This window comes from Burkholderia sp. BCC1977, from assembly GCF_905339595.1.
Classification (GTDB): domain Bacteria; phylum Pseudomonadota; class Gammaproteobacteria; order Burkholderiales; family Burkholderiaceae; genus Burkholderia.
On the sequence record NZ_CAJPGQ010000006.1, the window covers coordinates 55837 to 111300 of the forward strand.

Below are 55464 nucleotides of genomic sequence, written 5' to 3' on the forward strand. Positions count from 1 at the left end.
CATAGGGGGCGATCCAGTTTGCGGCTGAAAACGACGCAAACGCTGCGGCACCCGGTATTTCCTCGTTGGCCATACCGAGCGTTTCGCGCGCGGTACTTTCGAGTGCGCCACCGTGCAGCGTTGTGTAGAGCGTGTGACGCTCGCCTGCCGGCGCTTCATAGCTGTCGCGCCATGCATCGATCATTGCATCCGGTCGCGACAGGTAGATTCCGTCACGCGTCGTCGCAGCCCATTCGCGATCGATCAGGGCGGTGCGCACATTGCTGACCTGCCCGATGCTTACGCCGGTGACATCCGCCAGTTCCGCGACTTTCCAGGCACGGTGCGGGTCGCGCAGCATCGCCCGAAGTATCTGTGCCGCCTTTGGCTTGAAAAGGGATTTGAGTTCGCGACGTTCAGTGACGGGGCGATCGGTCACCTGACGCTCGATGAACACGCCGCCAAAGGCGATCTGCGCGTTTCCTTCGATGTCCAGGTAGCCGACCTGATATTGCTGGCACAGCGCACGCGTACCTGGTGAAAAATAAGGGGCGATGAGGATCGGCACAGTGTCCGGTGCGCCGTGTGCCGTGTGTTCACGGATTTGCAGCAGTGCGTTGTTGACGTAGCGGGGCTGTCCGTTCGGCAATATTTCACAGAGCAGCCGATAGGGCGTGCCGGCCGCGCGGACGTCGGCGACGAGGTCGACCCGGCGGTTGCTCATCGGCACGTCCGAATGGATGTGGTCGACGACGACGATCGGTACGCGCGACAGCACCTGTTCCAGCGCGTTGCGCCCCTGGATTTCGATCCCGTTCATTGATTGGATGGATTTCAACATTTGCTGAAGAATAGTATTTCAGTGAAATTTGTCAAGATTTCACTGAAATACATGGTTTCAGCGAACGCTGAAGGCGTCCATATTAATGAAATCGGTTGTCGCCTCCCGGCATTCGTCGAGGCCTCGACTACACCGCGATCAACTCGCGCACGCCGTTCGTCTCCATGTCCCGCGCATCGCCGCCCGCGACGATCTCGCCGCGGCTCATCACCCAGTAGCGGTCCGCGATCGATTGCGCGAAGTCGTAATACTGCTCGACGAGCAGCACGGTCATCTTCGATTCGTCGACGAGCTGGCGCAGCGTGCGGCCGATGTCCTGGATGATCGACGGCTGGATGCCCTCGGTCGGCTCGTCGAGGATCAGCAGCTGCGGCTCGCTCATCAGCGCGCGGCCGATCGCGAGCTGCTGCTGCTGGCCGCCCGACAGGTCGCCGCCGCGCCGTGCGCGCATGTCCTTCAGCACCGGGAACAGGTCGTAGATGCGATCGGGCACTTTCGATGGCGCCTTGCGGCTTGCCGCGCCGACGAGCAGGTTCTCCTCGACGGTGAGCCGCGGGAAGATGTCGCGGCCTTGCGGCACGTAGGCGAGACCGGCCGCGACGCGCGCATACGGCGGCAGCGTGCCGAGCGCCGTGCCGCGCCACGACACGCTGCCGCTCTTCGCGGCGACGACGCCCATCAGGCAGCGCAGCAGCGTGCTCTTGCCGACGCCGTTGCGGCCGAGCAGCACGGTGAGCTTGCCGTCGTCGGCGGCCAGCGTCACGTTGCGCAGGATATGGCTGCCGCCGTAGTACTGGTTCAGTGCATCGATCTTCAGCATTGCATTACCGTCCGAGGTAAGACTCGATCACCGCGTCGTCGCGCTTGACCTGGTCGAGCGTGCCTTGCGCGAGCACCGCGCCTTCGGCCATCACCGTCACGCGGCCCGTGTCGCCCGCGAGCGCCGCGACGAACTCCATGTCGTGCTCGACGACCATCATCGAGCAGGTGCCGCGCAGCGTGTTCAGCAGCTTCGCGAGTTCCATCGTCTCGTGGTCGGTCATCCCGGCCGCCGGCTCGTCGAGCAGCAGGAGCGCCGGGCGCTGCATCAGCAGCATGCCGATCTCGAGCCGCTGCTTCTGCCCGTGCGACAGCTCGCCGGCCGCGCGATAGGCGTCGCTTTCGAGGCCGATCAGCGCCAGCGTTTCCTCGATCTTCGCCTGCGCGGCGCGGTCGAGCCGCGCGCGCAGCGACGCGAGCCAGCCCTTGTCGGTCTGCATCGCCAGTTCGAGGTTTTCCCACACCGGATGCTGTTCGAACACGGTCGGCTTCTGGAACTTGCGGCCGATCCCCGCACGCGCGATCTCGGGCTCGTTCATCCGCGCGAGGTCGATGGTCTGGCCGAGGAACACCTTGCCCGCATCGGGTCGCGTCTTGCCGGTGATCACGTCCATCATCGTCGTCTTGCCCGCGCCGTTCGGGCCGATCACGCAGCGCAGCTCGCCGGCGTCGATCGCGAGCGACAGCTTGTTCAGCGCGCGAAAGCCGTCGAAGCTCACCTCGATGTCCTCGAGGTAGAGGATCGTGCCGTGCGACGTGTCGATGCCGGGCGGCACCACGCGGCCCATCGATGCGCTGCCGCTGACGGCCAGCAGCTCGTCCTCGGGCGGTGGCGTGAACTGGTAGAGGGCCGTGCCGTTCATGCGCGTTTCCCCTTTGCGAGCAGCGTGTCGACGAGGCCCATGATCCCGCGCGGCAGCAGGAGCGGCACGAGCACGAAGATCAGGCCGAGAAAGAACAGCCAGTATTCGGCGAAGTACGCGGTGAAGAGGCTCTTCGCGCCGTTCACCGCGAACGCGCCGACGATCGGCCCGATCAGCGTGCCGCGCCCGCCCACCGCGACCCAGATCGCCATTTCGATCGAGTTGCCGGGCGACATCTCGCCGGGATTGATGATGCCGACCTGCGGCACGTACAGCGCGCCGGCGATCCCGCACAGCACGGCCGACAGCGTCCACACGAACAGCTTGTACGCGAGCGGGCTGTAGCCGAGGAACATCAGCCGCGTCTCGCCGTCGCGCACCGCGGTGACCACGCGCCCGAGCTTGCTGGTGACGATCGCGCGCGCGGCGATGAACGCGAGCACGAGCGTCGCGAAGGTCAGCAGCAACAGCACCGTGCGCGTGCCGGGCGACGTGATCGGAAACCCGGCGATGCGCTTGAAGTCGGTGAAGCCGTTGTTGCCGCCGAAGCCCGTCTCGTTGCGAAAGAACAGCAGCATCGCGGCGAACGTCAGCGCCTGCGTGATGATCGACAGGTACACGCCCTTCACGCGCGAGCGGAACGTGAAGAAGCCGAACACCCAGGCGAGCACGGCCGGCACGAGCACGACCAGCGCGAGCGCCCACGCGAGATGCTGCGTGCCGCTCCAGTACCAGGGCAGCTGATGCCAGTCGAGGAACACCATGAAGTCGGGCAGGTCACTGCCGTACTTGCCGTCGCGGCCGATCTCGCGCATCAGGTACATGCCGATCGCATAGCCGCCGAGCGCGAAGAACAGCCCGTGACCGAGGCTGAGAATGCCGCAGTAGCCCCACACGAGATCGAGCGCGAGCGCGGCGATCGCGTAGCACATCAGCTTGCCGGCGAGCGTCATCGCATACGCGGACAGATGGAACGCGCTGGATTCGGGCGCGACCAGCGCGGCGAGCGGCACGCCGACGCCGATCGCGACGCACAGCGCGACGAGCGCGAGCCACGCACGGCGCGACAGCAGCGCGGGGCGGGGCGGCAGGCCGAGCGCGAAACCTTCCTCCGCACGCGCGGCGGCAGCGGGCTTCGGCGCGTCGGCGACCGGGTTCGACAACGAATCGGTGAATGAAGTCATGTCAGGCCTCCGCGCTGCGTCCCTTCGGGGCGAACATGCCCTGCGGACGTTTCTGGATGAACAGCACGATCATCACGAGCACCGCGATCTTCGCGAGCACGGCGCCCCAGAACGGCTCGATCGCCTTGCTGACGAGGCCGAGCCCGAAGCCGCCGAGCACGGTGCCGGCGATCTGGCCGACGCCGCCGAGCACGACCGCCATGAACGAATCGATGATGTAGTTCTGCCCGAGGTCGGGCCCCACGTTGCCGATCTGCGACAGCGCGCAGCCGCCGAGGCCCGCGATGCCCGCGCCGAACGCGAACGCATACGCATCGACGCGCGCGGTCTTCACGCCGACGCACGCCGCCATCCGGCGGTTCTGCGTGACCGCGCGCACGAACAGGCCGAGCCGTGTCTTCGTCAGCACGCCCCAGGCGACGAACACGACCGCGAGCGCGAACGCGAGGATCGCGAGCCGGTTGTACGGCAGGATCAGGTTCTGCATCACGGTCACGCCGCCGCTCATCCACGACGGGTTCACGACCTGCACGTTCTGCGCGCCGAACAGCATGCGCGTCGCCTGGATCAGGATCAGGCTCACGCCGAAGGTCGCGAGCAGCGTCTCGAGCGGGCGGCCGTACAGGTGCCGCAGCACGAGCCGTTCGAGCACGATGCCGACCAGCGCGGCCGCCGCGAACGAGACGGGCACCGCGACGAGCGGATACCAGTCGAACGCGGCCGGCGCATAGCGCTGGATCAGCGTCTGCACGACATAGGTTGCGTATGCACCGATCATCAGGAATTCGCCGTGCGCCATGTTGATCACGCCGATCAGCCCGTACGTGATCGCGAGGCCGAGCGCCGCGAGCAGCAGCACGCTGCCGAGCGACAGGCCCGCGAACACGGTGCCCGCGATCTCGCCGCGGCGCTGCAGCGCGTGCAATGCGTCGAGCCCGTGCTGCGCGGCTTCGCGCACGCGCGCGTCGGGCTCCGCGTCGCTGCCGTCCGCGTTCTTCGCGACGAGCGGGCGCAACTGCTCGATCATGTCGAGGTCGTGGCGCGCGGCCACCACCTGCACGGCTTCGAGGCGCTTCGCCGGATCGGCGTCGTGCAACGCGGCGATGGCCCATAGTGCGTCGAGGCGGCGCTTCAGTGCCGGATCGGTTTCCTTCGCGCGCGCGCGATCGATCATCGGCTTGAGCGCCGGGTCCGGCGACTTCAGCAGCGCGTCGATCGCGTCGCGACGCGCGGCGACGTCGGGCGAGGCGAGTGCGAGACCCGACAGCGCGCCGGCGATCTTCGTGCGCAGCAGGTTGTTCAGCATCACGGGCTGTGCGTCGCCGGCCGGTGTCGCGGCCTGGGTGAGCGCGTCGTGTGCGATGTCGCCGGTCTGGATCAGCAGGCGGCCGTCGCCGGTCGCGAGCGCGTCGCCGGTCGACAGCGCATTGAGCAACGCGACGGCGCGCGGATCGGCATCGGCGGCGAGATGGTCGATCGCGGCCGTCTTCGCGTCGAAGTCGTCGCCGGCGAGCGCGGCGGTATCGGCGGCCGTCAGGGCGAACGCGGCGCGCGGCAGCGCGCACGCCAGCGCGGCACAGGCGACGACCGCGACGGCGGCGCGGCGAAAGCGTGTAGGCATCGGGAGATCCTGTCGGGCGTGGGAGAGCGGGTTCGTGCGGCGGTGCGCGGGCGCGTGCGGTTCGTTACGGTGAGTACCGGTGTTCACGCACCTGCCTGCAAGCGGAGCGCCACGCCGGTGCGCGGCGCCCCGCATCGCGTCAGACGAGCGCCGCGCGCTGCCGGCGCAGGAACGCCGGGATCGAGCTGACGATGTCCGGCTTGCCCTGGTTGCCGGCGATGAACGGGCTCCACGGCTGCGCGCGCACCGCGGTCTTCGTCTTCCACACGACGTTGAATTGCCCGTCGCCGCGGATCTCGCCGATCATCACCGGCTTGTGCAGGTGATGGTTACCGTCCATCGAGAGCGTGAAGCCCGACGGTGCGGCGACCGTCTGGCCGATCATCGCGACGCGCACCTTGTCGACGTCGGTGCTCTTCGCCTTTTCGACGGCCTGCTTCCACATGTGGATGCCGACGTAGGTCGCCTCCATCGGATCGTTGGTCACGCGCTTCGCGCCGCCCGGCAGGTTGCTCGCCTTCACCCACGCGGCGAACTGGTCCTTGAACTTCGTGTTGGTCGGGTTCTTCACCGACATGAAGTAGTTCCACGCGGCGAGATGGCCGACGAGCGGCTTCGTGTCGATCCCGCGCAGCTCTTCCTCGCCGACCGAGAACGCGACCACCGGCACGTCGGTCGCCTTGATCCCCTGGTTGCCGAGCTCCTTGTAGAACGGCACGTTCGAATCGCCGTTGATCGTCGAGACCACGGTCGTCTTGCCGCCCTGCGAGAAGTTCTTGATGTTCGCGACGATGGTCTGGTAATCGCTATGGCCGAACGGCGTGTAGACCTCCTGAATGTCGGCGTCCTTCACGCCCTTCGATTTCAGGAACGCGCGCAGGATCTTGTTGGTCGTGCGCGGATACACATAGTCGGTGCCGAGCAGGAAGAAGCGCTTCGCGCCGCCGCCTTCCGCGCTCATCAGGTACTCGACGGCGGGAATCGCCTGCTGGTTCGGCGCGGCGCCCGTGTAGAACACGTTGCGCGACATTTCCTCGCCTTCGTACTGCACCGGGTAGTAGAGCAGGCCGTTCAGTTCCTCGAACACCGGCAGCACCGACTTGCGCGACACCGACGTCCAGCAGCCGAACACGCATGCGACCTTGTCCTGCGTGAGCAGCTGGCGTGCCTTTTCCGCGAACAGCGGCCAGTTCGATGCGGGATCGACGACCACCGGCTCGAGCTTGCGGCCCATCACGCCGCCGTTCTTGTTGATCTCGGCGATCGTCATCAGCGCCGTATCCTTCAGCGACGTTTCGGAGATCGCCATCGTGCCCGACAGCGAATGCAGGATGCCGACCTTGATCGGGCCCGTGCCCGCATCGGCCGCGTGCGCGAACGGACTCTTGCCCGCCAGCGCGAGTGCACCGGCCATCGAACCGAACTTCAACAGACTGCGACGTTTCATCGGGATCCCCTTGTCGTGTTGGATAGGTGTGCGCCGTGAGGGCGCCGGCATCGGAGTAACGCAAGGCATGTGCCAGTCGCACGGATGCACGCCGGATGTGCCTGGGCGGGGTGGCGCGGGGCGCCGGCGCGGTGCGGATGACGCGTCGTGCAGCATGCGCGAACCGTTGCGGTGCGCGCACACGGGCGCAAATGGTGCACGGCATGCGCCCGTGTTCGAGCGCGTGGGTCACGCGTTGAAGGACGGGCGGCACGCGATCGATGCGCACGCATCCGGTCGCGTCGTGTCGTGTCGTGTCGGCGTCGCGCGTGTACGGTGTAGTCCTGAAGTGCCGGGGGAAGGGCGAGGCGATCCGTTCGACGGGGGCCTTGCTCGGGCGCTCGCCGCCGCTCGTCATCGAGCGGACGCAGATTGCCGGCGCGCTGAAGTCAACGGAGGAGGGGGGAACACGGAAGCAGAAACGCAAACGGGCGCGCCATGCGCGCCCGTTCGGCGGGTCGGAGATCGGCTACAACGCGCCGGTCGCCGTGGTGGCGCGCGATGCGCCGCCGGGAAGGTCAGTAACGCGGCACGGACGGATCGACGTCACGCGACCACGCGTCGATCCCGCCCTGCAGGTTGTACAGCTTCGTGAAGCCGCGCGATTCGAGGAACATCGCGACCTGCGCGCTGCGCATCCCGTGATGGCACACGCAGACGATTTCCGCTTCGTCGTCGAGCTCCTCGCTGCGCGCGGGGATCTGCTGCATCGGGATCGACACGCTGCCGGCGATCTGCGCGGTCGAGATTTCCCACGGTTCGCGCACGTCGAGGACGACCGGCGCGGGGCGCGCCGGATCGCGAAGCCATTCCGCGAGCATCGCGGGCGTCAGGATCTGCATGGGGCCGCCGCTCAGAACTTGAAACGCGACGGTTCGATCGCGTTGACGAGGTGGTCGACGTAGGTTTCGAACACGTCGGCGACACGATACTGCTTGTCGTCGATGCGCGTGATGATCTGCGCCTTCATCACCGGACGGCCGCCGACGAACGCCGACAGGCGGCCGCCGATCTTCAGCTGTTCGAGCATCTGCTGCGGCACGACCGGCAGGCCGCCCGCGACGCAGATCACGTCGTACGGCGCCTTGCCGGGCCAGCCGAGCGCGCCGTCGCCGAGCGCGACTTCCGCGTTCGTCACGCCGTCGTTGCGCAGGTTGTCGGCCGCGAACTTCGCGTTGACCGGATCGATCTCGACGGCCGTCACGTGCTGCGCGCGATGCGCGAACAGTGCGGCCAGGTAGCCCGAACCCGCGCCGATCACGAGCACGTTCTCGTGCTTCTTGACCGCCAGCTCCTGCAGCACGCGCGCTTCGACGCGCGGGAACAGCATCTTGCTGCGGCCGCCGGGCAGCGGCAGTTCGAGGTCGGCGAACGCGAGATCGCGATGTTCGGGCGACACGTAGTGTTCACGCTTGACGATCGACAGCAGGCCCAGGACGTCCAGATCCAGCACGTCCCACGGCCGGATCTGTTGTTCGATCATGTTGAAACGCGCGTTTTCGATATTCATGGTGTGGTCACGCAGCCTGGTCGGCCATCAGCGGGGGAGAGAAACTTCGTGATTGTACCAAACGGGGCGGCGGCGAAGCCTTCAGACGGCCTGCAACAGACCTTTACCCCTTGCTCTTCTTGATCTGCGCCTCGAACGCGAGGTCGAGCTTGCTCGCCTTGCGCGGCTTTTTGGGGCCGAATTCGTCGACGAACCTGACGAATTCGTCGAGCGGCAGCGGCTCGCTGCGCTTCTCGGCGGTGCCGCCGGAGCGGTCGACCAGATAGAACAGGCCGCCCGCCATCGCGACGGCCGCGAACTGCGGGTTGCCGGAACGGGTCTTCAGGCGTTCGACCGCGTTGGTTGCTTTGGTGGTGCGCATCGTGCGGATTCTTGCGGGGGCGTTGAACCCGTTACTTTATCAAACCGGCCGCCCGCATGCCGCGCGGCCGCGCTAGACGGTGCGCGAGTAGCGCTGGCGCGACGTCTGGCCGAGGTACGCGTCGAACGCCATCGCGATGTTGCGCACGACCATCCGGCCGGCCGGGTGGATCGTCAGGCGGTCGCCGGCGACGGTCAGCAGCCCGTCCTGCTCGAACCTGCGCAGCGCGTCGAGCTCGCGCGCGAAGTGATCGGCGAAGCGGATCCCGTGCGCGGCCTCGATATGCGAGAACGGCAGTTCGAGGTTGCACATCAGTTGCGTGATCACGTCGCGGCGCAGCCGGTCGTCGGGCGTGAGCCGCACGCCGCGCGCGATCGGCAGCCGGCCCGCGTCGAGCGCGGCGCCGTAGGCCGGCAGGTCCTTCGCGTTCTGCGCGTAGACGTCGCCGACCTTGCCGATCGACGACACGCCGAAGCCGACCAGGTCGGTATCCGCGCGCGTGCTGTAGCCCTGGAAGTTGCGCTGCAGCGTGCCGTTTTGCTGCGCGCGCACGAGTTCGTCGGACGGCCGCGCGAAGTGATCCATCCCGATGTACACATAGCCGGCCGACGTCAGCATGTCGATCGCGAGGCCGAGCAGCGCGATGCGCGTTTCGGGCGGCGGCAGCGTCACGTCGTCGATCTGCCGCTGCATCTTGAACAGGTGCGGCATGTGCGCGTAGCCGAATACCGACAGGCGGTCCGGCGCGAGTTCGATGATCGTCTCGAGCGTGCGCGCGAATACGGCGACCGTCTGGTGCGGCAGCCCGTAGATCAGGTCGACGCTGACCGAATGGAAGCCCGTCGTGCGTGCGGCCGACAGCAGGTCGGCCGTCATCGCGAGCGGCTGGATCCGGTTGATCGCCTGCTGCACGACCGGATCGAAATCCTGCACGCCGAGGCTCAGCCGGTTGAAGCCGATGTTGCGCAGGTGGACGAGCGTCGCGGGCGTGACCGTGCGCGGATCGATCTCGATCGAGAACTCGGCGTCGGCGTCCGGCGCGAGCGCGAAGTGTTCGCGGGTCGCCGCCATCAGCTCGGCCGTTTCGTCGTCGGACAGGAAGGTCGGCGTGCCGCCGCCCCAGTGGAGCTGCGTGACCGGGCGCGCGGGATCGAACAGCGCGGCCTGCAGCGCCAGCTCGCGCTTCAGCTGCTCGAGATACGGGCGCGCGCGGCGGCGGTTGTTGGTCGCGATCTTGTTGCAGCCGCAATAGAAGCAGGCCGTGTTGCAGAACGGGATGTGGAAATACAGCGACAGGTCGCTCGACGACGCGCCGGGATCGCCCGCGGCGCGCACGTAGTCGGCCGGGTCGAAATCGTCGCGGAACTGCAGCGCGGTGGGGTAGGACGTATAGCGCGGCCCGTTCGCGCCGTACTTCGCGAGCAAATCGGGACGGAACAGTGTGTCGGCAGAACCGGAACTCATGATGGTCTCGCGCTTTTTAGATACTTTCGAGTATATGAACGCGCGTTTCGGCTGCATTGTGTAATAACGTCGCAGCCGGCGGTGGCACAATGTGCGGTGGGCTGCCGCACGCTGCGTCCGGTTGCCGCACCGTTTTTTGTTGTTCGTGAGAGAGCCGAGTGTCCGTCGAAATGCCTGTCCGTCCGGCGCCCGCCGATGTCCCGCCGCCGCATGCGTGCCGCGAAGGGTGCGGCGCATGCTGCATCGCGCCGTCGATTTCCTCGCCGATTCCGGGGATGCCCGACGGCAAGCCGGCCGGCGTGCGCTGCGTGCAGCTCGGCGACGACCTGCGCTGCCGGATCTTCGGCCGGCCCGAGCGGCCCGCGTGCTGTTCCGGGCTGCAACCGTCCGCCGAGATGTGCGGTGCGTCGCGCGACGACGCGCTCGCGTGGTTGACGCGCCTCGAGGTCGCGACGCAGCCGTCGCCCGGCGCCGGCGCGGCCCGCTGACGGTTGCCGTGCCGATGTCGTCGTGCACCGCGGGTGCACGGAACCGGCGGCGTGCGCCGAAGCACTAACTTCGGTCCCCAGCGCCACATGGGGCGGAGCCGATAGCCGGACTGCCGCTTCGCCCGATACAGGAGATTGTTCAGCATGACCGCATCCAGCATGCCCGGCAGGCGCCGCTTCCTCGCCGCCTGCGCCGGCGCCATCGGCGTGTCGGTATCGCTCGCCGCCTGCGCGTCGACGTTCCCGTTCATCCCCGATCACTACACGTTCTCGCGCGGCGACGTGCAGAAAGCCGTCGCGCGCAAGTTTCCGTACCAGAAGACGGTCGCGCAGGTCGTCGACGTGTCGCTCGCGAATCCGGCCGTCAACCTGTTGCCCGACCAGAACCGCGTCGCCGTGCAGCTCGACGCGCATTTCGCGAGTCCGTTCCTGCGCGAACCGGTGAGCGGCAAGTTCACCGTGTCGGGCCAGCTGGCTTACGACGCGCCGAGCCGCTCGGTCGTGCTGAAGGCGCCGGCCGTCGACAGCCTCGTGCTCGACGGCAACGCGCAGATGTACGCACAACAGGTCGGCGCGGCCGCCGGCCTGCTCGCGACGCAGGTGCTGACCAACTATCCGATCTACACGTTCAAGCCCGAACAACTGCAATTTGCCGGCGTGAACTACGAACCCGGTACAATTACGATTCTTACAAACGGCATACGCGTGGCGATCGTCGAAAAGTGACGGCGTACCGCGTGCGGCCGGGCGGGCCGCGGCGGTGACGCGGCCCTTTCTTTCGACTACTTCGGAGTTGGGCCACGGATGGACTGGATCCTGATCTGCAAGGCATTGATCCTCGGCGTCGTCGAGGGGCTGACGGAATTCCTCCCGGTGTCGAGCACCGGCCACCTGATCGTCGCGGGCAGCTTCCTGAATTTCAACGATGCGCACGCGAAGACCTTCGACGTCGTGATCCAGTTCGGCGCGATCCTCGCGGTCTGCTGGGAATACCGGCAGCGGATCGTGTCCATCGTGTCCGGGCTGCCGAGCCGGCCCGACGCGCAGCGCTTCACGCTGAACGTCGTGATCGCGACGATTCCCGCGATCGCGCTCGGCCTGCTGTTCGAGAAGAAGATCAAGGCCGTGCTGTTCTCGCCGGTGCCGGTCGCATTCGCGCTCGTCGTCGGCGGCGTGATCATCCTGCTGGCCGAGGCGCGGCAACGCGAACGCGGCGAGCCGCCGCGCGTGCAGTCGGTCGATGCGCTCACGCCGCTCGACGCGCTGAAGGTCGGCATCGCGCAATGTTTCGCGCTGGTGCCGGGCATGTCGCGCTCGGGCTCGACGATCATCGGCGGGATGCTGTTCGGCCTCGACCGGCGCGTCGCGACCGAATTCTCGTTCTTCCTCGCGATCCCGATCATCTTCGGCGCGACACTCTATGAAACCGTCAAGGACTGGCAGGCGTTCACGGTCGATTCGCTCGGCCTGTTCGCGCTCGGGCTGGTTGCCGCGTTCGTCAGCGCGTTCGTGTGCGTGCGCTGGCTGCTGCGCTTCGTCGCGACGCACGACTTCACGGTGTTCGCGTGGTATCGGATCGCGTTCGGCCTGTTCGTGCTGCTGGTGGGCTACAGCGGATGGTTGAACTGGGCGTGATGCCGGTGCGGGGGCGAAGGTGCTGCCGATAGATGGATGAAAAATGGCCCGCTCGGCAGATGCCGGTCGGGCCATTTTTCATTGCGCGGCGCGTAGCGTGCGCTGTACCGCCGCGCGTCGTGGTCAGCCGGCGCGCTTGCGGAACACCAGGTCCCACACGCCGTGGCCGAGCCGCAGCCCGCGCCGTTCGAACTTCGTGACGGGGCGGTAGTCGGGGCGCGGCGCGTAGTCGGCTGCCGTATTTTCGAGCGTCGGTTCGGCGCCGAGCACTTCCAGCATCTGTTCCGCGTAGTTCTGCCAGTCGGTCGCGCAGTGCAGGTACGCGCCCGGCTTCAGGCGCGACGCGAGGTGCGCGACGAGCGGCGGCTGGATCAGCCGGCGCTTGTGGTGGCGCGCCTTGTGCCACGGATCCGGGAAGAAGATGTGCACGCCGTCGAGGCTTTCCGGCGCGAGCATGTGCTCGAGCACTTCGACCGCGTCGTGCTGGATGATGCGGATGTTCGGCAGGTCCTGTTCGCCGATCAGCTTCAGCAGCGCGCCGACACCCGGCTCGTGCACCTCGACGCCGAGGAAGTCGTCGCCCGGGCGGTGCGCGGCGATCTCCGCGGTCGACGCGCCCATCCCGAAGCCGATCTCCAGGATGCGCGGCGCGCGGCGGCCGAACACGGCGTCCCAGTCGGGGATTTCCGCGGCGTACGGGACGACGAAGCGCGGGCCGAGATCGTCGAGCGCGCGGCGCTGGCCGGTCGACACGCGGCCGGCGCGCGTCACGAAGCTGCGAATGCGGCGGCGGTGCAGCGGATTGACTTCGTCGGCGCCGTCGGCGGCTTCGTCGGGAAGGGCGGCGTCGTCCGGCGGCAGGCCGGCTTCGTTCGGATCGTCGTGCATCATCGGTGACAGAGAAAGGCTTGGTTCGGGCGTGGGCCCGTTACGCGCAGCGGTGCTGCCGGATGAACAGGCAGATGGTACAAAAAAGCCGCCTTCGACGAGGCGGCTCTTGCGCAGGCTGCCGAGCAGCCGCAGGTGGAGCGGGCGATGGGAATCGAACCCACGTCATCAGCTTGGGAAGCTGAGGTAATGGCCATTATACGACGCCCGCAGAACGTGTAATTCTACAGGGTTTGGCGGAGATGTTGCAAGCGAGGCGTTTTGGCCGCCGGCCTCGAGGTCACCATGACCCGGTTGAGGGGCGACGGCATCGCCGGGAACGGTCGTCAACGACCGGCCGGAAACGGTCCGTCACCGCGAGGCCGACCGCACCGCGCCGGCGGCGCACTCGCCCGCACGCCAGTGTCGAAAATAGACGAGTCGGTGTCGGACACATACAAGCCCCGGTGAAGCTTTCGAACTAACGTGACAGACCTCTCACCCGATCGTTAGTCTGGAGCTGACATGTCCGATTTCATCACCGTTCTGCGCAAAACCTGCCCGACCCCGGTCCTCGACGCGACCAAGTGGAAGCGCATCGGCGGCGATCCGCACACCGTGAACCTCAACGCTTACCTGTCCAAGGACGGCAGCAAGATCATGGGCACCTGGATCTGCACGCCGGGCAAGTTCGAGGTGAACTACGAGAAATGGGAGTACTGCCACTTCCTCGACGGCTACTGCATCATCACGCCGGAAGGCGAGGAAGCGGTGCACCTGAAGGCCGGCGACGTGTTCGTGATCGAACCCGGCATGAAGGGGACGTGGGAAGTGGTGGAGACGGTGCGCAAGTACTTCGTGTTCGCCTGAGCGGGCCTGTCGACTCGACCCGCGCACAAGCGCGGGTTGAGCCGATGCGTTGAAACGCACCGTTCTCCCATGCCAACGAACAGCGGGGTAGCCGGGATCGCCAGCAACGGACTCCGGCTCAATAAAACGCGTTCCGGTTCGGAAACAGCTCGCCGAGCGTGGTCGCACGCTCGGCCGGTTCCACTATCTCGCCGATCGCGCCAGGCGCCTGCTGCTCGCGATAAGCACTCGGCGACATCCCGAAGGCCCGCCGAAACTCGCGCCCGAGATGCGACGCATCGGCAAACCCGCAGGCCGCCGCAATTTCGGAGATGTTCTTGTCCAGATGCATCAGCATCCATGCGGCCGTGCGAATCCGGATCGCCCGGTAGCACGCTGCCGGCCCGCTGCCGGTCGCTTCCCTGAACAGCCGCTCCAGCTGTCTCGCCGAGAGATCCAGCCGTCGCGCGAGCTCGTCGATCGTGATCGAGTGGCTGATGTGTTGTTCCATCAGCAGGATCGCGCGCTTCACCTTCGGATGTGCGTTGGGCGCGACGCCGGGCGGATGCGGTTGCGGCGCGCTGACCGTTTCGCGCCCGTCGACCAGCAGGATCCGAAGCGCCTTGTAGACGATCGACGGCTCGATGTGCCGCACCAGGATCGCGGCCGCGACATCGATCGACGCACGTCCGCCGGAGCAGGTCACGCGCCGGCCGTCCAGCACGTAGAGGCGATCGGACACCACGAGCTTCGCATCGACGGACGGAAACCGCTCGATGAAGTCCCAGTAGTGAAACCAGCTGATGCAGATCCGGTGTCCGGCCATCACGCCCGCGCGCGCCAGCGCGAATGCCCCGGTACAGATGCCGACCAGCATCGCGCCCGCCGATGCGGCCGCGCGAATGAATTCCAGCGTAGCCGCATCGAGGTCCGTGCGGGCATGCAGCAGCCCGCCCACGACGACCACGTAGTCGCATGCCTGACGCGAATCCAGCGACTCCCAGGCCGGGATCTGAATCCCGCAGCTTGCGCGAACGGGGGCGGCCATGTCGCCAAGGATCGTCCATGACAACCTGACCGGCCGGCTGTTGTCTCCCTCGTCGGCCGCGAGCCGCAGCACGTCGATCATCCCCGAGAACGCCGTCAGCGTGAAATTCGGCAACAGGATGAAGCCGAACCGGATACGTGCCGGCGTGTCGGGTTCCCGCGGGCTTGCGACCGGCGCTGCATGACTCATGACGTCCTCAGGCCGACGACACGCCGCGGCGGCCGACGCTTGCCTGCGCGTCGTGACTGCGCTGGTTCAGCCGCGCGGCGATCAGCACGAACCCGGCGAGCACGGCGGTCGCTGCGACTTCCATCCGGTGGCCGTCGAGGAACAGCATCGTGACGAGCGTCCCGCAGATGAACACGATCACCGCCCACGTGAGCCACGGGAACATCCACATCCGCAGCGTGAGCGCGGAACCGTTCACGTCGAGCATGCGTCGCATCCGCAGTTGCGACACGGCAATCACCAGATACACGAGCAGCGCGATCGCACCGGACGTCGCGATCAGCACGTTGAACACCTGCTCCGGCACCACGTAGTTCGCGATCACGGTGAGGAAGCCGAACGCGGTCGATGCGAGCACGGCCGCACGCGGCGTGCCGGTCGAATCGGTGCGTTGCAGGAATGCCGGCGCGTCCTTGCGCTTCGCGAGCGAGAACAGCATCCGCGATGCCGTATACAGCGCCGAGTTCAGGCAGCTCGCGACCGACACGAGCACGATCACGTCGATGATCGCCTTCGCATGCGGGACGCCGAGCAGTTCCATCACGCGCTGGTACGAGCCGTGCACCGGCAGCAGCGGATCGTTCCACGGCACGATTGCGGTGACGAACAGGATCGAACCGAGATAGAACAGCGAGATGCGCCAGATCACCGAATTGGTCGCGCGCACGATCTGCCGCTCCGGATTCTCGGATTCGGCCGCGGCGATCGTCACGATCTCGGTGCCGACGAACGAGAACATCGTCATCAGCATGCCGGCGAACACGGCGCCGATCCCGTTCGGCATGAACCCGCCGTGCGCGACCAGGTTCGAGAAGCCCGACGCATGGCCGCCCGGCAGCAGCCCGAACACGGCCGCACCGCCGATCGCGATGAACAGGGCGATCGCGACGACCTTGATCAGCGCGAACCAGAATTCGAATTCGCCGTAGTTCTTGACGGAGAAGAGGTTCGTTACCGTCAGCAGCAGCGTCACGCCGAGCGCGAAGATCCACGTCGCGATACTCGGGAACCACGCGTTGAGGATGGTGGCCGCCGCCGTCGCCTCGATCGGGATCACCAGCACCCAGAACCACCAGTACAGCCAGCCGATCGTGAAGCCGGCCCAATGGCCGATCGCGCGATCGGCATAGGTCGAGAACGAGCCGCTGTCCGGATGGGCGACGGCCATTTCGCCAAGCATGCGCATTACGAGAACGACGAGCGCGCCCGTCAGCGCATAGGCGATCAGCGCCGCCGGCCCCGCTGCCGCGATCGCATGGCCGGAGCCGACGAACAAGCCCGCGCCGATCACGCCTGCGATCGACAGCATCGTGACGTGGCGTTGCTTCAGGCCTGTCGCCAGGCCCGTATGACTACCATTCATGTCGTCCTCCAATCCCTGTTTCTAATGTCCGGCTTGTTGTTCAATGCGCTGCGCGTTGCAGGGCGGCGTCGCGACGCTTCGATACGCTTTGGCCCACCCGGCGACCTGTATCTTCTCGGCACAAAACCACGCGATCTAGAAAATTTCCGACCGCAACCCATAACAAATGCGACGCACTGTTAACCGGTAGCGACACTTTTCGCGTGCGATGCCGATCGGCAAGGCGGCGCGACGGTACAAACGCACATTGCGGGGCGCTATCGGATCTCGGCCAGCGTTGGCGATAGCGGGCGTGGCTGACGGGGAAGCGCACGTGTCACGCGCATCGCGCATGACGGAGCGTTCGTCCGCACGCGGATGCGGTACGGCGCGATTCGGACGAAGTCGATCGAGTCGCACGACTTCACGGCGCCGCGACGATCGCGAGCCTGCAGGGCATCGCGCAAGCGCCTATGATGCAGCGATCCGCCAGTCGCGCCGGCCGCCGGGCGTGCATGGCCCGCGAACGCCGACCGTTTTCCCGGAGCCCCGACCATGCGCATCACCGACATCCGCGAGCAAGCGATCCCGGTTTCCCGCTATGCCGATCCGGCGATTCCGTCGGGCGGCCTGACGACGAGCGTCGTCGCGATCGTCACGGATGTCGTGCGCGATGGCCGGCCGGTCACGGGCTACGGCTACGCATCGGTCGGCCGCCATGCGCAGGGCGGGCTGATTCGCGAACGGTTCGCGCCGCGTCTGCTGGCCGCCGCGGACGCCATCGCCGACGACGCCGGCACGAATCTCGATCCGTTTCGCGCGTGGCGCGCGATGATGGCAGGCGAGAAGCCCGGCGGGCACGGCGAACGCTGTGTCGCGGTCGGCGTGCTCGACATGGCGATCTGGGACGCCGCCGCGAAGATCGCGGGCCTGCCGCTCCATTGCTTCGTCGCCGACCGGCTCGCGCGCCACGCGGCGCCCCGCGTGCGCGTCTACGCCGGCGGCGGCTACCGCTATCCGCACGACGATCTCGCGCGCCTGTCGGACGAGATACGCCGCATCGCCGATCTCGGCTACACGCACGCGAAGATCAAGATCGGCGGCACGGATTTAGACCAGGACACCAGACGCATCGAAGCCGCCGCGGCCTGTCTCGCCGATAGTTCGCATCTCGCGGTCGACGCGATGAACACGTACGACGCGACGAGCGGCCGCGCTGCCGTCGCGATGCTGGCACCGTTCGAACTCTGGTGGTTCGAGGACCTCTGCGATCCGCTCGACCTGCCGCTTCATGCGGACCTGACCGCGCAATACATGCCGCCGGTCGCGGCCGGCGAGGCGCTGTTCTCGCTCGCGGAAGCGAAGCTGCTCGATCGCTACGGCGGCCTGCGCGCGGACCGCGACGTCCTCGTGTTCGATCCGGTGCATTGCTACGGGCTGCCGGGCTACCTGCAGATCGTCGACCATTTCGTGTCGAACGGCTGGCGGCGCGACGCGTTCTGGCCGCACGGCGGTCATCTGTTCTCGCTGCACGTCGTGTCGGCGCTCGGGCTCGGCGGTGCGGAAGTCAGCCCGTTCGCGTTTCATCCGTTCAGCGGGCTGGCGGACGGCGCAACGGTCGACGCCGGCTACGCGGCCGTGCCGCAGGCGCCGGGCATCGGCTTCGAGTTGCATGCCGATGCAGGTCGCGTGTTTCGCTCGGTAGCGGGTGGCTGAACGGCGCGGCTGGTCTCAGCGCGCGTCGATCGCGAAGCGGACCGCGAACCCGAGCATCATCACCGCGACGAACAGGTCGAGCACACGCCAGGCCAGCGCGCGGTCGAACCATGCGCGGCATGCCCGTGCGCCGTAGGCGAGCATCAGGAACCAAACGAGCGAAGCCGTCATGGCGCCGATCGCGAACGGTGCACGCGCGGGGGCCGCATGGTTCGCGATCACGGTGCCGAGCAGCAGCACGGTGTCGATCCACGCATACGGATTGAGCAGCGACACGGCGGCGGTCGCGAGCAGCGTGCGCGACAGCGTCGCGCCGGAGCCGGAGCCGGCGTCGGCGCCGTCGACGCGGTCCGGCTGCCGTCGCCGGATCGCGGAGCGCAGCGCCAGCAGGCCGTAGCCGGCGAGATACGCGATGCCGGCCCAGAGCGCCGCGGACACGACCGCCGGATGGCGCGCCAGCAACGCCGACAACCCGTGCGCGCCGAGCACGATCAGCAGCGCGTCGCTGCCTGCGCAGATGAGGGCGATGACCAGCAGGTGGGGGCTCGAGATCGAGCGCTTGATGACGAACGCGTCCTTGGGACCGACCGACGTGAACAGGCCGGCGCCAAGCAGCAGGCCTTCGAGGAAAGCGGAGGTGTCGAGCACGAGCGGGCCGACAACCTCTCAAGCTGAACCGGTGATGGTTACGATGCGAGCTACGTTAAGGGACGGCGGGGCGCGTTGTCAATGCTCGGCGCAGCATGCCGTCACGCGCGGCCCGCATTCGCGTCGGCCCATTCGGGCCGGCGCCCGAGCGTGTCGAACAGCGCGACGATCTCCGCCTGCACTTTCCGCACCGCATTGCTGACGAGCGCCGTATCGTGCCAGCACAGCGACAGGTCGCGCACGAACAGCCGGTGCGCGACGGTCGACAGCTTGAGCTTGCGCTCGGCGATCTCGACGTGCGCGGCGGTCCAAGGCAGGATCGTCACGCCGAGCTGCGCCATCACGGCCGCGAACAGCAGCCCGGTCGAACTCGCTTCGAAACCGATGTCGTAGGACAGCCCGGCCTCGCGCATCGCCCAGTCGACGCGGTTGCGGATCGTGTTCGGCGCGCTCGGCAGCACGAGCGGCATCCGTGCGAGCGTGTCGAGCGGGACCGGCTCGTCCGGCACCGGAAAATCGGGCCACGTGATCAGGTACAGCGTTTCCGTCAGCAGCCGGTGGATCGCGATGCCGCGCGTGTCGACCGCGTCGACGACGATCGCGAGATCGAGCCGAGCACGCTCGAGCAGCGTGTCGAGATCGGCGCTCGGCGCCTCGATCAGTTCCAGCATGATGCCCGGATAGCGATCGCGCACCGCCCGCGCGAGCGGGATCGCCAGCACGCGCGCGGTGCTCGACGGCATCCCGACCGTCACGCGGCCCTGCGGCGTATCGGCGTCGCGGCGCAGCAGCTCGCGCGTACCGTCGGCCTGGCGCAGCAGTTCGAGCGCGTGCCGGTACAGCGTGCGGCCCGCGGCGGTCGGCGCGACGCCGCGCACGCTGCGCTCGAGCAGTTGCATCCCGAGATCCTGCTCGAGGTTGCGGATCTGCTGGCTGACCGCCGGCTGCGCGACATGCAGCGCCTCGCTCGCATGCGTGACGTTGCCGTATTCGACGACCTTCACGAAGTAGCGCAATTGCCTCAGGTCCATCGCCGTCGCCTCCCGATTCAAGCCATAAGCCAATCCGATCGAGCAAGATGAATATCATATTTTTCGGCGATCGCTGACATTTCTATACTCGTCTCACAAAAGAGCCCGCGGGCCGGCCATCCCGGACCGGACGCGGCACCAAAGCCGGCCTGGCCGGCAAGGAGACGAAGATGTTCAAGGCGATCGACGCGCCGGCGGCCGGCGCGAAGCCGCGGCGCACGCCGCTCACGCGCGAGCAGGTCAAGGGTTTCTGGGCCGTCTACGCGGGCTGGGTGCTCGACGGCGTCGACTCGGTGATCTACGCGCTCGTGCTGATTCCCGCGCTGACCGAGCTGCTGCCGGCGTCCGGCATCGCGGCGACGCCCGCGAATCTCGGGATGTACGGCTCGATCCTGTTCGCGCTGTTCCTGATCGGCTGGGGGCTGTCGTTCATCTGGGGGCCGCTCGCCGACCGCTTCGGCCGCGTGCGCACGCTCGCCGCGAGCATCCTGATCTATTCGGTATTCACGGGCGCGGCCGCCTTCGTGCACGACGTGTGGGCGCTGGCCGCGTGCCGGCTGATCGCCGGGATCGGCGTCGGCGGCGAATGGGCGCTCGCGGGCACCTATGTTGCCGAGAGCTGGCCGGAAGACCGCCGCAAGATGGGTGCCGGCTACCTGCAGACGGGTTACTACTTCGGCTTCTTCATCGCGGCCTGCCTGAACTACACGATCGGTGCCACCTATGGCTGGCGCGCGATGTTCCTGTGCGGGCTCGCCCCCGCGCTGCTCGCGGTGTTCACCGTGATGCGCGTGAAGGAGCCGGGGCAGTGGCGCCGGCACGACGCGCGCGACGGCAACGTCGCCGACGCGCGGCATGCGCATCCGCTGCGCGAGATCTTCGCGCCGGCGTTCCGGCGCCGCACGTTGACGAGCGCGAGCCTGGTCGGCGTGGCGATCGTCGGGCTGTGGGCCGGGTCCGTCTACGAGGCGAGCGCGGTCAGCACGCTCGCGGCGCGCGCCGGCATCGACCATATCGGCGCGATGCGGCTCGCGTCGGTCGGCGCGGCGATCCTGTCGTGCGCGACGATCGTCGGCTGCCTTGCCGCGCCGTGGCTCGCGGAACGGGTCGGCCGGCGCACCGCGCTCGGCGTGTATTTCGCGGGCATGGCCGCGGCGATCGTGTTCGCGTTCGGCTGGGCGTTCTACCAGCCGAACGGGCTCGGCGCGTTCATGGTGTCGCTCGCGTTCCTCGGCTTCTTCGGCGGCAACTTCGCGATCTTCTCGCTGTGGCTGCCCGAGCAGTATCCGACCCGCGTGCGCGCGACCGCGTTCGCGTTCAACGCGTCGGTCGGCCGCTTCATCGGCGCCGGCGTGAACTTCGTGCTCGGCGCCGCGATTCACGGCTACGGCTCGCTCGGCGTGCCGGTCGCGTGGACCGCGGCCGCGTTCGGGCTCGGCATCCTGATCCTGCCGTTCGCGGTCGAGACACGTCATCAGACGCTGCCGGAATGAACGGCGCACCGGCCGCGTCCAGCAATCAGCAACATCCCGTCATCACTATCAGGAGTCCGGAATGCAGGCATTAAAAGGAATCAGGGTCGTCGATCTGAGTCGCGCGCTGTCGGGGCCGTTCTGCTCGATGGTGCTCGCCGATCTCGGCGCCGACGTGATCAAGGTCGAGTCGGGCCCGAACGGCGACATGAGCCGCGCGTGGGGACCGTTCGATCGCGGCGTGAGCACGTACTACCTGTCCTGCAATCGCAACAAGCGCGGCATCTGCGTGGATTTCCGGCAGCCGGCCGGCGTCGACGTCGTACGCCGGCTGATCGCGCAGGCCGACGTCGTGATCGAGAACTTCAAGGCCGGCACGATGGACGCGATGGGGCTCGGCTACGGCGCGCTGAGCGCGCGGGATCCGCGGCTCGTGATGGGCAGCGTCACCGCGTTCGGCCCGCGCGGCCCGCTGCGCGACTGGCCGGGTTTCGACCAGATCGCGCAGGGGTACGCGGGGTTGATGAGCCTCACCGGCTTTCCTGACGGCGAGCCGACCCGCACCGGTACCGCGATCGGCGATCTCAGCTCGGGGATGTGGGTCGCGACCGGCGTCATCGCCGCGCTGTACGAGCGCGAACGCACGGGACGCGGCCAGCACGTCGGCACGTCGCTGCTCGAAAGCCTGGTCGCGCTGTTGAGCGTGCACGGCCAGCGCTACCTGAGCCTTGGCGACGTGCCGCGCCGCACGGGCAACGCACATGCGGTGATCGCGCCGTATGGCGTGTTCGAGACGGCCGACGGGCCGCTGAACCTCGCGCCGATCACGACCGACATGTGGCTGCGGTTGTGCCAGCTGCTCGAGCTGCCCGCGTTGCCGAACGATCCACGGTTCGCGACCAACGATGCGCGCGTCGCGAACCGCGACGCGTTGAAGGTGCTGCTCGAAAACCGCCTGCGCACGCGCGGCAAGCGCGAATGGACACAGCGTTTCGTCGAGGCCGGGTTGCCGGCCGGACCGATCCATACGCTCGACGAAGTGTTCGCCGATCCGCAGGTCGCGCACTGCGGGCTCGTGGAACCGGTCGCGCATCCGACGCTCGGGACGTTGCGCCAGGTCGTCACGCCGCTCGGCGGGATGGGTGACGACCGGCCGGCGCCGCGCACGCGCCATGCGCCGCCGTTGCTCGGCGAGCATACGGTCGACGTGCTGCGCGACGCCGGCTACGACGATGCGGCGATCGACGCGCTGCTGGCCGCGCGTGCGATCTTCCAGGCCGAAACCGCAGCGGAGGCCGTGCAATGAGCGCCCTGACCAAACGGGCGGCGCCGTCCGGCGTGACGGTCGACATGATCGGCGAACGCATCGCGCGCGTCCGGTTCGCCAATCCGGCGCGGCGCCACGCGCTCGATGCGCCGCTGCTCGAGCAGCTCGTCACGTTCCTCGACGCGCTGGCCGCGCACCGGCCGCCGCCCGTCGTGATCCTGTCGAACGACGGCAGCGGCGACGTGTGGAGCGCGGGCCACGACCTGCACGAACTTGCCGACGACCGCGATCCGCTCGCGTACGGCAAGCCGCTCGAACGCGCGCTGCGGCGCGTGCGGACCTATCCGGGCGCGGTCGTCGCGGCGGTCGCGGGTTCCGCGTGGGGCGGGGCGGTCGATCTCGTGATGAGCTGCGACATCGTCGTCGCGGAACGCGGCGCGCGCTTCGCGATGACGCCCGCGAACATCGGCCTGCCGTATTCGACGAGCGGCCTGCTGCGTTTTTACGACAACCTGCCGATCCATGTGCTGAAGGAGATGTTCTTCTGCGCGCAGCCGCTCGATGCGGAGCGCGCCGCGCATCACGGGCTCGTGAACCGGCTCGCGGAAGCCGGTGGCGTCGACGATGCCGCGCTCGACGTCGCGCGCACGATCGCCGCGAAGGCGCCGCTCGCGGTGCAGGCGGTGAAGGAGCAGTTGCGCGTGCTGCAGGACGCGCGACCGATGCCGGCCGATGCGTTCGAGCGGATTGCCGAGCTGCGCCGGCAGGCGTGCGAAGGCGCGGATTTCGACGAAGGCTTGCGTGCGTTCGCGGAGCGGCGTGCACCGGTGTTTCGCGGCATCTAGGGGGCGTCGCGGCACGATGGGGGGATGAGGTCGGCGGCGACGAGGCAGCTTGGGCACTGCCGCATGCGGCATGCCGCATCGACTCATCGGCGCGACGGCGCCTGCCGTCATCCCTCAGCCGATCGCGTGCACGCCGACCAGCAGCAATGCGCCGCCGACGATCAGCAGCAGCGCATGAATGCGCGTGACCATCACGCACACGGTCGACGCGACCGCGATCGCCCGCGCGGGCCAGCCGCCGTCGAGCGCCTGCAGCAGCACCCAGACCGACGCGAGGATCATGCCGGCCGCGACCGGGCGCAGGCCGGCTTCGAGTGCGGTCTGCCAGCGTGCGCCCTGGTGCCGCCGCCACAGATGCGCGACGCCGTAGATCATGAATGCCGTGGGCCCGAACAGCGCGAGCGTCGCGATCACCGCGCCCCAGAAGCCCGCGACCTGCCAGCCGATCAGCGTCGCGAGCAGCGAGCCGGGGCCCGGCGCCATCCGCGCGATCGCGAAGTCGTTCACGAACTGCGTGGCCGTCATCCAGTGATGCACGTCGACGACCTGCCGCTGGATGTCGGCGATGATCGCCTGACCCCCGCCGATCGTCGCGATCGACAGCGGTGCGAACACGCTGAACAGGGCGGCGTAGCGTGTCGACGCGATCATCGTTCGTCGCTCCCGTTGGGGGTGGCCGCCGCGCGGCGGTATTCGAGCGCGACGCTCAGCGTGCCGCCGATCAGCACGGTCCAGACGAGCGGCCAGTGCAGCACCGCCACCGACACGAACGTGAGCGCCGTCACCGCGAACGGCAGCGCGCGGCGCGGCAGCCGGCGCACCGCGGTGATCGCCATCGAGATCGACAGCCCGATCGCCGCGGCGGCCGCGCCCGCGAGCGCGACATGGGTGAGCGGAAAGCGCGTCAGCGTCGAGAACGCGACGCCGAACAGCACGATCAGCACGGCCGGCGGCGCGATGATGCCGGTGAAGCCGGCCACCGCGCCGCGCCACCCGGCCAGCCGGTAGCCGATCCAGATCGCGAGGTTCTTCACGTTGACGCCCGGCAGCGCTTGCGACAGCGCAAGGCCGTTGAGAAACGCCTCTTCATCGAGCCAGCGGCGCTCGTGCACGAAGTCGCGCATCATGCGCCCGCTCAGCCCGCCGCCGAAGCTGGTCAGGCCGATCTGCGCGAACGCGATGAACAGCGCGAGGACGCCGGGCGGCGGGGCATCGCCGTCGGGCGGCGCGGGGGCGATCGGGGTGGCGGGCGAAGACATCGGACGGACGGTGCGCGGCGGGTGGGCAATCGCCCATGGTAGCAAGCGGTGCCTGTCAGCACGCTGACATCGGGCTTGCGAAGGGCGCGGTGCCTCGCCCCCATGTCGCCGTCGAAGCCGGCCCTAGGCCCGCACGACCGTCACGCCCGCGGCCTCGATCGGCTCGGTCAGTGCCGCGTCGGTTTCACGTTCGACCACGATGGCCTGCGCGAGCGTGAGCTCGCCGATCACGAACTGCGACGCCGCACGCAGCTTGGATTGCGAAGCCAGCACGACCGTTTCGCCGGCACGCTCGGCCAATGCGCGCTTGATCGCCGCTTCCTCGAAGTCGCCCGTGCTCAGTCCCGCGACCGGATGAACGCCGGTCACGCCCATGAAATACAGGTCCGCGTGGACGCGCGCGATGCCCTCCATTGCCGCGGCGCCCACCGCGACGATCGAATGCTTGTACAACCGACCGCCGATCAGGATCACGTCGATCGACGGATGCGCGGCCAGCGCGACGGCGACGCTCGGGCTGTGCGTGACGATCGTCGCGCGCAGGTCGGTCGGCAACTGACTGACGAGCAAGGCCGACGTCGTGCCGCCGTCGACGATCGCGACCTGCCCGGGCGCGATCATCTGCGCGGCGCGGCGCGCGATGCGCCGCTTTTCCGCGGTTTCGAGCGCCTCGCGCTGCGCGAACGGCGCGACGGCCGGCGACGCCGGCAGCGCGCCGCCGTGCACGCGCTGCAGCAGGCCTTCGGCCGCCAGTTCGCGCAGGTCGCGGCGGATCGTGTCCTCGGACACGTCGAATTGCGCGCTCAGCTCGACAGCCAGCACCTGGCCGTCGCGGGCGAGCGCATCGAGGATCGCCTTCTTGCGTTGGGTCGTCAGCATCGGGTTTGCACGAAATTTCTTGAAATTGCACGAATATGCACGTTACCATGCGTGCCGTCACTTGTCGAATGGGAGGCCGCCATGGCCGCAACGCGGGACCGCGTCCGCATCGTCGATACGACGGTGCTGTCCGATGACTGGTATGTGCTGAAGAAGGTCACGTTCGATTTCCTGCGCCGCGACGGCACGTGGCAGCGCCTGAGCCGCGAAACCTACGACCGCGGCAACGGCGCGACCATCCTGCTGCGCAACGCGGCGACGGGCGACGTGCTGCTCACGCGGCAGTTCCGGATGCCGGCGTTCGTCAACGGACACGACGGGATGCTGCTCGAAGCCGCCGCCGGCCTGCTCGACGACGCGACGCCCGACGCGCGCATTCGCGCGGAGGCCGAAGAGGAAACCGGCTATCGGGTGCGCGGCGTGCGCAAGGTGTTCGAGGCGTTCATGAGTCCGGGCTCGGTGACGGAGAAGCTGCATTTCTTCGTCGGCGAATACGATGCGTCGCTGCGCACGGGAGACGGCGGCGGCATCGCGGAGGAGGGCGAGGATCTCGAGGTCGTCGAGATGCCGCTGCACGCGGCGCTGGATGCCGTCGAGCGCGGCGAGATCGTCGACGCGAAGACGATCATGCTGCTGCAGTACGTCGCGCTGCGGGAGCCCGCGGGCGGGCGCGCAACGACCGAATGATGCCGCGGCGCGGCGCTCGAACGGGCGTATGATCGCGCGACACCGATCGCGCACCGTTCGACGCTACCGCCGCTCCATCATGCCGCTTTCCGACTCGCCCGACTCGCCCGATTCCACCGGCGCTACCGATTTCAGCGCCGCTGACGCGCAACTGGCGCCCCATCTTGTCGCGTCCGCCGTCGAGGCGCTCGCGCGTGCCGATGCGCTGCTCGTGACGGCCGGCGCGGGTATCGGCGTCGATTCGGGGCTGCCCGATTTCCGCGGCACGGACGGTTTCTGGCGCGCGTATCCGGCGCTGCGCCACGCGCGTTTCGAATTCCACGAGATCGCGTCGCCGCAGGCGTTTCGCGCGCATCCGCAGCTTGCGTGGGGCTTTTACGGGCACCGCCTCGACCTCTACCGGCGGACGCTGCCGCACGCGGGCTTCGCGATCCTGCGGCGCTGGATGGACGCGATGCCGAACGGCGGCTTCGTGCTGACGAGCAATGTCGACGGCCAGTTCCAGAAGGCCGGTTTCGATCCGGCGCGTGTCGCCGAGATCCACGGTTCGATTCATTCGATGCAGTGCCTGCGACCCTGCTCGGACGATACGTGGGACGCCGCACCGTTCACGCCAGACGTCGACGCGGCCGCGTGCCGGCTGGTCGGCGAACTGCCGCGCTGCCCGCGTTGCGACGGCCTCGCGCGCCCGAACATCCTGATGTTCGGCGACCGCGGCTGGCTCGGCGAACGCTACGACGCACAGGAGCGGGCGCTGCAGGACTGGATCGCGCAGGCTGGATGGGTGACCGTCGTCGAGATCGGCGCGGGCACCGCGATTCCGACCGTGCGGCTGCTGAGCGAACGGCTCGGCGCCGACGTGATCCGCATCAACGCACGCGAAGCCCAGGCACGCCGCGCGGACGTGATCGGGCTGAAGGGCGGCGCGCTCGCGACGCTCGTCGCGCTCGACCGCGCACGGCACGGCGGCTGAGCGTCGCGGGACGAATCGGCCGGCCGCGGCCGCGCGATCACGGCTGCGCGACGAGCGCCTGGACGAGCGCCGGCGCGATCGGCGAGCCGAGGCCCGTCACATAGTCGTAGCCGCCCGCCGCGTTGCACACGCTGCCGCAATTGCCGTTGGATCCGGTCGTCACGTCGTGATAGTCGCTGCCGTAGGCGTTTTTCCCGACCGTATAGAGCGTGTCGTAGGTGCCGCTCAGCGGGTGCTTGCCGGCCGCCGTGCGCAGTGAATTCGCGATCGCGACGAGTGCCGACCATTGCGGCGCGCCCGCGCTGGTTCCGCCGACCTGGAACCAGCCGGCCTGCCCCTGATAGGTGACCGAGTCGTACACCGCGAAGCCGCTGGACGGATTCGCGTCGTAGCTGACGTCGGGCACGCCGCGCTTGCCGGCCACCGGCACCGGCCAGCCGGTCTGTCCGGCCGGCTCGGCCTCGAGCGTGCTGACGCCGCCGCCGCTGCCGCTCCACGCGGCCTCGCCGACGTAGGCGCCGGACGTGTCGGTGGACAACGTCGTGCCGCCTACCGCCACTACGTGCGGCGACGCCGCCGGGTACTCGGTGCCCGTTCCGCTGTCGCCGGACGACGCGACGAACGTGACGCCCGACACGTTGAAGTGGCTGTCGAAGCTGGTTTCGCTGCTGAACTCGTTGCCGCCGAAGCTCATCGACACGACCGACGCGCCGCGCTTGACCGCGACGTCGACCGCGGCCAGCAGGTCGTTGAAGCTGGCCGACGCGGCCTCGACGAGCACGATCTTCGCCTTCGGCGCGATCGCATGCACCCATTCGACGTCGAGCGCGATCTCGAGCGACCAGCCCGAATCGGCCCTGGGCCGCGTGCCGCGGGCATACACCTTGGTGAAACAGCCGTTCGCCGTGGTGCAGGCCGGCAACGAGAACGCGTTGCTGAATACGCCGAGATCGGACTCGATCCTCGGGTCGTCATACGCGTCGACGATCGCGACGACCATCCCGTCGCCCTGGTTGGCGAGCGAGTCGAACCCGTACGCATGGCGGGTGAGTGCGGGGGTGAGGCCGGCCACCGCGGCCGTGCTTGCGCGCGGCTTCGTATGGAATGGCGGACGCGCGTATCCCTTCGGTGCGCGGTTGCCTTCGACGTAGGACGGGGGGCCGTTGCCCTCGGCGAGTGCAACCGTCGACGCGAGCAGCAACGCGCACAGCGCCGGAATCAACATGGACGACCAGCGGATATTGTTCATTTTTCAAGTCTCCATGTCGATGGAGTAGGGGGCGAAACAATTCTACGAAATCGGTGAAGCCGATTGAATCGAATATCGGCCGGATGCGGGAAAGTCTGATAGGGGAAAGTACGCGGAATCCCCGTGAAACATGGCGTTTTCAGGGTTTACGTGTGACCGGATAAAACGGTCTTTTTTGATTTTAAAGAGCGGATAAATAATCGATCTGCATCTGATGGATTTGTAATGTCCTGCGTAATGCGCCGGAAAATATCGATTGAGGCAGGCACGCGGGAATAATGAAATGCGCGGGTCCCGTGCGACCCGCTCCGGCGCATGCCGTCCGTCCCGCCGGCATTGCCGTCGCGGCGCGATTCCGCATACAGTTCGGCGTAGGCCGCATCCGCCATGCGGCCTCGTCAGCGAGGAGCTCCCTTGTTCTATTCGATCGTCGCGATCTTCGTCGGCGCCGGCCTTGGCGCATTGCTGCGGTGGTTCCTGAGCCTCGCGCTCAACGAATTCTTTCCCGCCGTGCCGCTCGGCACGCTCGCCGCGAACCTGATCGGTGGTTACGTGATCGGCATCGCCGCCGTCGTCTTCACCACCCGCGTCGGGCTGCCGCCCGAGTGGCGGCTGTTCGTGATCACCGGCTTCCTCGGCGGCCTCACGACGTTCTCGACCTATTCGGTCGAAGTGATGGCGCACGCGGTGCAGGGCGAATTCGGATGGGCGTTCGCGGTGGCTGCCCTACACTTGACTGGATCGTTCACGCTGACGGCGCTCGGCATGTGGACCGCGCGCGCGTGGTTCGCGGCGGCCTGAGCGCACCGGCACCGGGAGGACGCGATGGACAGGGTCTTCTTGCGCTTCTACATGCACGAGCAGCACCGGCTGCACTGGAAGCCGCTGTGGGAGTGGTTGCTGGAGGAAGGCAACCGGATGGGCGTCGCGGGTGGTTCCGCGTTTCGTGCGATGGCCGGCTTCGGCCGGCATCGCGTGCTGCACGAGGACCGCTTTTTCGAACTGCAGGGTTCGCTTGCGATCGAGGTCGAGTTCATCGTCACCGAGGACGAGGCGCAGCGGTTGCTCGAGCGGGTGTCGCGCGAGAAAGTACGCATGTGCTACGCGATGATTCCGGCGCGCTTCGGGGTGATCGACACGCTCGGGGCGCCGCCGGCGCAGGGGCCGGCAGCGTAGCGCGACACGTCAGATGCCGAACATCGTCAGCGACACGGCGGCGCGCGTGACGATCATCAGCAACACCTGCACGATCACGAACAGCAGGATCGGCGACAGGTCGATGCCGCCGAGGTTCGGGATCACGCGGCGCAGCGGGTTCAGGAACGGCGCGGTGAGCTGGTACAGGATCGGCATCGCCGGCGAGCGCGGATTGAGCCACGACAGCAGCGCCATCAGGATCGTCATCCAGATCACGAGATTGAGCGCCCACTTCACGACCGTGAGCAGCGCGACCACGACGAGCGTCGCGATCACCGAGGCCGGATCGAAGCCGGCCATCACGACCATCAGCACCACATAGACGAGCGCGGTGAGGAGGGCGGCGACGACGCACGCCCAGTCGATGCCGCGCACGCCCGCGATCACGCGGCGCAGCGGCAGCACGAGCCAGTTGGTCGCCTGCAGCACGGCCTGCGTGACGGGGTTGTACGGCGGCACGCGGACGGCCTGCATCCAGACGCGCAGGATCAGCGCGGCGCCGAACAGCGTGAAGACGGTATTGAGCAGAAAACGGGCGATCTCGCCGAACATCGTTGGCATCCTTTTTATACAGTCGAGTAGCGTGCGGCCGCCAACGCCGGATGGCGGCGCATCGGCCGACACCTTATCACGCCTCGTCCCGCGGCGGGGAGGGGTGCCCGGTCGTGCGCCCGAGCGACGCTTCGACGGCCTGCGCGAGCGCCGGCAGCGCGGCCGGCGGCGCGGCGCGCCTGGCCGCGAGCGCGACCGCCCGGCGGGTCATCAGCGCATACAGCGTCGCGTGGTCGCCGCCGCGCGCCTCGAGCAGCGCGAGCTGACGCTCGACGATGCCGGTGTCGCCGCGCGACACCGGGCCCGCGAGTGCGTTCGCGAGGCCCTTGTCGCGCGCGGTCTCGATCGTGCCGGCGAGCATCGGCAGCAGTGCGCGCAACGCGGCTTCCTCGTCGAAGCCGAGGCCGCGCCACAGCTCGACCGCTTCCGACAGCCCGCATAGCGCGAAGCTCGCCGCGTAATGCGCGGCCGCGTGATAGAGCATCCGGCCGCCGGCCGGAATCGACAGCGGATGGCAGCCGAGTGCGGCAGCCAGTCGCAGCAGCGTCGCGTGCAGCGCGCCGTCGGCTTCGAGCGTGACCGAGCAGCCGTCGATGCGGGCGAGATCGGCGTCCGTGCCGCCGAACAGGTAGAGCGGATGGAAGCCGCCCGTGGCCGCGCCTTGCCGTTTTGCCGGATCGAGCAGCTCGACCGCCGACGCGCCGCTGCAGTGGACGAGCGCCTGGCTTGCCGCGCGCGCCGGGTCGAACCGCAGCGCTGCGCTGGTCGACGCGAGATGGTCGTCGGGCACGGTGAGGAAGATCAGGTCGGCGGCGTCGACGACCTGCTGCGGCGTGTCGACCGCCCGGCAGCCGGCGATGCGCGCGGCGAGTGCCGTGGCCGATTCCGCCGTGCGGCTCGCGATCGCGACGACCGGAAAGCCGGCCGCCGCGAAACGCAGGGTAAGGCAGCGCGCCAGGCGGCCGGCGCCGATGAAGCCGAGACGGGGAAGGTCGGGGAGGGACATGGCGGGTCACGAGCGAAAACGGAGCAGCCGCCAGTATCGCAGGAACGACCGGGCGGTCGCAGGTGGGTGGCGGCGGGCGGGTACGACTCGGACGGCGGCGTTCGACGCAGGGAACCGGTCAATTCGCGCGGCGGTTGCGCCGCCCGATGACGACCCCATGATCCGGCCCCGAATCACGCGGCGGCCGCGTCCGTCTTGAATTGTCGGCGTCTTGTCTCAAATTTGTAATCGTTCATTACGGAAGCATCTCCGCCGCACGTATCGGATCCGGTAAGACTGACCGGTCGATGTGTCGCGATTTCACTGGTCGGACGGAATCGCGCGACCGGCAAGGGATGTCGAGGATCCGCACAGCCGCGCCGCGCGGTGGCTGCAGCCGCGTGGAATTGCAATTTGCAACAAATGCGCGATACGCGTGGGGCGGGTTTTCGCTACATTGCTTCCATGCGACGTGCATGCCCGCCGTTGCCGACAGGAGCGCATAAATTACCGCTCCAGCAGGAGAATCGAAGTGAAAAAGCTCATTCCGTTCATCGCCGCCGCCGCGCTGGGCCTGGGTGCCGCGAGCGCCGCGCAGGCTCACGTGTCGATCGGGGTCGGCATCGGTATCCCGGTCGCACCCGCGTATCCCGTTTATGCAGCGCCGCCGCCCGTGTACTACGCACCGCCGCCCCCGCCCGTGTATTACGCGCCGGCGCCGGCATACTACGCACCGCCTCCCGTGGTCGTCGGCGGCTACTACGGCCGTCCGTACTGGCGTCACGGTTACGGCGGCTGGGGTCACCACGGCTACTGGCGTCGTTGACGCGTCCCGCGCGGCCTGACCGCGCGCGGCAAAACGGCGCAACGCCCCGCGAGGGACGTTGCGCCGTTTTTCATTCGGGCGGTGGTTCGGTGCGTGGCGGTCACACCGCGTGGGCAATCAGGTCGCGATAGCCGCCGACGATCACGCTGTACGAGAAATACGCGAACAGCAGCGCCGACGCGACGTGACACGCGCGCATCAGCCCCGCACCCGCGCGCTTGCGGCCCTGGCTCGCGAGCGTGCACATGAAGAGCGTCCACGCGAGACCGCCGAGGAAGAAGCCGGACAGGAACACCGACGCCGTCGCCGGCGTGGTCGCGCCGGCTTTCGCGATCAGCGCGCCGCCGACCGCCGCGAACCACAGGATCGCACTCGGCGACGACATCGCGAGCAGCATGCCGCGCATGAAGCTGCGCCGCGCGCTGGCACGCGGCTGCGGCGCGTCGTCCGCATCGCCGTCGTCGGCGTTATCGGCCGGCACGAGCGCTTCGCGCGCCATCTTCCACGTGAGGAACAGCAGCACCGCACCGCCGCCGATCCAGACGATCCAGCGCACGGCCTCGAACTGCAGCAGCACGGCCATCCCCGCGAGCGCGAGCGCCGCGTAGACGAGATCGCCGACGCACGAGCCGACGCCGAGCCAGAAGCCCGGCCGGAAGCCGTGCGACAGCGTCAGCGACAGCATCGCGACGTTGACGAGGCCGATGTCGAGACACAGCGACAGCGACAGGAAGAATCCGTCGGACAGCATCGAGGCGGGGGGGAAGCTCATCGTCGTTCTTGTCGGGTGCGTTCAGCGCGCGGACTTACAGTCCGATCTCCTGCCAGAGGCGGTCGACGCGCGCCTTCACGGCGGCGTCCATCTCGATCGGGCGGCCCCATTCGCGGTTCGTCTCGCCGGGCCACTTGTTGGTCGCGTCGAGTCCCATCTTCGAGCCGAGGCCCGCGACGGGCGACGCGAAATCGAGATAGTCGATCGGCGTGCTGTCGACCATCACGGTGTCGCGCACGGGGTCGACGCGCGTCGTGATCGCCCAGATCACCTCGTTCCAGTCGCGGATGTTCACGTCCTCGTCGACGACCACGATGAACTTCGTATACATGAACTGCCGCAGGAAGCTCCACACGCCGAACATCACGCGCTTCGCATGGCCGGCGTAGCTCTTCTTCATCTGGACGATGGCCATCCGGTAGCTGCAGCCTTCCGGCGGCAGGTAGAAGTCGGTGATCTCGGTGAACTGCTTCTGCAGCAGCGGCACGAACACCTCGTTGAGCGCGACGCCGAGCACGGCCGGCTCGTCGGGCGGCTTGCCCGTATAGGTCGAGTGATAGATCGCGTCGCGGCGCATCGTGATGCGCTCGACGGTGAACACCGGGAACCACTCCTGCTCGTTGTAGTAGCCGGTGTGGTCGCCGTACGGGCCTTCGAGCGCGTGCTCGTACGCGGCCGACGCGTTGCCGGCCGGCCGCGGCGGTGCGCCGGTCGGGGCGGGGGCGGGCGCGCCTTCCTGCGGATAGATGAAGCCTTCGAGCACGATCTCCGCGCGGGCGGGCACCTGCAGCGTGTCGACGCCGGGCGTCAGGCACTTCGCGAGCTCGGTGCGGCTGCCGCGCAGCAGGCCGGCGAACTGATACTCGGACAGCGAATCCGGCACCGGCGTCACCGCGCCGAGCGTCGTGGCCGGATCCGCGCCGAGCACGACCGCGACCGGATACGGCTTGCCGGGGTTCTGCAGCGCGAATTCACGGAAGTCCAGCGCACCGCCGCGATGCGCGAGCCAGCGCATGATCAGCTTGTTGCGGCCGATCAGCTGCTGGCGGTAGATGCCGAGGTTCTGGCGCGGCTTGTTCGGCCCGCGCGTGACCGTGAGGCCCCAGGTGACGAGCGGCCCCGCGTCGCCGGGCCAGCAGGTCTGGATCGGCAGCTGGTTCAGGTCGACGTCGGCGCCTTCCCGGACGATCTCCTGGCACGGCGGCGACGACACCGATTTCGGCGCCATGTCCCACACGGCCTTCGCGAGCGACAGCAGCTTGCCGGCGTCCTTCAGGCTCTTCGGCGGATCCGGCTCCTTGAGCGCGGACAGCAGCCGCCCGAGGTCGCGCAGCGAGCCGAGCGCGGCGTCGTCGCCCGCATCGACACCCATCCCGAGTGCGACGCGGCGCGGCGTGCCGAACAGGTTGCCGAGCACCGGGAACGCATGGCCGGGCGGCGCTGCGAACAGCAGCGCCGGGCCGCCGGCGCGCAGCACGCGGTCGCACAGCTCGGTCATTTCGAGCACGGGCGACACGGGTTGCGTGACGCGCCGCAGTTCGCCGAGCGCCTCGAGGCGCTGGATGAAATCGCGTAAGTCTTTGTATTTCATGAGGAAGGTCCGGGCCGCCCGCAAGGCGGGCAGCGATGGGCGGGCGCAGCGGCCGGCTGCGGCCCCGAATCGACCGACGATTTTACCCGGGCCGCCGCGCGCACGCCCGGCGGAGAAAAAAGTCGACCGCGCGCAGAGCCCCTACGGCAGGGGGCTCGCGATCTGAAGGGCGGTTCAAAATTACTTTTTGTTATAATTTGAAGGTTTTATAGTGTTGACGATCTATAAAACCCTGCTAGAATCCGCTCACATTGGTTGCAGGGTAAAAGGCTTCGAGCCGCCAATCACCGATCTTTGACGCAGCGCGTCACCGTCCGCCGAAACCTGCACGGCGTATTCGACGGCCTTTGTCGTAGTCCCAGCCAGCGCCACCAGACGCTGGTTTTTTGCGTGGGTGCCACCGCGTATGCCCGCCTCGCCCAGTGTGCGAAGGTGCCGGCCCTCTTACACCGTGGCCTCGAACGGTACTTATACCGTTTCCCCGATGCTTGCACGTCCCAACCAAGGCGTGCGGCGTCGTGATTCCGCGGCGCGTTTTCTGTCTCGCCATCGAGCCGAGCGAGCCGCACGAGTCATGTTCATGGGAGATGATCTGAATGAACGCTTGGTTATCGTGGCGTCCCAGTCAGCAGCATGCACAAATCGTGCGCAACATGCTGCGTCGCGGGACGCGTGTCAGTCACCATTTATTCAGCGTTGTCGGCTGTTTCGCTGTCGCGGTCGCACTTGCCCTGTGGCTGCTGCCGACCGTGCGCGGGAACCTCGCCGCGAAGCTGATGCCGGTCGTATCCGCGGCCGTGCAGGCCGGTCCGGCCCGTCTGCTGACCGGCCATCCGCTGCCGAACTTCGCGCCCGCCGGCGCGCAGCCGCAGCAGGAAGACGCCCCCGAAACGGATGCGCTCGCCGTCGGTCTCGACGTCGCACCGGAAACCGCCGCGCAGAACGATGCGTCCGATCCGGCCCGCAACGGCCCGTCGCCCGTCGCGCTCGCGAAACTGATCCCGACCCAGCGGGTCCCGGCCGATGCGCGCGACGATCGTGCGCTCGCGTCGAACCGCCAGCAGGCGCTCGTCGCCACCTACCTGTCGCGCCGTTACCGGGTCGCCCAGGAGCCGCTCGGCCAGCTCGTCAAGGCCGCGTTCCAGACCGGCCACGACGTCGGCCTCGATCCGCTGCTGCTGCTGTCCGTGATGGCGATCGAATCGGGCTTCAACCCGTACGCGGAAAGCGGCGTCGGCGCGCAAGGCCTGATGCAGGTCATGTCGAAGGTCCATTCCGACAAGTTCGAATATTTCGGCGGTACCGACACCGCGCTGCAACCGCTCGCGAACCTGCAGGTCGGCGCGCTCGTGCTGAAGGACTGTATCGCCCGCGGCGGCTCGCTTGCGAACGGCCTGCGTATGTACAACGGTTCGACCAATCCGGACGACACCGTGTACGGCTCGAAGGTCATGGCCGAGCGTGGCCGCCTGCGCGACGTCGCGCACGGTCGCAGCGTGCCGGTCAATGCGCCGCAGGCGCCGGCCCAGCCGGCGAAGCCGATCGTCACCGCGGCCGTGACGGCAGCGGCAGGCGGCACGAAGCGCGTGCACGCGACGCTCGACACCGCACAGCCGATCGCCGCGAAGGCCGTTGCCGCGCCGAAGGGCGCGCCGCAGCAGGACGACGCAAGCGTCGACACCGCGAAGCAGGCGCACGGCGATCACTCGGAACTCGGCGCTTAACGTCGCGCGGGTCCCGCGGTTCCGGCCAGGCCACAGCCAGAAGGCACCCGATTTCGGGTGCCTTTTCTTTTTGTGCGGAAGGAATGGCCCGGCGCGCCGGCCGGGAAGGCCGGTCGTCGGGACGTGTCAGTGCTGGCCGAACAGCGTCGCGAGCCGCTCGACGGCCTCTTCGAGGCGCGAGTAGGCGGTCGCATAGGACAGCCGGATATAGTCGCGCGGCGCATGCACGCCGAAATCCATGCCCGGCACCAGCACGACGCCCGCGTCGTGCAGCATCGCCTGCGTGAGCGCGGCGCTGTCGCCGGCCGCCGGATGGGCGACGCCGCCGCAGTGCGCATACACGTAGAACGCGCCGTCCGGCATCACGGGCACCGTGAAGCCGAGCCGTTCGAGCGCCGGCGCGATGAAGTCGCGGCGACGCTTGAATTCGAGGCGGCGCGCCTCGTAGATGTCGAGCGCCGCCGGTTCGAAGCACGCGAGCGCCGCGTGCTGCGCGAGCGCGGACGGGCAGATGAACAGGTTCTGCGACAGCTTTTCGAACGTGCTCACGAGCGCGGGCGGCACGACCAGCCAGCCGAGCCGCCAGCCGGTCATGCTGAAGTACTTCGAGAAGCTGTTGACGGTGACGACATCGTCGCCGTATGACAGCGCCGACACGGGCGCCGCGTCATAGCTGAGCCCCTGGTAGATCTCGTCGACGATCGTGAAGCCGCCGCGTGTGCGCACGGCTTCGACGATCCGCTTCAGTTCGTCCGGCTCGAGCGACGTGCCGGTCGGGTTCGACGGCGACGCGAGCAGCACGCCGCGCGTGCGGCTGCCCCAGCGCGTGCGGACGTCGTCCGCGGTGAGCTGGAAGCGCGCTTCCGGGCCGCTCGGCACGAGCACCGGGCGGCCTTCGGCCGCCGCGACGAAGTGCCGGTTGCACGGATACGACGGGTCGGGCATCAGCACCTCGTCGTCGCGGCCGACGAGCGCGAGGCACGCGAGCAGCAGCGCGGCCGACGCACCGGCCGTCACGACGATCCGCTCCGGGCTGATCGTGAGGCCGTAGGCGCGCGCGTAGTGCGCGGCGATCGCTTCGCGCAGCGGCGCGATGCCGAGCGCGCTCGTGTACTGCGTGACGCCGCGGCGCAACGCGGCAGCCGCCGCCTCGACGACGGGCTCCGGCGCGGTGAAGTCCGGTTCGCCGATGCCCATGTGGATAACATCGCGCCCGGAGGACTCGAGCCGCTGTGCCTCCTTCATCAATTCCATCACGTAGAAGGGCTGGATCGCGTCGACGCGTGCGGCGAGCGTGACGAGCGAATCGGCGGTGGTATTCATCGGTCGGGCGGAGCGGGGAGGAGGAGGGGGAACGAAAAACGGGCGCTTGCGCGCCCGTCCAACTGCGGAATCAGCCGTTGCGGCGCGCCTGCGTTTCGGCGGGGCGCAGCTTCGCGGCGAGCTTGTCGAGCACGCCGTTGACGTACTTGTAGCCGTCGGAGCCGCCGAACGTCTTCGCGAGTTCGACTGCTTCGTTGATGATCACGCGGTACGGCGTTTCGACATGATGCGTGAGCTCGAACGTCGCGATCAGCAGCACGGCGCGTTCGACCGGCGACAGCTGGTCGACCGGACGGTCCAGCGACGGCGTGAGGGCTTCGACGAGCGTTGCATGCTCGCGAATCACGCCGTGCAGGATCGCGTCGAGCAGCTCCTTGTCGGCCTTGTCGTAACCGAGCGCGCCGCGCAGTTGCGCGTCGATCTCGCCGGAGGCCGCGTTCGACAGCAGCCACTGATACAGGCCCTGCGTCGCCAGCTCGCGCGATTGTCGGCGGGCGCTCTTCTTCATGCGCGCTCCTCTTCGTCGTCTTCGTCTTCTTCTTCGTCCTCGTCCTCGTCGTCGCCGAGCTGGTCGAGTGCCATCGTCAGGTTGGCCATCTCGACCGCGACGCGTGCGGCGTCACGACCCTTTTCGGTCATGCGCGCGACAGCTTGCTCGTCGTTTTCGGTCGTCAGGACCGCGTTCGCGATCGGCAGGTTGAAGTCGAGGCCGATGCGGGTGATGCCCGCGCCGCTTTCGTTCGACACGAGTTCGAAGTGGTACGTCTCGCCGCGGATCACCGCGCCGAGCGCGATCAGTGCGTCGAACTGGCCGCTTTCCGCGAGCTTCTGCAGCGCGAGCGGGATTTCCAGCGCGCCGGGCACCGACACGAGCAGCACGTCTTCACCGGAGACGCCGAGGCGCTCGAGTTCCTCGACGCACGCATCGGCGAGGCCGTTGCAGACGGGTTCGTTGAAGCGGGATTGCACGATGCCGATACGCAGGCCGTCGCCTTCGAGATTCGGTTGGTATTGTCCGATTTCCATGATCTGGTCCGTGGTGTGGATGAACGGTTATAGGGCGAAAGCGTCGTGGCGGGTTACGCGTTGGACGCCGGGCAGGACTTGGCTTCGCCGCCGGGCATCGGAATGAAGCCCGTGACTTCGAGGCCGTAGCCGGACATGCTGCCCAGCTTGCGCGGATTCGACAGCACCTGCATCTTGCCGACGCCGACATCGCGCAGGATCTGCGCGCCGATGCCGAACGTCTTGAAATCGACCGGCCGGCGCTTCAGCGCAGCGGCCTTTTCTTCCTCGTCGAACGCCTTGAAGACGTCGATCAGATGTTCCTTCGTGTCGCCGCAGTTGAGCAGCACGATCACGCCGAGGTCGCGTTCCGCGATGTCGCGCATCGCCGCGTCGAGCGTCCACGAGTGCGTCGAGATGCTCGTCTCGAGCAGGTCGAGGACCGACAGCGGCTCGTGCACGCGCACGGGCGTATCGACGTCGGGCGACGGCGTGCCGCGCACCAGCGCGATGTGCGGCGAGCCGCTCGGCTGGTCGCGGTACAACACCGCGCGGAACGTGCCGTGCGCGGTCTGCATCGTGCGCTCGGCGATCCGCTCGATGATCGATTCGGTGCGGCTGCGGTACTGGATCAGGTCGGCGATCGTGCCGATCTTCAGGCCGTGTTCCTTCGCGAACTCGAGCAGGTCGGGCAGGCGCGCCATCGTGCCGTCGTCCTTGATGACCTCGCAGATCACCGCGGCCGGCGTGAGCCCGGCGAGCGCGGTGAAGTCGCAGCCGGCCTCGGTGTGGCCGGCGCGCACGAGCACGCCGCCCGGCTGCGCCATGATCGGGAACACGTGGCCCGGCTGCACGATGTGCTCGGGACGGACGTCGTGCGCGACCGCCGTGGCGATCGTGTGCGCGCGATCGGCGGCCGAGATGCCGGTCGTCACGCCTTCGGCCGCTTCGATGCTGACCGTGAACGCGGTGCCGTACTGGGTGCCGTTGCGGTAGGTCATCAGCGGCAGGTGCAGCTGCTTGCAGCGTTCCTGCGTCAACGTCAGACAAATCAGGCCGCGGCCGTACCTGGCCATGAAGTTGATCGCTTCCGGCGTGACGAATTCGGCGGCGATCACGAGGTCGCCTTCGTTTTCGCGGTCTTCTTCGTCGACCAGGATCACCATCCGGCCGGCTTTCAACTCCGCGATGATGTCGAGCGTGGAGGCGAGCGTCATAAGGGGGCGAGAAAGAGGAAAGTGCGTATTTTACGCCAGCCTGACCGCGTTTCGGCTGGCACCGGCTGCGCGCGGCCGGCGAGCGCGCCGAAACGCGCTGCGACCGGCCTGCGAGGCAGGCCTGCGGCCCGCCCGGAGACGGGTGGCCGCAGGCCGGCATGGGCCCGGCCGTGCGTCACGCGTGCTCGTTGCGGCCGCCGAGGTAGTCGAGCTTGCCGAGTTCGACGCCGCTGTGACGCAGGATGTCGTACGCCGTCGTCACGTGGAAGAAGAAGTTGGGCAGCACGAAGTTCAGCAGGTACGACTGCCCGGTGAACTCGATCGGGCCGACGCGCATCTTGAGCACGATCTGGCGCGCTTCGCTGCCGTCGATCTGCGCGGCATCGAAGCCTTTCAGGTAGTCGATCGTCTTCTGGATGCGCGCATGGAGTTCGTCGAACGTCTGCTCGACGTCCGGGTAGCTCGGGATGTCGACGCCGGCGAGCCGCGCGGCGCAGCCCTTGGCCGTGTCGGTCGCGATGTAGACCTGGCGGACGAGCGGCAGCATGTCCGGATAGAGGCGTGCACCGATGAACACCGACGGGTCGATCTGCTTCTCGGCCGCATGCGCCTGCGCCTTGCCGAGGATGTGCTGCAGGTTGGTGAGGCCGCGGATCAGGACGGGCAGCGAAGCCTGGTACATCGAGATGGACATGGGGACGACTCCTGGATGAAAAGGGGGCAGCCGGAAGGCGGCGGCCGGTACACGGCGCACCGTGCGTCGCGGCGCCGAAACCGCTGCCGTTGCATCTTAGCGCGACGGGATGACCCGTGCGCGTCGTTGGCCATCCGGCCAGGTGTCGGGGCGAACCGCCGGCCGCCATTCCCTATCCAGGGGCGCAACCGCCCGATCAGTCCTGATGCACGCCCTGCGATGCCGACATCATCCGCTCCACGTACCGCGCGATCATGTCGATTTCGAGATTGACCTGGTCGCCGGCCTTCACGTGACGCAGCGTCGTGACCTCGACCGTATGCGGGATCAGGTTGATCGAGAATTCGCAGCCGTCGGCGCGATCGTCGACCGTGTTGACGGTCAGGCTCACGCCGTTGACCGTGATCGAGCCCTTGTACGCGAGATAGCGGCCGAGCGCGCGCGGCGCGACGATCCGCAGCTCGTGCGATTCGCCGACCGGCGCGAAGCGCGTCACGGTGCCGAGGCCGTCGACGTGGCCCGACACGATGTGCCCGCCGAGGCGGTCGTGCGCGCGCAGCGCCTTCTCGAGGTTCACTTCGCCGGGTTGCGCGAGGCCGACCGTGCGGTTCAGGCTTTCGCGCGATACGTCGACGTCGAATCCGGTGCCGGTCTTTTCGATCACCGTCATGCACGCGCCCTGGATCGCGATGCTGTCGCCGAGCGCGACATCGGCGAGGTCGAGCCCGCCGGCCTGCACGGTCAGCCGCACGCCGGCATCGGGCGACGCGCCGAGCGGGTTGATCGATTCGATGCGGCCGACGGCCGCGACAATTCCGGTAAACATCGTGACGGCTCCGTTCAATGAGGGGCGGGGGGCGGCGCGAGTCGCGCCAGGATCCGCAGATCGTCGCCGATCCGCTCGACGCTGTGGAACGCGAGCCGCGTGCGGGCGTCGAGGCTCGCCGGCGCCGCGAGGTCGAACATGCCGGCCGCGTCGCTGCCGAGCAGGCTCGGCGCGAGATAGACCAGCAGCTCGTCGACGCACTGCTCGCGCAGCAGCGAGCCGTTCAGCTTGTGGCCGGCCTCGACATGCAGCTCGTTGACGCCGCGCGCGCCGAGCGCCGCCAGCATCGCGGGCAGGTCGACCTTGCCGTGCGCGTTCGCGAGCGGCACGATTTCCGCGCCGCGCGACTTCAGCACGTTCGCGCGCACTTCGCCGGCGGCATCGAGCCGCCCGCAGAAGATCAGCAGCGGCGCGCCTTCGAGCAGGCGCGCATCGAGCGGCAGGTCGAGGCGGCTGTCGACCAGCACGCGCTGCGGCTGGCGCGGCGTGTCGATACCGCGCACGGTCAGCAGCGGGTTGTCCTGGCGCACGGTGCCGATCCCGGTGAGGATCGCGCACGCGCGCGCGCGCCATGCGTGGCCGTCGAGGCGCGCGGCCTCGCCGGTGATCCACTGGCTTTCGCCGGACGGCAGCGCGGTGCGAGCATCGAGCGACGCGGCCGTCTTCATCCGCACCCACGGACGGCCGCGCGTCATCCGCGACACGAAGCCGATGTTCAGTTCGCCCGCTTCGTTCGCGAGCAGCCCGCAGCGCACGTCGATGCCCGCGTCGCGCAGCATCCCGAGGCCGCGCCCCGACACCTGCGGATTCGGGTCTTCCATCGCCGCGACGACCTTTGCGACGCGCGCGTCGATCAGCGCGTTCGCGCACGGCGGCGTGCGGCCGAAGTGGCTGCACGGCTCGAGCGTCACGTACACGGTCGCGCCGGCGACGTCATGGCCGCGCGCGCGCGCGTCCTTCAGCGCCTGGACTTCCGCGTGGTCCTGGCCGGCCGGCTGCGTGAAGCCTTCGCCGATCACGTCGCCGTCCTTGACGATCACGCAGCCGACGCGCGGGTTCGGCGCGGTCGTATACATGCCGCGCGCCGCGAGCGTCAGCGCGCGCTGCATGTGGGCGAAATCGGTATCCGAGAACATGCGTGCGGACCCGGGTCAGGCGGCCAGCGCCGCGAATGCGCGGCGCGCGGCCGCGAGCGTCGCGTCGATCACCGCGTCGTCGTGCGTGCTCGACACGAAGCCGGCCTCGTAGGCGGACGGTGCGAAGTACACGCCTTCGTCGAGCATCAGGTGGAAGAAGCGGTTGAAGCGCCCGGTGTCGCTCTGCGTGACTTCCGCGAAGCTGGTCGGCACGCGCTCGGCGAAGTACAGGCCGAACATCGCGCCGATCGAGTCGGCCGCGAACGGCACGCCGGCCGCGCGCGCTTCGGCCGCGAGGCCGTCGGCGAGGCGCCTGGTTTGCGCGGTGAGCGCGTCGTAGAAGCCGGGCGCCTGGATCAGTTGCAGCGTCTTCAGGCCCGCGGCGACCGCGATCGGGTTGCCCGACAGCGTGCCGGCCTGGTACACGCCGCCGAGCGGCGCGAGGTGGGCCATGATGTCGCGGCGGCCGCCGAACGCGGCAGCCGGCATCCCGCCACCGATCACCTTGCCGAGGCAGGTGAGGTCGGCCGTGATCCCGTAGTACGCCTGCGCGCCGCCGAGCGCGACGCGGAAACCGCACATCACCTCGTCGAAGATCAGCACGGCGCCGTGCTTCGTGCACAGCGCACGCAGCGCGTTCAGGAATTCGGGCGTGCCGCGCACGAGGTTCATGTTGCCCGCGACGGGCTCGACGATCACCGCGGCGATCTCGTCGCCGAACGCGCCGAACGCTTCTTCCAGCGCGGCGACGTTGTTGTATTCGAGGACGGTCGTGTGCTTCGCGATGTCGGCGGGCACACCGGCCGACGTCGGGTTGCCGAACGTCAGCAGGCCCGAGCCGGCCTTGACCAGCAGGCTGTCCGCGTGGCCGTGGTAGCAGCCCTCGAACTTGACGATGCGGCTGCGGCCCGTGAAGCCGCGCGCGAGACGCAGCGCGCTCATCGTGGCCTCGGTGCCGCTCGACACCATCCGCACCTGCTCGATCGACGGCACGAGCTTGCAGATTTCCTCGGCGATCTCGATTTCCGCCTCGGTCGGCGCGCCGAACGAGAAGCCGTCGGCGAGCACGTTCTGCACGGCCGACAGCACTTCCGGGTGGACGTGGCCGACGATCATCGGCCCCCACGAGCCGATGTAGTCGATGTACTGCTTGCCGTCGGCATCCCAGAAGTACGGGCCCTGTGCGCGCGCGACGAAGCGCGGCGTGCCGCCGACCGAACGGAAGGCGCGCACCGGCGAGTTGACGCCGCCCGGAATGGTCTTCTGGGCGCGTTCGAAGAGGATCTGATTGTTGGACATGTGCGAAACCTGCGAGAGAAGGGCGCGGGGGCCTGGGCACGGGCCGCGGCGCCTGGGCGGAACGATCGTCTGATTGTACCGGAGACGCGCCTGGCGGGCCCGCGGCCGGGTCTGCGGCCTTTCGGCGCGTGGGGGATTGGCCGGCGCGATCGGCGCGCGGTCGATCCGGCCCGCTTCCGGCCCGCTTCCGGCCCGTTTATCGCGGCGGCTTGCGCTTGCCGGTCAGCTCGGCCCAGCGCTTCTCGAGCGGGCCCTCGACCATCGGCTTGATCGACGTGCCGGAGGACTGCGCGTCCCAGGTCTGCACCGAGTAGGGATGCACGCGCAGCGCGTCGCGCGGGATCACGACGTCCTGGTGGGCGTCGACCAGCCAGTCGTAGACGAAGTCGATGCACAGCCGGTAGCCGCGTTTGGTCGCCGGGTCGGGCACCTCGTAGGGCGCGCGCGTCACATAGCCCGAGCCGAACACGCCCTTCGGCTCCTTCGCGACGCGGTGCAGGAACACACGGTCGCCCGGCAGGATGCCGCGCGCGAAGCCGCAGCCCCACACGTCATGCACGGCCTCGCCGGCCTTCACGTGCGCGGCGACGTCGGGCAGCTCGGGCCACGGCCATTTCTTGGGGCTCCAGATCAGCAGGAAGGCGGTCATCGGTTCGGTGGTGCGTCGATTGGGTCAGACAAGAGAAGCGGGGAGCCGCAAGCTTAATCGAATCCGCGCGCGATCCCGTGCGACCTCGGCCGCACGGCGCGTTCCGGCCGTGCGCGGCACCCGGCCGGCGGCACGCGAAAAAGTTGCGCGTACAATCATGGACCTGAGCGCCGTCCGCGGCGCGGCCTCCCGTCTTCACCGCCACGCGCGCCCCGATGCGCGCGGGCCTCCATTCCGGATACCCATGTCCCACGTCGTCCGGCGCCGGCCCGATGCCCGGCTGATCCTGTTGCTCGGCGCGCTCGCCGCCTGCGGGCCGATTGCCACCGACATGTACCTGCCGAGCCTGCCGTCGATCGCCGCCGGCTTCTCGGTGAGTCCCGGCGCCGCGCAGCGCACGCTGACGAGCTTCATGGCCGGCTTCTCGGTCGGCATGCTGCTGTACGGTCCGCTGTCCGACACGTGGGGCCGCCGGCCGGTGCTGCTCGGCGGCATCGCGCTGTTCACGCTCGCGAGCATCGGCTGCTTCGTATCGAACTCGATCGACATGCTGATCGTCGTGCGCTTCCTGCAGGCGCTCGGCGCCGGCGCGGCGTCGGTGCTGTCGCGTGCGATCGCGCGCGATGCGCACGAGCCGACCGACGCGGCGAAGGTGCTGTCGATGGTCGCGATCGTCACCGCGGTCGGGCCGCTGCTCGCGCCGTTGATCGGCGGGCAGATCCTGCGCTTCTCGGGCTGGCGCGGCGTGTTCGTCGTGCTGGCGGTGTTCGGCGCGGTGTGCGCGGCGACCGCGTACCTGCGCGTGCCCGAAACCTGGCCGAAGGAGCGGCGCAAGAGCGCGGCCGTGCTCGCGTCGTTCGCGTCGTACGGGCGCATCCTGTCCGACCCCGTCGCGTGGGGGCACATGCTGTGCGGCGGGATGGCGTTCGCATCGATGTTCTCGTACATCACCGCGACACCGTTCGTGTACATCGAGTATTTCCACGTGTCTCCGCAGCACTACGGGCTGCTGTTCGGCCTGAACGTGGTCGGCATCATGATCGGCAACTTCACGAACACGCGGCTCGTCGGCCGCATCGGCTCGCTGCGCATCATCGCGGCCGCGTCGCTCGTGAGCTGCATCGCATCGCTCGCGGTCGCGCTCGTCGCGCTGACGGGGTGGGGCGGGCTGTGGTCGATCGTCGTGTGCCTGTTCTTCGTGGTCGGCGTGGTCGGGATCCTGTCCGCGAACTGCACGACCGACCTGATGCATCGCTATCCGCACAACGCGGGCGCGTCGGCGGCCGTGTTCGGCGCGATGCAGCTCGCGCTCGGCGCGATCGCGAGCGTCGCGATCGGTGCACTCGCGGACGGCACGCCGTTCGCGATGGGCGTGACGATCGGCGTCACCGGCGTGCTGTGTTTCGCCGGCCGCTACCTCGTGCTGCGCTGGCATGGCCGGCCGGTGAACGCCGGCGCCTGAGCCGACACGGCAGCGGCCGCGGCATGAAAAAACGCCACCGCGCGATGCGTCGGTGGCGTTTTTTTCGGGCGGGCGGAAAGCGGCAGCCGCCGTACCGTGTCGGGCATCAGTCCCGCGCGACGTCCTTCGCCGCCGGCGACGCGCCGTGGCTCAGCCAGTCGAGCACGTCGGCCGTTTCGTCGTCGTTGGCCCGTGCGCGGGCCTGTGCGACGGCTTCCGGCAGCTCGCCGTTGGTCGACGCGCGCCGGATCGCGACGCCGACCGCGAGGATGTCGATCATCAGCAGATGCAGGATCCGCGAGATCATCGACAACTGCGATTCGCGCATCTCGATGTGATCGGTCTCGAGCGCGACGGTCGCGCGCTTCGCGAGCGGCGTGTTGCTCGACGTGATCGCGATCACCTTCGCACCGGCCTGCATCGCGACCTCGAGCACGCGCAGCAGCTCCGGCGCGCGTCCCGACTTCGACACCGCGACGATCACGTCGCCCTTGCCGAGCAGCGCGGCCGATGCGGCCTGCATGTACAGGTCGCCGTACGCGATCGTCGGAATCCCGAAGCGGAAGAACTTGTAGTGCGCGTCCTGCGCGACGATGTTCGAGTTGCCGAGCCCGTAGAACTCGATGCGGCGCGCGCCGTTCAGGATCTCGATCGCGTTCTCGACGTGCTCGAAGTTCAGGTGTTCGCGCAGCTGCAGGATCGCGGACACCGTGTTGTCGAGCACCTTCGCGCCGAAGTCGGTGGCCGTGTCGCCGAGATGCACCTGGCTGTGGCTCATCGGAATCGTGCCGGTGAGGCCGGTCGCGAGCTTCAGCTTGAAGTCCGACAGCCCCTGGCAGCCGAGCGAGCGGCAGAAGCGGATCACGGTCGGCTGGCTCACGTCGGCCTTGCGCGCGATGTCGACGATCGGGTCGTTGATGATCGAGCGCGGATGGTTCAGCGCGAGATCGGCGACGCGACGCTCGGCCGGCGTCAGCGCGTCGCGCATCTGGCGGATCCGCTCGAATACGGCCGACGATGCACCGCCCGAACGGTTCGACAACTGCTCCGCGAGGATCGCCGACACCCCGAGGAACGCCGGATATTCGGCGGTGATCAGGTAGGTCGGGATGTTCTGGAGATATTGCGTGAACCGGCCCTTCGCCTCGAAGCGCGCGCGGAACGACGAGCGCGTGAACAGTTCGCCGAGCTTCAGCGCGACGCCGCCGCCGATATACACGCCGCCGAGCGCGCCGAGCGTCAGCGCGACGCTGCCCGCGAACGCGCCGAGAATCCCGCAGAAGCATTCGACCGTCTCGAGCGCGAGCGCGTCGCCCGCTTGCGCGCGCTCGACGATCTCGACCGTGTCGACGGTCGCGGCGACGCGCTTCTTGTCGCGCGCGGCGAGCGCACGATAGATGATCTCCATGCCGGGGCCGGCGCACACGCGCTCGAACGACACGTGCGGAAACTTCTTGCGCGCGTACTGCAGCACGAGATCCTCGCGCTCGTCCTGCGGCGCGAACGACGCGTGACCGCCTTCGCTGCCGAGCGCGATCCAGCGGTCGTCCGCCGGAATCAGGCCGGACACGCCGAGCCCGGTGCCGGGCCCGAGCAGCCCGATCACGCTGTTCTGGCGGCGCGTGCCGCCGCCGATCTGCACGCGCTGCGCGTCGGTCAGGCCGGGCAGCGCCATCGCGAGCGCGGTGAAGTCGTTGACGACGAGCAGCGTGTCGAAGCCGAGCGCGCGACGCGTCGCCTCGATCGAGAAGCTCCAGTCGTGATTGGTCATCGTGACCTGGTCGCCGTCGACCGGGTTCGCGATCGCGATCGCCGCGTGGTTCACGCGGCTGATCTTCACGTCCTTCAGATACTTGCGGATCGCGTCGGTGAGGGTCGGGTAATCGGCGCCGGGATAGACGCGGATCTGCGTGATCTCGCCGGGGCCGGTTTCCAGCGCGAAACGCGCGTTGGTGCCGCCGACGTCCGCGAGCAGGCGCGGGCCGTCGGCATGCTGGCCCGCGACGACCGCCTTACTTTGCGCACCAGTAGACATCGAGCTGGGTCCCCTTGTCGTTGGCCAGTTGGGAAATCGCGTTCTTCTGCAGCGTGGCGGCCGCGGCGTCGAGCACGTCGCGCTTGCGGCTGCCTGCGATCAACAGGAAGAGCCGCTCGACGCGCTTCAGCGCATCGAGCGAAAAGCTCACGCGTGCATGCGGCGCGGCGCCGGGATGCACGGCGACGAAGCGCTCGGGCGTCGCGATCGCGTGGTCCCATTCGGGCGCGTCCGCGAAGATCGACGCCGTGTGGCCGTCCTCGCCCATGCCGAGCACGGCGACGGTCGGCACGCGGTAGTCGGCGTTCGCGTTGAGCGCGGCGACGTGCGCGTCGAGCGCGGCGCGGGTGTCGACGAGCGGCAGGAAGCGGGCAGGGGCTGCCGCGTGCTGCAGCAGCGTGTCGCGCACGAGCTGCGCGTTGCTGGCCGCATCGTCCGCCGGCACCCAGCGGTCGTCGACCAGCGTGACGTCGACGCCGGCCCAGTCGAGCGCCGCGTGCGACAGTGTTTGCAGGAACGGGCGCGGGCTGGTGCCGCCGGACACCGCGAGCGTCGGGCGCGCGGGGCCGGCGAGCGCGGCGCGCAGCGCGTCGCCGACGGCGCGCGCGAGCGCTTCGCTTTGCGCTTCCTGGGTGTCGAAAGCGTGGATCTCGATCACATCTCCTCCGGACTGCTTTGTCTGTTCAATTCGTGCGAATCGTGGGGCACGTTGCCGCGCGCGGGTGCGCACGGCAACGGTTTGCATCAGTTTTCTTCTTCGAGCCAGCAGGTGCCGTGCTGCGCGAGCATCGCGCTCGCCGCGGCCGGCCCCCACGTGCCCGCCGCGTACGGCTTCGGCGGCTTCAGCGAGCGCGCCCATTCGTTCAGGATCGGCTCGACCCAGCGCCACGCGGCCTCCTGCTCGTCGCGACGCACGAAGAGGGCGAGGCGGCCGTTGATCACGTCGAGCAGCAGGCGCTGGTACGCCTCCATCTGCCCTTCCTTGAAGAACTGGTCGAACGCGAGGTCGAGGTGCACGCTCGCGAGGTTCATCCCTTCGCCGGGCTGCTTCGCGAGGCAGTACAGGCGAATCGTCTCGTTCGGCTGCAGCCGGATCACGAGGCGGTTCGAGCCGGCGCGCAGTGCGGTGGGCCCGAGCGCCGAGTGCGGCACCGGACGGAAGTTCACGACGATTTCCGCGACGCGGTCGGCCAGACGCTTGCCGGTGCGCAGGAAGAACGGCACGCCGGCCCAGCGCCAGTTCTCGATCTCGACCTTCAGCGCGACGAAGGTTTCGGTCGGGCTGTCGGGCTTCACGCCCGGCTCGGTGGCATAGGCCGGCACCTGCGCGCCCTTGATCACGCCCGCATGATACTGGCCGCGCACCGCGACCTTGCCGATGTCGCGCGGATCGACGGGCTTCAGCGCGCGCAGCACGCGCAGCTTCTCGTCGCGCACCGAGTCGGAATCCATCGAGTGCGGCGGTTCCATCGCGACGATCGACAGCAACTGCAGCAGGTGGTTCTGCACCATGTCGCGCAGCGCGCCCGTATTGTCGTAGAAATCGCCGCGCGCCTCGACGCCCAGCTCCTCGGCGATCGTGATCTGGATGCTCTCGACCCACTCACGGCGCCACAGCGGCTCGAACAGCGCATTGCCGAAGCGCAGCGCGAGCAGGTTCTGTACCGGTTCCTTCCCGAGGTAGTGGTCGATCCGGTAGATCTGGTCTTCCGCGAAGATCTCGCCGACCGCGTCGTTGATCGCGTTCGACGAGCGCAGGTCGTAGCCGAGCGGCTTCTCGAGCACGATGCGCGCGCCCTCGTTCAGGCCGACCGACGCGAGCGCCTTGCAGATCGGCACGAACAGCGACGGCCCCGTCGCGAGATAGAACACGCGGATGCCGGGCAGCTGCGCGACCGCATCGCGCAGCACGACGTAGTCCTCCGCACGGCCGAGGTCGAGCTTCACGTATTCGATGCGCTCGAGGAAGGACTTCCACGCGCTTTCGTCGAATGCCTTGCCGGCCGCCTTCACGGCGTGCGGCTTCACGTGCGTGTCGACCCACTCGAGATAGCCGGCCCGATCCGATTCGTGCCGCGCGACGGCAACGATCCGGCCGCTTTCCGCGAGCATGTTGCCGCGGTGCGCTTCGAACAGCGCGGGCAGGATCTTGCGCATCGACAGGTCGCCGGTGCCGCCGAAAAGTACGAAGGTAAAGCTGGAATCGGTATGCATGTGTCTCCGCCGGTTGGGGTGCTGGGAAGCGATCCGTAGTGCGATAAAAATATTTTTGACACTGAATTGTAGTTTAACTACAATCCGCCGCAAGGGGTAGCACCTGGGTGAAGAAAAAAAGAAGTGCGGTCGACGAACTGCGCGAGCTTCGCCTACGGGAACGCCTTGTGCCGAATGTTATCGGACATTGACGGTGCGCATCGTTCGCGCGCCGTCGCCCCGGGCTCGCGCCGCGGCATCGCGGCGGGCCAGAAACACAAAGAGGAGACACGCCGTTGAATCTCGATTCACGCTTTCTGTAAGAGCCCGGCCGGTCATCGGCCCCGTACGCTGCATGCGTCCCGCGGCTCGATTTCCCCGTCGTTATCAAGAAGCCGGTTCCCGGTCAGGGAACCTCACGAGTTGATTCAGTCTGGAGGAGATAAGTAATGAAAGTTCGCTCGATCATGGGCGCGCTCTGCGCCGCGGGTCTGATGGCTGGCGCCGTGGCGGCGCAGGCGGCCGAGAACGTAACGGTGCTGCACTGGTGGACCTCGGGCGGCGAGTCGAAGGCCGTCGGCGTGCTGAAGGACGACCTGCAGAAGCAGGGTTACGTGTGGAAGGACTTCGCGGTCGCGGGCGGCGCGGGCGCGGCGGCCATGACCGCGCTGAAGACCAAGGTGATCAGCGGCGACGCACCGTCGGCCGCGCAGATCAAGGGTCCGCTGATCCAGGACTGGGCCGACCAGGGCGTGCTCGTCAACATCGATTCCGCTGCCGGCGACTGGAAGCAGAACCTGCCGCCGGAAATCGACAAGATCATCAAGTACAAGGGCCATACCGTCGCCGCACCGTTCTCGGTGCACCGCGTGAACTGGCTCTATATCAACAAGGCCGCGCTCGACAAGGTCGGCGCGAAGGTGCCGACCACCTGGCCCGAATTCTTCGCGGTCGCCGACAAGCTGAAGGCCGCCGGCATCCAGCCGGTCGCGATGGGCGGCCAGCCGTGGCAGGACCTGACGCTGTGGGAAGACGTCGTGCTGTCGCAGGGCCCGGCGTTCTACAAGAAGGCGCTCGTCGATCTCGACCAGGCCACGCTGACGTCGCCGCAGATGCTGTCGGTGTTCGACACGGTCCGCAAGATCCAGGGCTACTTCGACACCGGCCGCAACGGCCGCGACTGGAACCTCGCGACCGCGATGGTGATCAACGGCAAGGCCGGCATGCAGTTCATGGGCGACTGGGCGAAGGGCGAGTTCGAGAACGCCGGCAAGAAGGCGGGCAAGGACTACATCTGCGCGGCGGTGCCGGGCACCGCGAACTCGTACACGTTCAACGTCGACTCGTTCGTGTTCTTCCAGCAGAAGGGCCAGAAGGACCCGACGCCGGGCCAGGTCGCACTCGCGAAGACGATCATGACGCCGGACTTCCAGGAGCAGTTCAGCCTGCTGAAGGGCTCGGTGCCCGTGCGCCTCGGCGTGAAGATGGACAAGTTCGACGATTGCGCGAAGAAGTCGTATGCCGACGAGCAGACCGCGATCAAGTCGGGCGGCTTCGTGCCGTCGCTCGCCCACGGCATGGCGCAGAGCGATGCAACGGCCGGTGCGATCACCGACGTCGTGACGAAGTTCATGAACTCGCAGCAGGATTCGAAGAGCGCGGTCGCCGCGCTCGCGAAAGCCGCGAAGGTGAAGTAAGGCGCGACCGGCGCCCGGCCGGAAAAGCATGATCGGCCGGGCGTTCTTGCATGTGCAGCAAACGGGCTCGCCCGCGGGCCCGCGCCGTACCCGGCGCCGGCCCCGCCTGCGTCACCCTCGTTCCAGGAGTCGAATCAAGTGGCTGCCCCTCTTAGCGGAAACGGATCCGGCGCTGCCGCCGCACGGCGCACGTCGCCGATGTCGGCCTTCGCCGATCGCTGGATTCCGAAGCTCGTGCTCGCGCCGAGCCTCGCGATCGCCGTGGTGTTCATCTACGGCTTCATCCTGATTACCGGCTATCTGTCGCTGACCAATTCGCGGCTGTTGCCGAACTACGAATTCGACGGCTTCGGCCGTTACTCGGACCTGTTCCAGAACGACGTGTGGTGGACCTCCGCCGCGAACCTCGGCTGGTTCGGGATTCCGTTCATCGCGATCTGCGTCGCGCTCGGGCTGTTCCTCGCGATCCTGCTCGACCAGCGGATCCGCAACGAAGGCGCGCTGCGCGCGATCTTCCTGTATCCGATGGCGCTGTCGTTCATCGTCACGGGCACGGCATGGCAGTGGATCCTGAACCCGGGCCTCGGCCTGGAGAAGGTGATGCACGACTGGGGCTGGACGAGCTTCTCGTTCGGCTGGCTCGACGATCCGGACAAGGCGATCTTCTGTATCGTGATCGCCGCCGTGTGGCAGTCGACCGGCTTCGTGATGGCGCTGTTCCTCGCCGGGTTGCGCGGCGTCGACGCCGAGATCTTCAAGGCCGCGCAGGTCGACGGCGCGACGCTGCCGACCATCTACCGCAAGATCGTGATCCCGAGCATGCGCCCGGTGTTCTTCTCGGTGCTGCTGATTCTCTGCCACATCACGATCAAGACCTTCGACCTGGTCGTCGCCCTGACGGCGGGCGGCCCCGGCACGTCGTCGTCGCTGCCGGCCATGTTCATGTACACGTTTTCGTTCAACCGCGGCCAGCTCGGGCTCGGCGCGGCGTCGTCGGTGATGATGCTCGCGACCGTGGTCGCGGTGCTGGTGCCGCTGATGTATATGGAATCGAGGAGCACCCGCAATGCAGCCTAAAGTGACGATCAGCCGGGCAGTGATCTATGCGGCGCTGATCCTGTTCGCGCTGTATTTCCTGTTCCCGATCTACGTGATGCTGTCGACGTCCTTCAAGGACCTCGACCAGTTGCGCACCGGCAACCTGCTGACACCGCCGACGCACTGGACCTTCGATCCGTGGGTGAAGGCGTGGAGCGGCGCGTGTACCGGCGTGCGCTGCGACGGCATGAAGCCGTTCTTCCTGAACTCGCTGCAGATGGTGATTCCGGCCGTGCTGATCTCGTCGCTGATCGGCGCGTTCAACGGCTACGTGCTCACGCACTGGCGCTTTCGCGGCGCGGATGCGCTGTTCACGATGATGCTGGTCGGCTGCTTCATCCCGTTCCAGGTGATCCTGCTGCCGATGGCGCGCCTGCAGGGGATGCTCGGCCTCGCCAACACGATTCCGGGCCTGGTGTTCGTGCACGTCGTGTATGGCATCGCGTTCACGACGATGTTCTTCCGCAACTTCTACGTGAGCGTGCCGGCCGAGCTGGTGAAGGCCGCGCGCATCGACGGCGCGGGCTTCTTCACGATCTTCACGAAGATCCTGCTGCCCGTGTCGCTGCCGATCTTCATGGTGTGCCTGATCTGGCAATTCACGCAGATCTGGAACGACTTCCTGTTCGGGATCGTGTTCTCCGGCGTCGATTCGATGCCGATCACGGTTGCGCTGAACAACCTCGTCAACACGTCGACCGGCGTGAAGGAGTACAACGTCGACATGGCCGGCGCGATCATCGCCGCGCTGCCGACGCTGCTCGTCTACGTGGTCGCCGGCCGCTACTTCGTGCGCGGGCTGACGGCGGGCGCGGTGAAGGGGTAAGCGCGGCTTCATCCGATACGACGAACCGGCCGCGCACGACGCGCGGCGCATCGAAACGAACCCGACGCGGCGCCGCAGTGCGCCGCGCGAGACGAGACAGAGGATTCACAGCATGGCAAGCCTTTCCATCCGTGACGTGTACAAGACCTACCCGAACGGGGTGCCGGTCCTGAAGGGTGTCGACATCGAGATCGAGGACGGACAGTTCCTGATCCTGGTCGGCGGGTCGGGCTGCGGGAAGTCGACGCTGCTCAACATGATCGCCGGTCTCGAGACCGTGACGAGCGGCGAGATCTGCATCGACGGCAAGGTCGTCAACGACCTGTCGCCGAAGGATCGCGACATCGCGATGGTGTTCCAGTCGTACGCGCTGTATCCGTCGATGACGGTGCGCGAGAACATCTCGTTCGGCCTGAACATCCGCAAGGTGCCGAAGAGCGAGCAGCAGCAGATCGTCGATCGCGTGTCGGCGATGCTGCAGATCCAGCATCTGCTCGACCGCAAGCCGGGCCAGCTGTCGGGCGGCCAGCGCCAGCGCGTCGCGATGGGCCGCGCACTGGCGCGCGATCCGTCGCTGTTCCTGTTCGACGAGCCGCTGTCGAACCTCGACGCGAAGCTGCGCATCGAGATGCGCGCGGAAATCAAGCTGCTGCACCAGCGCCTCGGCACGACGATCGTCTACGTGACGCACGATCAGATCGAGGCGATGACGCTCGGCGACCGGATCGCGGTGATGAAGGACGGCGTGGTCCAGCAGTTCGGCGCGCCGCAGGAAATCTACGATTCGCCGTCGAACCTGTTCGTCGCGGGCTTCATCGGCGCGCCGCCGATGAACTTCATCAACGGCAAGCTGGTCGAGCAGGGCAGCGGAATCGCGCTCGAGATCGACACGGGCCTCGCGCGCGGCGCGCTGAACCTGCCGTTCGATGCGAAGCGGATGAACGGCCACGTGGGCCGCGAGGTGATCCTGGGCTTGCGCCCGGAGCGCATCACCGATGTGCGCAACGCGCACCACGGCGAGACGTCGCAGCTGCAGCCGATCGACGTGCGCGTCGACGTGACGGAGCCGACCGGGCCGGACACGCACGTGTTCGCGCAAGTGAACGGCAAGCGGATCGTGAGCCGTGTGCATCCGGCCGCGAACCCGCAGCCGGGGCAGACGCAGTCGCTGCTGTTCGACGTGTCGAAGGCGGTGCTGTTCGATCCGGCGTCGGAAGAGCGGATCGCGTGAGGCGGCGTAGGCGCTGAATGAAGGAGAAGGGGCCGTCTCTGAACGGCCCCTGTTGTTTTGGCGCGCCGGCGATGCGCGGCGCGGCGGCACCGCGGCGCAGCGGCGTCAGTGCGGCAACCGCACGTCGAACTTGAACGTCGCGAGCCGTGCGACGAGGATGAAGCCGGTCGCGAGCAGCACGCTGTACACCGAGTCGAACTGCAGCCACGCGAGCAGCAGGTAGAACCAGCAGCCGACGAACGCGCAGGTCGCGTACGGCCGCGAATCGCGCAGGATCAGCGGGATGTCGTTGCACAGCACGTCGCGGATGATCCCGCCGACCACGCCGGTGATCACGCCCATCATCACCGCGATGAAGCGCGGCATCTCGGCATCGAGCGCGATCGCGGTGCCCGAGATGCTGAAGATGCCGAGCCCGATCGCGTCGGCCACCAGCAGCAGCCGCTCGGCCGACAGCCGCGACAGCATGCGCAGCACGAACGGCGCGAACAGCGCGAGCACGAAGATCGCGATCA

General features: G+C 68.0%; 56 protein-coding genes and 1 tRNA gene (2 of these 57 cut by a window edge). 19 read left to right on the forward strand and 38 right to left on the reverse strand.

What is annotated here, in order from left to right; translation table 11 throughout:
* From U5771_RS07415 to hemN, 10 genes are all read right to left on the reverse strand, one after another.
* Window positions 1-799, reverse strand: partial view of a type IV toxin-antitoxin system AbiEi family antitoxin gene (locus U5771_RS07415; RefSeq protein ID WP_322023369.1) — the 5' portion only. The gene continues 269 nt to the left of window position 1, outside the view; the window shows 799 of its 1068 coding nt (coding positions 1-799); the start codon lies at window positions 797-799; the stop codon falls past the left edge of the window.
* A gap of 148 nt (window positions 800-947) precedes the next feature.
* Complete coding sequence (gene urtE / locus U5771_RS07420) at window positions 948-1640, reverse strand: urea ABC transporter ATP-binding subunit UrtE (RefSeq protein WP_322023370.1); 693 nt, start codon at window positions 1638-1640, stop codon at window positions 948-950.
* Between the two features lie 4 nt (window positions 1641-1644).
* Window positions 1645-2502, reverse strand: a complete 858-nt coding sequence (gene urtD / locus U5771_RS07425; RefSeq protein WP_322023371.1) for an urea ABC transporter ATP-binding protein UrtD — start codon at window positions 2500-2502, stop codon at window positions 1645-1647.
* Complete coding sequence (gene urtC / locus U5771_RS07430) at window positions 2499-3686, reverse strand: urea ABC transporter permease subunit UrtC (RefSeq protein WP_322023372.1); 1188 nt, start codon at window positions 3684-3686, stop codon at window positions 2499-2501. Before urtC ends, urtD begins: the two co-directional genes overlap by 4 nt.
* Before the next feature lies 1 nt (window position 3687).
* Window positions 3688-5307: an urea ABC transporter permease subunit UrtB gene (gene urtB, locus U5771_RS07435; protein ID WP_322023373.1), complete on the reverse strand. Its 1620-nt coding sequence runs from the start codon at window positions 5305-5307 to the stop codon at window positions 3688-3690.
* 139 nt (window positions 5308-5446) lie between these two features.
* On the reverse strand, window positions 5447-6754 hold the full coding sequence (gene urtA / locus U5771_RS07440; protein WP_322023374.1) for an urea ABC transporter substrate-binding protein: 1308 nt from the start codon (window positions 6752-6754) through the stop codon (window positions 5447-5449).
* A gap of 557 nt (window positions 6755-7311) precedes the next feature.
* Window positions 7312-7635 carry a rhodanese-like domain-containing protein gene (locus U5771_RS07445; RefSeq protein ID WP_006758748.1) on the reverse strand — a complete coding sequence of 108 codons (324 nt, stop codon included), beginning with the start codon at window positions 7633-7635 and terminating at the stop codon, window positions 7312-7314.
* A gap of 11 nt (window positions 7636-7646) precedes the next feature.
* Window positions 7647-8303, reverse strand: a complete 657-nt coding sequence (locus U5771_RS07450; RefSeq protein ID WP_322023375.1) for a protein-L-isoaspartate O-methyltransferase — start codon at window positions 8301-8303, stop codon at window positions 7647-7649.
* Between the two features lie 103 nt (window positions 8304-8406).
* The gene (locus U5771_RS07455) at window positions 8407-8664 is read right to left on the reverse strand and encodes a hypothetical protein (protein WP_059448113.1); all 258 of its coding nucleotides are present in this window, start codon (window positions 8662-8664) and stop codon (window positions 8407-8409) included.
* A 72-nt stretch (window positions 8665-8736) separates the two neighbouring features.
* Complete coding sequence (hemN, locus tag U5771_RS07460; protein WP_322023376.1) at window positions 8737-10128, reverse strand: oxygen-independent coproporphyrinogen III oxidase; 1392 nt, start codon at window positions 10126-10128, stop codon at window positions 8737-8739.
* Between the two features lie 170 nt (window positions 10129-10298).
* On the opposite strand from hemN, the gene U5771_RS07465 reads away from it, so the two are divergent.
* The 3 genes from U5771_RS07465 to U5771_RS07475 all read left to right on the forward strand — a co-directional run bounded on the left by U5771_RS07465 (window position 10299) and on the right by U5771_RS07475 (window position 12251).
* Window positions 10299-10616, forward strand: a complete 318-nt coding sequence (locus tag U5771_RS07465) for a YkgJ family cysteine cluster protein (protein ID WP_322023377.1) — start codon at window positions 10299-10301, stop codon at window positions 10614-10616.
* A 144-nt stretch (window positions 10617-10760) separates the two neighbouring features.
* Window positions 10761-11342: a DUF1439 domain-containing protein gene (locus tag U5771_RS07470; protein WP_322023378.1), complete on the forward strand. Its 582-nt coding sequence runs from the start codon at window positions 10761-10763 to the stop codon at window positions 11340-11342.
* Window positions 11343-11420: 78 nt separating this feature from the next.
* A complete protein-coding gene (locus U5771_RS07475; RefSeq protein ID WP_322023379.1) occupies window positions 11421-12251 on the forward strand; it encodes an undecaprenyl-diphosphate phosphatase in 831 nt (276 codons plus the stop codon).
* Between the two features lie 123 nt (window positions 12252-12374).
* Here U5771_RS07475 and trmB read toward each other — a convergent pair whose 3' ends face one another.
* Together trmB and U5771_RS07485 are read right to left on the reverse strand one after the other, a co-directional pair.
* Window positions 12375-13142, reverse strand: coding sequence for a tRNA (guanosine(46)-N7)-methyltransferase TrmB (trmB, locus tag U5771_RS07480; RefSeq protein WP_059605632.1), 768 nt, complete (start codon window positions 13140-13142; stop codon window positions 12375-12377).
* A gap of 133 nt (window positions 13143-13275) precedes the next feature.
* Window positions 13276-13350, reverse strand: a tRNA-Gly gene (locus U5771_RS07485).
* A gap of 293 nt (window positions 13351-13643) precedes the next feature.
* On the opposite strand from U5771_RS07485, the gene U5771_RS07490 reads away from it, so the two are divergent.
* Window positions 13644-13988: a cupin domain-containing protein gene (locus U5771_RS07490; protein ID WP_014897840.1), complete on the forward strand. Its 345-nt coding sequence runs from the start codon at window positions 13644-13646 to the stop codon at window positions 13986-13988.
* Window positions 13989-14106: 118 nt separating this feature from the next.
* Here the strand turns inward: U5771_RS07490 and U5771_RS07495 are convergent, their stop codons facing one another.
* Window positions 14107-15204: a GlxA family transcriptional regulator gene (locus tag U5771_RS07495; protein ID WP_322023380.1), complete on the reverse strand. Its 1098-nt coding sequence runs from the start codon at window positions 15202-15204 to the stop codon at window positions 14107-14109.
* A 7-nt stretch (window positions 15205-15211) separates the two neighbouring features.
* Window positions 15212-16606, reverse strand: coding sequence for a GABA permease (gene gabP, locus U5771_RS07500; RefSeq protein ID WP_322023381.1), 1395 nt, complete (start codon window positions 16604-16606; stop codon window positions 15212-15214).
* A gap of 534 nt (window positions 16607-17140) precedes the next feature.
* On the opposite strand from gabP, the gene U5771_RS07505 reads away from it, so the two are divergent.
* On the forward strand, window positions 17141-18301 hold the full coding sequence (locus U5771_RS07505) for an enolase C-terminal domain-like protein (RefSeq protein WP_322023382.1): 1161 nt from the start codon (window positions 17141-17143) through the stop codon (window positions 18299-18301).
* Between the two features lie 15 nt (window positions 18302-18316).
* On the opposite strand, the gene U5771_RS07510 is transcribed toward U5771_RS07505, so the two are convergent.
* The gene (locus tag U5771_RS07510; protein WP_322023383.1) at window positions 18317-18949 is read right to left on the reverse strand and encodes a LysE/ArgO family amino acid transporter; all 633 of its coding nucleotides are present in this window, start codon (window positions 18947-18949) and stop codon (window positions 18317-18319) included.
* A 101-nt stretch (window positions 18950-19050) separates the two neighbouring features.
* Window positions 19051-19980, reverse strand: a complete 930-nt coding sequence (locus tag U5771_RS07515; protein WP_322023384.1) for a LysR substrate-binding domain-containing protein — start codon at window positions 19978-19980, stop codon at window positions 19051-19053.
* 170 nt (window positions 19981-20150) lie between these two features.
* Between U5771_RS07515 and U5771_RS07520 the strand changes: the two genes are divergently transcribed.
* From U5771_RS07520 to scpB, 3 genes are all read left to right on the forward strand, one after another.
* Complete coding sequence (locus tag U5771_RS07520) at window positions 20151-21473, forward strand: MFS transporter (RefSeq protein ID WP_322023385.1); 1323 nt, start codon at window positions 20151-20153, stop codon at window positions 21471-21473.
* 61 nt (window positions 21474-21534) lie between these two features.
* Window positions 21535-22758 carry a CoA transferase gene (locus U5771_RS07525; protein ID WP_322023386.1) on the forward strand — a complete coding sequence of 408 codons (1224 nt, stop codon included), beginning with the start codon at window positions 21535-21537 and terminating at the stop codon, window positions 22756-22758.
* Complete coding sequence (gene scpB / locus U5771_RS07530; RefSeq protein ID WP_322023387.1) at window positions 22755-23564, forward strand: methylmalonyl-CoA decarboxylase; 810 nt, start codon at window positions 22755-22757, stop codon at window positions 23562-23564. Before U5771_RS07525 ends, scpB begins: the two co-directional genes overlap by 4 nt.
* A gap of 114 nt (window positions 23565-23678) precedes the next feature.
* Here the strand turns inward: scpB and U5771_RS07535 are convergent, their stop codons facing one another.
* The 3 genes from U5771_RS07535 to U5771_RS07545 form a co-directional block, all read right to left on the reverse strand.
* Window positions 23679-24215: a chromate transporter gene (locus U5771_RS07535; RefSeq protein WP_322023388.1), complete on the reverse strand. Its 537-nt coding sequence runs from the start codon at window positions 24213-24215 to the stop codon at window positions 23679-23681.
* Window positions 24212-24823: a chromate transporter gene (locus U5771_RS07540; protein ID WP_322023389.1), complete on the reverse strand. Its 612-nt coding sequence runs from the start codon at window positions 24821-24823 to the stop codon at window positions 24212-24214. The genes U5771_RS07535 and U5771_RS07540 overlap by 4 nt, the downstream gene beginning before the upstream one ends.
* Before the next feature lie 123 nt (window positions 24824-24946).
* On the reverse strand, window positions 24947-25702 hold the full coding sequence (locus U5771_RS07545; RefSeq protein WP_322023390.1) for a DeoR/GlpR family DNA-binding transcription regulator: 756 nt from the start codon (window positions 25700-25702) through the stop codon (window positions 24947-24949).
* Between the two features lie 81 nt (window positions 25703-25783).
* On the opposite strand from U5771_RS07545, the gene U5771_RS07550 reads away from it, so the two are divergent.
* Window positions 25784-26389, forward strand: a complete 606-nt coding sequence (locus tag U5771_RS07550; RefSeq protein ID WP_322023391.1) for an NUDIX domain-containing protein — start codon at window positions 25784-25786, stop codon at window positions 26387-26389.
* A 79-nt stretch (window positions 26390-26468) separates the two neighbouring features.
* A complete protein-coding gene (locus U5771_RS07555) occupies window positions 26469-27362 on the forward strand; it encodes an SIR2 family NAD-dependent protein deacylase (RefSeq protein WP_322023392.1) in 894 nt (297 codons plus the stop codon).
* A 37-nt stretch (window positions 27363-27399) separates the two neighbouring features.
* Here U5771_RS07555 and U5771_RS07560 read toward each other — a convergent pair whose 3' ends face one another.
* Both U5771_RS07560 and U5771_RS07565 read right to left on the reverse strand, forming a co-directional pair.
* Window positions 27400-28611 (reverse strand): S53 family peptidase, encoded by a 1212-nt coding sequence (locus tag U5771_RS07560; RefSeq protein ID WP_322023393.1) that lies wholly within the window; start codon window positions 28609-28611, stop codon window positions 27400-27402.
* A gap of 146 nt (window positions 28612-28757) precedes the next feature.
* Window positions 28758-29000 carry a hypothetical protein gene (locus U5771_RS07565; protein ID WP_322023394.1) on the reverse strand — a complete coding sequence of 81 codons (243 nt, stop codon included), beginning with the start codon at window positions 28998-29000 and terminating at the stop codon, window positions 28758-28760.
* A gap of 25 nt (window positions 29001-29025) precedes the next feature.
* On the opposite strand from U5771_RS07565, the gene crcB reads away from it, so the two are divergent.
* On the forward strand, window positions 29026-29412 hold the full coding sequence (crcB, locus tag U5771_RS07570) for a fluoride efflux transporter CrcB (protein WP_322023395.1): 387 nt from the start codon (window positions 29026-29028) through the stop codon (window positions 29410-29412).
* 24 nt (window positions 29413-29436) lie between these two features.
* Window positions 29437-29787: a DUF190 domain-containing protein gene (locus tag U5771_RS07575; protein ID WP_322023396.1), complete on the forward strand. Its 351-nt coding sequence runs from the start codon at window positions 29437-29439 to the stop codon at window positions 29785-29787.
* A gap of 9 nt (window positions 29788-29796) precedes the next feature.
* On the opposite strand, the gene U5771_RS07580 is transcribed toward U5771_RS07575, so the two are convergent.
* Both U5771_RS07580 and U5771_RS07585 read right to left on the reverse strand, forming a co-directional pair.
* A complete protein-coding gene (locus U5771_RS07580) occupies window positions 29797-30360 on the reverse strand; it encodes a YggT family protein (protein WP_322023397.1) in 564 nt (187 codons plus the stop codon).
* A 76-nt stretch (window positions 30361-30436) separates the two neighbouring features.
* Entirely contained in the window at window positions 30437-31366 is a 930-nt protein-coding gene (locus tag U5771_RS07585) for a Rossmann-like and DUF2520 domain-containing protein (protein WP_322023398.1), read from the reverse strand.
* 511 nt (window positions 31367-31877) lie between these two features.
* Here U5771_RS07585 and U5771_RS07590 point away from each other — a divergent pair.
* The gene (locus tag U5771_RS07590; protein WP_322023399.1) at window positions 31878-32171 is read left to right on the forward strand and encodes a hypothetical protein; all 294 of its coding nucleotides are present in this window, start codon (window positions 31878-31880) and stop codon (window positions 32169-32171) included.
* 100 nt (window positions 32172-32271) lie between these two features.
* Here the strand turns inward: U5771_RS07590 and U5771_RS07595 are convergent, their stop codons facing one another.
* Entirely contained in the window at window positions 32272-32943 is a 672-nt protein-coding gene (locus tag U5771_RS07595; RefSeq protein ID WP_322023400.1) for a LysE family translocator, read from the reverse strand.
* A 34-nt stretch (window positions 32944-32977) separates the two neighbouring features.
* Window positions 32978-34534, reverse strand: coding sequence for a UbiD family decarboxylase (locus U5771_RS07600; protein WP_322023401.1), 1557 nt, complete (start codon window positions 34532-34534; stop codon window positions 32978-32980).
* Between the two features lie 596 nt (window positions 34535-35130).
* Between U5771_RS07600 and U5771_RS07605 the strand changes: the two genes are divergently transcribed.
* On the forward strand, window positions 35131-36258 hold the full coding sequence (locus tag U5771_RS07605) for a transglycosylase SLT domain-containing protein (RefSeq protein ID WP_322023402.1): 1128 nt from the start codon (window positions 35131-35133) through the stop codon (window positions 36256-36258).
* Window positions 36259-36384: 126 nt separating this feature from the next.
* Here U5771_RS07605 and U5771_RS07610 read toward each other — a convergent pair whose 3' ends face one another.
* The 9 genes from U5771_RS07610 to U5771_RS07650 form a co-directional block, all read right to left on the reverse strand.
* Window positions 36385-37581 carry a pyridoxal phosphate-dependent aminotransferase gene (locus tag U5771_RS07610; protein WP_322023403.1) on the reverse strand — a complete coding sequence of 399 codons (1197 nt, stop codon included), beginning with the start codon at window positions 37579-37581 and terminating at the stop codon, window positions 36385-36387.
* Between the two features lie 70 nt (window positions 37582-37651).
* Window positions 37652-38089, reverse strand: coding sequence for a transcription antitermination factor NusB (gene nusB, locus U5771_RS07615; protein WP_059530215.1), 438 nt, complete (start codon window positions 38087-38089; stop codon window positions 37652-37654).
* On the reverse strand, window positions 38086-38607 hold the full coding sequence (gene ribH / locus U5771_RS07620; RefSeq protein WP_096503569.1) for a 6,7-dimethyl-8-ribityllumazine synthase: 522 nt from the start codon (window positions 38605-38607) through the stop codon (window positions 38086-38088). Before ribH ends, nusB begins: the two co-directional genes overlap by 4 nt.
* A gap of 53 nt (window positions 38608-38660) precedes the next feature.
* On the reverse strand, window positions 38661-39803 hold the full coding sequence (gene ribBA / locus U5771_RS07625; RefSeq protein ID WP_322023404.1) for a bifunctional 3,4-dihydroxy-2-butanone-4-phosphate synthase/GTP cyclohydrolase II: 1143 nt from the start codon (window positions 39801-39803) through the stop codon (window positions 38661-38663).
* A 175-nt stretch (window positions 39804-39978) separates the two neighbouring features.
* A complete protein-coding gene (locus U5771_RS07630; RefSeq protein WP_322023405.1) occupies window positions 39979-40497 on the reverse strand; it encodes a DUF1993 domain-containing protein in 519 nt (172 codons plus the stop codon).
* A gap of 196 nt (window positions 40498-40693) precedes the next feature.
* On the reverse strand, window positions 40694-41323 hold the full coding sequence (locus tag U5771_RS07635) for a riboflavin synthase (RefSeq protein WP_322023406.1): 630 nt from the start codon (window positions 41321-41323) through the stop codon (window positions 40694-40696).
* Window positions 41324-41337: 14 nt separating this feature from the next.
* Window positions 41338-42459, reverse strand: a complete 1122-nt coding sequence (gene ribD / locus U5771_RS07640) for a bifunctional diaminohydroxyphosphoribosylaminopyrimidine deaminase/5-amino-6-(5-phosphoribosylamino)uracil reductase RibD (RefSeq protein ID WP_322023407.1) — start codon at window positions 42457-42459, stop codon at window positions 41338-41340.
* Window positions 42460-42474: 15 nt separating this feature from the next.
* Window positions 42475-43758 carry a glutamate-1-semialdehyde 2,1-aminomutase gene (hemL, locus tag U5771_RS07645; protein WP_322023408.1) on the reverse strand — a complete coding sequence of 428 codons (1284 nt, stop codon included), beginning with the start codon at window positions 43756-43758 and terminating at the stop codon, window positions 42475-42477.
* Window positions 43759-43954: 196 nt separating this feature from the next.
* Window positions 43955-44407 (reverse strand): hypothetical protein, encoded by a 453-nt coding sequence (locus U5771_RS07650; RefSeq protein WP_322023409.1) that lies wholly within the window; start codon window positions 44405-44407, stop codon window positions 43955-43957.
* Window positions 44408-44651: 244 nt separating this feature from the next.
* Between U5771_RS07650 and U5771_RS07655 the strand changes: the two genes are divergently transcribed.
* Window positions 44652-45869 carry a Bcr/CflA family multidrug efflux MFS transporter gene (locus U5771_RS07655; RefSeq protein ID WP_322023410.1) on the forward strand — a complete coding sequence of 406 codons (1218 nt, stop codon included), beginning with the start codon at window positions 44652-44654 and terminating at the stop codon, window positions 45867-45869.
* Between the two features lie 106 nt (window positions 45870-45975).
* Here the strand turns inward: U5771_RS07655 and U5771_RS07660 are convergent, their stop codons facing one another.
* The 3 genes from U5771_RS07660 to zwf form a co-directional block, all read right to left on the reverse strand.
* Window positions 45976-47904 carry a bifunctional transcriptional regulator/glucokinase gene (locus U5771_RS07660; protein WP_322023411.1) on the reverse strand — a complete coding sequence of 643 codons (1929 nt, stop codon included), beginning with the start codon at window positions 47902-47904 and terminating at the stop codon, window positions 45976-45978.
* A complete protein-coding gene (gene pgl / locus U5771_RS07665; RefSeq protein WP_322023412.1) occupies window positions 47882-48562 on the reverse strand; it encodes a 6-phosphogluconolactonase in 681 nt (226 codons plus the stop codon). Before pgl ends, U5771_RS07660 begins: the two co-directional genes overlap by 23 nt.
* 86 nt (window positions 48563-48648) lie before the next feature.
* Window positions 48649-50118 (reverse strand): glucose-6-phosphate dehydrogenase, encoded by a 1470-nt coding sequence (zwf, locus tag U5771_RS07670; protein WP_322023413.1) that lies wholly within the window; start codon window positions 50116-50118, stop codon window positions 48649-48651.
* Window positions 50119-50546: 428 nt separating this feature from the next.
* Here zwf and U5771_RS07675 point away from each other — a divergent pair, with 428 nt between their 5' ends.
* From U5771_RS07675 to U5771_RS07690, 4 genes are all read left to right on the forward strand, one after another.
* The gene (locus U5771_RS07675) at window positions 50547-51794 is read left to right on the forward strand and encodes an ABC transporter substrate-binding protein (RefSeq protein ID WP_322023414.1); all 1248 of its coding nucleotides are present in this window, start codon (window positions 50547-50549) and stop codon (window positions 51792-51794) included.
* 138 nt (window positions 51795-51932) lie between these two features.
* On the forward strand, window positions 51933-52871 hold the full coding sequence (locus U5771_RS07680) for a carbohydrate ABC transporter permease (protein ID WP_124487779.1): 939 nt from the start codon (window positions 51933-51935) through the stop codon (window positions 52869-52871).
* Complete coding sequence (locus U5771_RS07685; RefSeq protein WP_044846210.1) at window positions 52861-53718, forward strand: carbohydrate ABC transporter permease; 858 nt, start codon at window positions 52861-52863, stop codon at window positions 53716-53718. The genes U5771_RS07680 and U5771_RS07685 overlap by 11 nt, the downstream gene beginning before the upstream one ends.
* A gap of 112 nt (window positions 53719-53830) precedes the next feature.
* On the forward strand, window positions 53831-54949 hold the full coding sequence (locus U5771_RS07690; protein ID WP_322023415.1) for a sn-glycerol-3-phosphate ABC transporter ATP-binding protein UgpC: 1119 nt from the start codon (window positions 53831-53833) through the stop codon (window positions 54947-54949).
* Between the two features lie 105 nt (window positions 54950-55054).
* Here the strand turns inward: U5771_RS07690 and U5771_RS07695 are convergent, their stop codons facing one another.
* Window positions 55055-55464, reverse strand: partial view of a trimeric intracellular cation channel family protein gene (locus U5771_RS07695; RefSeq protein WP_044846208.1) — the 3' portion only. 214 nt of this gene lie beyond the right edge of the window; the window shows 410 of its 624 coding nt (coding positions 215-624); its start codon lies beyond the right edge, outside the window; the stop codon is at window positions 55055-55057.

Excerpts from the sequence above, each read along its gene's own strand:
- urtE (WP_322023370.1), bottom strand. The coding sequence starts at position 1,640 with ATGCTGAAGATCGATGCACTGAACCAGTACTACGGCGGCAGCCATATC.
- urtD (WP_322023371.1), bottom strand. The coding sequence starts at position 2,502 with ATGAACGGCACGGCCCTCTACCAGTTCACGCCACCGCCCGAGGACGAG.
- urtC (WP_322023372.1), bottom strand. The coding sequence starts at position 3,686 with ATGACTTCATTCACCGATTCGTTGTCGAACCCGGTCGCCGACGCGCCG.
- urtB (WP_322023373.1), bottom strand. The coding sequence starts at position 5,307 with ATGCCTACACGCTTTCGCCGCGCCGCCGTCGCGGTCGTCGCCTGTGCC.
- urtA (WP_322023374.1), bottom strand. The coding sequence starts at position 6,754 with ATGAAACGTCGCAGTCTGTTGAAGTTCGGTTCGATGGCCGGTGCACTC.
- U5771_RS07445 (WP_006758748.1), bottom strand. The coding sequence starts at position 7,635 with ATGCAGATCCTGACGCCCGCGATGCTCGCGGAATGGCTTCGCGATCCG.
- U5771_RS07450 (WP_322023375.1), bottom strand. The coding sequence starts at position 8,303 with ATGAATATCGAAAACGCGCGTTTCAACATGATCGAACAACAGATCCGG.
- U5771_RS07455 (WP_059448113.1), bottom strand. The coding sequence starts at position 8,664 with ATGCGCACCACCAAAGCAACCAACGCGGTCGAACGCCTGAAGACCCGT.
- hemN (WP_322023376.1), bottom strand. The coding sequence starts at position 10,128 with ATGAGTTCCGGTTCTGCCGACACACTGTTCCGTCCCGATTTGCTCGCG.
- U5771_RS07465 (WP_322023377.1), top strand. The coding sequence starts at position 10,299 with ATGCCTGTCCGTCCGGCGCCCGCCGATGTCCCGCCGCCGCATGCGTGC.
- U5771_RS07470 (WP_322023378.1), top strand. The coding sequence starts at position 10,761 with ATGACCGCATCCAGCATGCCCGGCAGGCGCCGCTTCCTCGCCGCCTGC.
- U5771_RS07475 (WP_322023379.1), top strand. The coding sequence starts at position 11,421 with ATGGACTGGATCCTGATCTGCAAGGCATTGATCCTCGGCGTCGTCGAG.
- trmB (WP_059605632.1), bottom strand. The coding sequence starts at position 13,142 with ATGATGCACGACGATCCGAACGAAGCCGGCCTGCCGCCGGACGACGCC.
- U5771_RS07490 (WP_014897840.1), top strand. The coding sequence starts at position 13,644 with ATGTCCGATTTCATCACCGTTCTGCGCAAAACCTGCCCGACCCCGGTC.
- U5771_RS07495 (WP_322023380.1), bottom strand. The coding sequence starts at position 15,204 with ATGAGTCATGCAGCGCCGGTCGCAAGCCCGCGGGAACCCGACACGCCG.
- gabP (WP_322023381.1), bottom strand. The coding sequence starts at position 16,606 with ATGAATGGTAGTCATACGGGCCTGGCGACAGGCCTGAAGCAACGCCAC.
- U5771_RS07505 (WP_322023382.1), top strand. The coding sequence starts at position 17,141 with ATGCGCATCACCGACATCCGCGAGCAAGCGATCCCGGTTTCCCGCTAT.
- U5771_RS07515 (WP_322023384.1), bottom strand. The coding sequence starts at position 19,980 with ATGGACCTGAGGCAATTGCGCTACTTCGTGAAGGTCGTCGAATACGGC.
- U5771_RS07520 (WP_322023385.1), top strand. The coding sequence starts at position 20,151 with ATGTTCAAGGCGATCGACGCGCCGGCGGCCGGCGCGAAGCCGCGGCGC.
- U5771_RS07525 (WP_322023386.1), top strand. The coding sequence starts at position 21,535 with ATGCAGGCATTAAAAGGAATCAGGGTCGTCGATCTGAGTCGCGCGCTG.
- scpB (WP_322023387.1), top strand. The coding sequence starts at position 22,755 with ATGAGCGCCCTGACCAAACGGGCGGCGCCGTCCGGCGTGACGGTCGAC.
- U5771_RS07535 (WP_322023388.1), bottom strand. The coding sequence starts at position 24,215 with ATGATCGCGTCGACACGCTACGCCGCCCTGTTCAGCGTGTTCGCACCG.
- U5771_RS07540 (WP_322023389.1), bottom strand. The coding sequence starts at position 24,823 with ATGTCTTCGCCCGCCACCCCGATCGCCCCCGCGCCGCCCGACGGCGAT.
- U5771_RS07545 (WP_322023390.1), bottom strand. The coding sequence starts at position 25,702 with ATGCTGACGACCCAACGCAAGAAGGCGATCCTCGATGCGCTCGCCCGC.
- U5771_RS07550 (WP_322023391.1), top strand. The coding sequence starts at position 25,784 with ATGGCCGCAACGCGGGACCGCGTCCGCATCGTCGATACGACGGTGCTG.
- U5771_RS07555 (WP_322023392.1), top strand. The coding sequence starts at position 26,469 with ATGCCGCTTTCCGACTCGCCCGACTCGCCCGATTCCACCGGCGCTACC.
- U5771_RS07560 (WP_322023393.1), bottom strand. The coding sequence starts at position 28,611 with ATGAACAATATCCGCTGGTCGTCCATGTTGATTCCGGCGCTGTGCGCG.
- U5771_RS07565 (WP_322023394.1), bottom strand. The coding sequence starts at position 29,000 with ATGGCGGATGCGGCCTACGCCGAACTGTATGCGGAATCGCGCCGCGAC.
- U5771_RS07575 (WP_322023396.1), top strand. The coding sequence starts at position 29,437 with ATGGACAGGGTCTTCTTGCGCTTCTACATGCACGAGCAGCACCGGCTG.
- U5771_RS07580 (WP_322023397.1), bottom strand. The coding sequence starts at position 30,360 with ATGTTCGGCGAGATCGCCCGTTTTCTGCTCAATACCGTCTTCACGCTG.
- U5771_RS07585 (WP_322023398.1), bottom strand. The coding sequence starts at position 31,366 with ATGTCCCTCCCCGACCTTCCCCGTCTCGGCTTCATCGGCGCCGGCCGC.
- U5771_RS07595 (WP_322023400.1), bottom strand. The coding sequence starts at position 32,943 with ATGAGCTTCCCCCCCGCCTCGATGCTGTCCGACGGATTCTTCCTGTCG.
- U5771_RS07600 (WP_322023401.1), bottom strand. The coding sequence starts at position 34,534 with ATGAAATACAAAGACTTACGCGATTTCATCCAGCGCCTCGAGGCGCTC.
- U5771_RS07605 (WP_322023402.1), top strand. The coding sequence starts at position 35,131 with ATGAACGCTTGGTTATCGTGGCGTCCCAGTCAGCAGCATGCACAAATC.
- U5771_RS07610 (WP_322023403.1), bottom strand. The coding sequence starts at position 37,581 with ATGAATACCACCGCCGATTCGCTCGTCACGCTCGCCGCACGCGTCGAC.
- nusB (WP_059530215.1), bottom strand. The coding sequence starts at position 38,089 with ATGAAGAAGAGCGCCCGCCGACAATCGCGCGAGCTGGCGACGCAGGGC.
- ribH (WP_096503569.1), bottom strand. The coding sequence starts at position 38,607 with ATGGAAATCGGACAATACCAACCGAATCTCGAAGGCGACGGCCTGCGT.
- ribBA (WP_322023404.1), bottom strand. The coding sequence starts at position 39,803 with ATGACGCTCGCCTCCACGCTCGACATCATCGCGGAGTTGAAAGCCGGC.
- U5771_RS07630 (WP_322023405.1), bottom strand. The coding sequence starts at position 40,497 with ATGTCCATCTCGATGTACCAGGCTTCGCTGCCCGTCCTGATCCGCGGC.
- U5771_RS07635 (WP_322023406.1), bottom strand. The coding sequence starts at position 41,323 with ATGTTTACCGGAATTGTCGCGGCCGTCGGCCGCATCGAATCGATCAAC.
- ribD (WP_322023407.1), bottom strand. The coding sequence starts at position 42,459 with ATGTTCTCGGATACCGATTTCGCCCACATGCAGCGCGCGCTGACGCTC.
- hemL (WP_322023408.1), bottom strand. The coding sequence starts at position 43,758 with ATGTCCAACAATCAGATCCTCTTCGAACGCGCCCAGAAGACCATTCCG.
- U5771_RS07650 (WP_322023409.1), bottom strand. The coding sequence starts at position 44,407 with ATGACCGCCTTCCTGCTGATCTGGAGCCCCAAGAAATGGCCGTGGCCC.
- U5771_RS07655 (WP_322023410.1), top strand. The coding sequence starts at position 44,652 with ATGTCCCACGTCGTCCGGCGCCGGCCCGATGCCCGGCTGATCCTGTTG.
- U5771_RS07660 (WP_322023411.1), bottom strand. The coding sequence starts at position 47,904 with ATGTCTACTGGTGCGCAAAGTAAGGCGGTCGTCGCGGGCCAGCATGCC.
- zwf (WP_322023413.1), bottom strand. The coding sequence starts at position 50,118 with ATGCATACCGATTCCAGCTTTACCTTCGTACTTTTCGGCGGCACCGGC.
- U5771_RS07675 (WP_322023414.1), top strand. The coding sequence starts at position 50,547 with ATGAAAGTTCGCTCGATCATGGGCGCGCTCTGCGCCGCGGGTCTGATG.
- U5771_RS07685 (WP_044846210.1), top strand. The coding sequence starts at position 52,861 with ATGCAGCCTAAAGTGACGATCAGCCGGGCAGTGATCTATGCGGCGCTG.
- U5771_RS07690 (WP_322023415.1), top strand. The coding sequence starts at position 53,831 with ATGGCAAGCCTTTCCATCCGTGACGTGTACAAGACCTACCCGAACGGG.